We start from the raw sequence: 45,759 nt of genomic DNA on the forward strand, positions 1-45,759 counted from the left end.
AAGAACAATACAACAAAAAACATTTAAAAAAGAAAATTTAGAACAGACGTAGCCTAAAACAATCTTTTCGAACAGGTCGGTAAACGCTACCCGAACGGTCACGTCGGCTTGCATGAGCTGAGCTTTCGAGTCCGTCGTGGCGAGTTCTTGTTTGTCACCGGCCACTCCGGTGCCGGTAAGTCCACACTGTTGCGCCTGTTGCTGGCGATGGAGCGTCCGACCAGCGGCAAGCTGCTGCTCGCCGGGCAAGACCTGAGCACCATCAGCAACGCGCAGATTCCGTTCCTGCGCCGGCAGATCGGCGTGGTGTTCCAGAATCACCAGTTGCTGTTTGATCGCACGGTGTTCAACAACGTCGCGTTGCCGTTGCAGATTCTCGGCCTGTCCAAGGCTGAAATCGCCAAGCGTGTCGATTCGGCGCTGGAGCGTGTGGCGCTGTCGGACAAAACCGATCTGTACCCGGGCGACCTGTCCACCGGTCAGCAACAGCGCGTCGGCATTGCCCGCGCCATCGTCCACCGCCCGGCCTTGCTGCTGGCGGATGAACCGACCGGTAACCTCGACCCGCGTCTGGCGGCCGAGATCATGGGCGTGTTCGAAGATATCAACCGTTTGGGCACCAGCGTGCTGATCGCCAGTCACGACCTGGCACTGATCGCGCGCATGCGTCACCGCATGCTGACCCTGCAACGTGGCCGATTGATCGGCGACGGGGAGGCCGGTGTATGAGTGCGACACGCAGTCCGAAGGTTTCCGAGCGCGTGGCCCCGAAAGCCGCTGATCCGCAGCCGCCGAAGAAGAAAAAGCACGACGATGACGATGGTCCTGATTTCGCTACGCTGTTGCGTGCCTGGATCGAAAGCCATCGCGCCAGTCTGCTCGACAGCCTGCGCCGGCTCGGCAAACAGCCGATCGGCAGCTTCTTCACCTGCATGGTAATGGCGGTGGCGCTGAGCCTGCCGATGGGGTTGTCACTGTTGCTCAATAATGTCGAGCGTCTTGGCGGTTCGTGGCAGCGTGCGGCGCAGATTTCGCTGTACCTGCAACTCGATGCAAGCCCGGAGCAGGGCGAGTCATTGCGCGAGCAGATCAAAGGCATGCCCGGCGTAGCTGATGCTGAATATGTCGGCCGCGATCAGGCGTTGGAAGAGTTCCAGCAGCAGTCCGGATTGGGTGAAGCCCTGCGCGAGCTGCCGGAAAACCCGCTGCCGGGCGTGGTGCTGGTCACCCCGAACGAAGTCGACAAGTCGACGCTGGAAGCATTAAGACAAAAACTTTCCGAGCTGCCCAAGGTACAACAGGCGCAACTTGATCTAGTCTGGGTCGAGCGTCTGGCCGCCATCCTCAAGCTCGGCGATCGTTTTGTCTTCGGTCTGACAGTGCTGCTGGTTTCTGCATTACTTTTGGTGATAGGCAATACCATTCGTCTTCATATCGAAAACCGCCGCACCGAGATAGAAGTGATTAAACTCGTCGGCGGCACCGACAGCTATGTGCGGCGTCCCTTCCTTTATATGGGCGCGTTGTACGGTTTCGGTGCGGGGCTGTTGTCCTGGGGAGTGTTGGCGTTCGGCCTGAACTGGCTGAACGACGCGGTGGTTGGGCTGGCCGGCTTGTACGGCAGTGATTTCGCGCTGGCCGGAGTGCCAGTTGCCGACGGTCTGTCGCTCTTGCTTGGCGCGGTGCTGTTGGGTTATATCGGTGCATGGATTGCAGTCGCACGTCATCTCAGGGAGCTGGCGCCGAAGTAGAATCTTTTTTGCGCGTGATTGGCCTCGCGGTTTTTTTGGGAACTTGTACTTGAATTCCCGGTCAATTTTTCGCAGTGCCGAGAGGCACGAGTATGTAAGTGGGAGGTTTTTTCGCATGACCAATTCTTTGCAACCTGCGTACGCGTTGGTTCCGGGTGCGAACCTGGAAGCCTATGTGCACACCGTCAACAGCATTCCATTGCTGACGCCGGAGCAGGAGCGTGAACTGGCCGAGAGTCTCTACTATGAGCAGGATTTGGGGGCGGCTCGGCAGATGGTGCTCGCCCACCTGCGTTTTGTCGTACACATTGCCCGTAGCTATTCCGGCTACGGTCTGGCTCAGGCTGACCTGATCCAGGAAGGTAACGTCGGCCTGATGAAGGCGGTCAAACGCTTTAACCCGGAAATGGGTGTGCGTCTGGTGTCGTTCGCCGTGCACTGGATCAAGGCGGAAATTCACGAGTTCATCCTGCGCAACTGGCGCATTGTGAAAGTCGCGACCACCAAGGCCCAGCGCAAGCTGTTCTTCAACCTGCGCAGCCAGAAGAAACGTCTGGCGTGGCTGAACAACGAGGAAGTCCACCGTGTGGCGGAAAGCCTCGGCGTCGAGCCGCGGGAAGTGCGCGAGATGGAAAGTCGCCTGACCGGCCATGACAGGGCCTTCGACCCGGCTGCGGAAGCAGACGACGACAGTGCTTTCCAGTCGCCGGCCAACTATCTGGAAGACCACCGGTACGACCCGGCGCGTCAACTGGAAGATGCCGACTGGAGCGACAACTCCAACCACAACCTGCACGAAGCGCTGGAAGTGCTGGACGAGCGCAGCCGTGACATTCTCTACCAGCGCTGGCTGGCAGAAGAGAAAGCCACGCTGCACGACCTGGCGCAGAAGTACAACGTGTCGGCCGAGCGTATTCGTCAGCTCGAAAAGAGTGCGATGAACAAGCTCAAGTTGTCGATCGCCGCCTAAACCGGCGCCACGGCAATAAAAAACGCCCCGATCAGCGATGATCGGGGCGTTTTTTTATCCGCGTGTTTCGGGGCTGTATCAAACCCTGTGGGAGCTGGCTTGCCAGCGATGGCGTCCTGTCAGTCATTTAGATGTCTGCTGAACCACCGCAATCGCGGGCAAGCCCGCTCCCACAGGGATCATCAGTGTCTGGAAGGTTAATGCTCGACTATTGCGCCCAAGGTGCCCGGCGCGAATCATTGAGCCCCAGCAGATAACTGGTCCCACCCAATTGACTCATCTGCTGCCGAATCCATCCGGCACGGCGCGACACGTACGCCGTCGGATGACTCGCGCTCCAGACGCGAGGATTCGGCAATACTGCCGCCAGATAGCTCGCCTGCTGCCGTGACAGTGACTTCGCGCTCACACCAAAGTGATGGCGGGCCGCTGCTTCAGCGCCGAACACACCGTCATCCCACTCGACACTGTTCAGGTACACCTCAAGAATCCTCTGCTTGGGCCAGAAAACCTCGATCAGCGCGGTAAACCAAGCTTCCAGACCTTTGCGCAGATAGCTACGGCCGGCCCACAGAAACAGGTTCTTCGACACCTGCTGGCTCAATGTGCTGGCGCCTCGGATCGAGCCGCCCAGTTCGTTGTGCGCCAGTGCAGCCTGGATGGCGCCGAAATCAAAACCCCAATGCTCGGGAAACTTCTGATCCTCGCCAGCCATGACGGCCACTTTGAGGTCATCGGAGATCTCGTCCCACGGTTTCCAGGTGCGTTGCAGGTCGATTGGCTCACCGTCGACCCAGGATTCGACTTTACGCTCGACCATCAATGCCGTGCCCGGTGGCGGCACGAAGCGAAACAGCAACACCAGCAATACGCTGCCACCCGCGAACCAGAGCAGGGCCTTCGTGAGACGACGAAAAATAGTACGCAGCATAGAGATGGCTTGGCCGAACCGGTGGAGCGGGCCATTATACAGACCCTGCCGATCGAGTCTGACTGGAGTTCCACATGCTGCGTGGCTTTCTGATGCTGGCCGCTTTTTTTGGTTTCACCGGCGTTGCCTTGGGTGCTTTCGCCGCCCACGGTTTGAAAAACCGCCTCACGCCCGAGTATCTGGCGATTTTCCATACCGGCGTCACCTATCAACTGGTGCACACCCTGGCGTTGTTCGGCGTAGCGCTGCTGGCCACGCAAATTCAGGGGCGACTGGTTACTTGGGCCGGTGTTTCGTTCACCGTCGGCATCGTCCTGTTCTCCGGCAGTCTTTACGCGCTGACCACCACCGGCATTAGCAAGCTTGGCATCATCACCCCGTTCGGTGGTCTGGCATTTCTGGCCGGTTGGGTATGCCTGGGGCTCGCCGCCTGGCGCTTGCAACCCACCGCTTGACGCTCGGTGCTGACCTTTAGGTCATGATCGGGCTAGAATGCCAGCCCCTAAAAATGATGGCGGCGTTAAGCATGCGCATTCAGTTGAACGGCGAATCCCTTGAACTGCCCGACGGTGAAACCGTTGCGGCCCTGCTGACCCGTCTGGAACTGACCGGACGCCGGGTAGCGGTCGAACTCAATCTGGATATCGTCCCGCGCAGCCAGCATGCCGACACCACGCTCAACGACGGCGACAACGTCGAAGTCGTGCACGCCATCGGCGGCGGCTAGTCGCCCGGCCCACAAGGGCAGAGAATTCTGCAAGACCCTCACCCGTAAAGAGGATTCCCCATGAGCATCGTTCGTAGCGACAAGCCTTTCGTCTTGGCCGGTCGTACTTACCAGTCGCGTTTGCTGGTTGGTACCGGCAAATACCGTGACATGGAAGAAACCCGTCAGGCCATCGAAGCCTCGGGTGCCGAGATCGTCACCTTCGCCGTGCGCCGTACCAACCTGGGCCAGATCGAGGGCGAGCCGAACCTGCTCGACGTGTTGTCGCCGGATCGCTATACCTTTCTGCCGAACACCGCCGGCTGCTACGACGCTATCGAAGCCGTGCGCACTTGCCGTCTGGCCCGTGAGCTGCTCGACGGCCACAACCTGGTGAAGCTGGAAGTGCTGGCCGACCAGAAAACCCTGTTCCCTAACGTGATCGAAACCCTCAAGGCCGCCGAAACGCTGGTCAAGGAAGGCTTCGACGTGATGGTTTACACCAGCGATGACCCGATCATTGCCCGGCAACTGGCGGAGATCGGCTGCATTGCAGTCATGCCGCTGGCCGGTCTGATCGGTTCCGGTCTGGGGATCTGCAACCCGTACAACCTGCAGATCATCCTCGAAGAAGCAAAAATTCCGGTGCTGGTCGATGCCGGTGTCGGTACTGCTTCCGACGCCACCATCGCCATGGAACTGGGCTGCGATGCCGTGCTGATGAACTCGGCCATCGCCCACGCCGGGCAACCGGTGATGATGGCGCAAGCCATGCAACACGCGATCGTCGCGGGCCGTCTGGCCTACCTCGCCGGCCGCATGCCGAAAAAACTCTATGCCAGCGCCTCTTCGCCGCTGGATGGTCTGATCAAGTAAGAGCCATTGATGACTGAATCGAACGACACGCCTATCCAGACGGAAGAGGGCGACGAGCGCCAACACCGCCGCATCAAGAGCTTCGTGATGCGCGCCGGGCGCATGACCGAAGGCCAGCAACGCGGTCTGGATCAAGGCGCGCCCAAGTTCGTGCTGCCACTGGCCGACGCGCCGGTGGATTACGATCAAGTGTTTGGCCGCTCGGCACCGCGCTCGCTGGAGATCGGTTTCGGCATGGGTCACTCGCTGCTGGAAATGGCCGCAGCGGCACCGGATCAGGATTTCATCGGCGTTGAAGTACACCGTCCGGGTGTTGGCGCGCTGCTCAATGGCGTGCTGACTCAGGGCCTGACCAACCTGCGCGTCTACGATTGCGACGCGATCGAAGTGCTCAACCGCTGCATCGCCGACAACAGCCTTGATCGCCTGATGCTGTTCTTCCCGGATCCATGGCACAAGAGCCGTCACCACAAGCGTCGCATCGTTCAGGCGTCGTTCGCTGAACTGGTGCGCAGCAAGTTGAAGGTTGGCGGCATTCTGCACATGGCCACCGACTGGGAACCGTACGCCGAATACATGCTGGAAGTGATGAACGTCGCCCCGGGCTACCGCAACCTCGCCGAAGACGGCAAGTGCGTACCGCGCCCGGCCGAACGCCCGATCACCAAGTTCGAACGCCGCGGCGAACGTCTTGGCCATGGCGTGTGGGACCTGAAGTTCGAAAAACTCGCTTAAGCATCACGCAATACCCAATGTAGGAGTGAGCCTGCTCGCGATAGCGGTGGATCAGTCAGTACTTATGCCGACTGACACACCGCTATCGCGAGCAGGCTCACTCCTACAGTTGTTTTTGGGGTGCCTTAAAGATTGCTGGCGATCCGCCGAAAGCTCTACGTCCCCCCACTTGTAAAGGAAGACGAGTCTTGAAAGCCCTTTTCACCTGCATGCTGGCGTTGGGTCTGCTGTTTTCAGCGGCTTGCGAGCGCGTGGTAACGCCCGATGAATACTTCGCCAGCGCGCAAAGAGTGGCCGAAAAAATCCAGCGTGACGCCGATGAGCGGATCAGGCGGGAAGGCGCCGGCGAGCCGGAACTCGCGTATACGCCGGAGCAGTTGCGCAATGCCGAAGGCGATTTTGCAGCGCTTGCAGACAATCTGAAAAAGGCCTCGGATGGCGGGCATATGCTCGCAACGTACTTGCTAGCCAACCTTCAGGACAATCCAATGTTCTCTGAGCGAACGCGGATGGAGGCCTGTGGCCTTTACCAGAAAGCCATGGATCAGGGGTTGCTGGCGGCTGCGGTGGGTTACTACCATTTATGCGACAAGGCATACGAAAGGTTTGATCTGCAAAACGCGGATCATTTGAAGTTCTTGCAGTCGCTGCAACAGTTATTGAGCAAGCCCGACGCTTATGCCGACGTCTATCCTTTGCAGGCCAAGCATTCGCTGTGCTTCGTCGACGAGAGGGCGCCCGCCGGACAGCAAGGCAAATTGGCGGCAATGCGGGCCCGCGCTGTCGCGCTGTTATTGTCAGAAGATCAATATCGGGCTGAGGCCAACTACATTCTTGCGCTGACGCATGTAAACGAGCATGACCGGCACGATGGTCAGAATATTGCGTATCTGGACAATGCAGAAGCGTTGGGCTGTAAGGACTACTACGGGCTCAGTGCGATGATTCGAAGTGAGGTCAAAGCCAGCGCTGAATAGATGACGAAGGTGTCGAGGACTACAGCGTAGAGATGAAGCGCACCGGCACTTGCTCTGTCAGCCAGACGCCGTTTTCCGCCTGATAGAACTTGAAGCCTTGTTCCTGCATCTGCCGCGCGGCGACTTTCAGAATGACCACGGTGCCGTAGCGTTGACCTACGGCTGAGGCGGTGGTGGTTTCTGCCGAGAGATGCACGTGATGCCGCGATCCGGGGATCAAGCCTTGCTGGTTGATCGAGTCGATGAAGCGCATCGCCGTGCCGTGATACAGCGTTTCTGGTGGCTGCTTTGCCTCAAGTTGCAGCTCCACGCTCTTGGTCGAGTGACCCTGCACGGCGCGGATCTGCTGGCCGTCCTCGGAAATCGAAAAGCGCTTCTTGTCGTTGCTCGCTACGACAGTTTCGATCAGTGCGCGCTCGAGAGTGCGACCGTCGCGTGCCGCGCCGCTGATCAGCGCTTCGATATTCGCCCAGCCTTCAGAATCCAGCGTCAGGCCAATGGCTTGAGGCTCGTGGCGCAGCACGTAGCTGAGAAATTTGCTTGTTTCATCCAGCAGTTTTTTACTCATGAACGTCCCTGTTTTGCATTTAGCGGCGGTCAGCGACGACGCCAATCAACACCAGCACCACCAACAACACCGGCGCCAGGCTGTAGTTGTTGAACTGGCTCAGCCCCTTGATCACCCACGGCGTGGCGTAGATCAGTGCGGCGCCGCTGCCGATGACGCACAGCAGGGCCATCAGCGGTACGCGCAGGGCGCCGGCGATGCTGCCCAGGCGTTGCTCGACCCAGCCTTTGAAGTCGGCGCCGAACAGCACCAGCAGGCAACCAACCAGCGCGAGGGCGATTTCCGAGAGGTTGCTGCGGCTCCAGCGGGAGACGGTGGCGAGCAGGTCGAGTATCAAATCCATGCGTTTTCCCTTGGGACAGAAGTTGAGGGTTGGGCTCAGTTCAGAAATTGTTGCAGCAAGTCGTTGAGGAACAGTTGTCCGCGCTCGGTGGCCGCCAGACGTGACGGTTCGACCTGCAACAGACCGCTTTGTTCGGCCTCGCGCCGGCCTTCGGCAAGCGTGTCCAGCGACAGGCCGGTGCGCTCCGGATACAGACGCGATTCGACACCTGCGGTCAGGCGTAAAGCGTTCATCAGAAACTCGAACGGCATTTCGTCGTTGGTCAGGGCCTTCTCGCCGGCCTGGAAGCTTTTCGCCGGATTGAGGTAGTCCTTCGGCAGGCGCGTTTTCCAGGTGCGCACGATGCGCCCGTCCGGATGACTGAGCTTGCCATGCGCACCCGCACCGATACCGATGAAGTCGCCGAAACTCCAGTAGTTGAGGTTATGCCGCGCCGGGCGTCCGGCTTGGGCATAAGCCGACACTTCGTATTGCGCGTAACCGTGCTCGGCCAGCAGCGCTTGCCCGGCTTCCTGAATGTCCCACAGCGTGTCGTCTTCCGGTAGCACGGGCGGTTGGTTCCAGAACACCGTGTTCGGTTCCAGCGTCAGCTGATACCAGGAAATGTGCGTCGGCTTCAGTTCGATGGCCTGGCGCAAATCGCTCAATGCGTCGTCCAGCGACTGATCCGGCAAGCCGTGCATCAAGTCGAGGTTGAAGTTATCGAACCCGGCCTGTCGCGCCATGCCGGCCGCACGCACCGCTTCGTCGCCGTTGTGGATGCGACCGAGCGCCTTGAGTTTTTCCTGCTGGAAACTCTGGATGCCGATCGACAGGCGATTGATCCCCAGCTTGCGGTACGCGACGAACTTCTCTTGTTCGAAGGTGCCGGGATTGGCTTCCAGAGTGATTTCGATGTCGGAGGCGAACGGAATGCGCTGCTCGACGCCTTCCAGCAAACGCCCTAGGGCCTCGGCGCTGAACAGGCTCGGCGTGCCGCCACCGAAGAAGATCGAGCTGATTTCACGGCCGTAAACCGCGTGCAGGTCCTGATCGAGATCAGCCAGCAACGCGTCGACGTATTCCTGCTCCGGCAAAACCGGGCTGGCGGTGTGCGAGTTGAAGTCGCAATACGGGCATTTGCGCACACACCACGGGATGTGGATGTACAGCGCCAGGGGCGGCAGCGTCGGCAGCGGCGCCCGAGGTGAAGAAGCGGCGCCGCCGACAATCAGCGACGACGCAGAAGAGTCACGGGTCATTTCAAGCCCAGACGCTGGCGCAGCAGATCCATTGCACGGGCGCGGTGGCTGATCTGGTTCTTGTCGGCCGGGCTCAGTTCGGCGCTGGACACGTTACGTTCCGGCACCCAGAACAGCGGGTCATAGCCAAAACCGTGTTCGCCACTGGCGGCGGTCAGGATGCGCCCGTGCCACAGGCCTTCGCAAAGAATCGGCAGCGGATCATCAGCGTGGCGCACCAGCGCCAGCACACAAACGAACTGCGCGCCGCGCTCGGCTTCTGGCACATCCTTCAGCGCATCGAGCAGCTTGGCGTTGTTCGCCGCATCGCCTTTGCCGTCGGCATAACGCGCCGAGTAGATGCCCGGCGCACCGCCGAGGAAATCCACTGCCAGGCCGGAGTCGTCGGCCAGCGCCGGCAGCCCGGAAATGCGTGCGGCATTGCGTGCCTTGAGGATCGCGTTCTCGACAAACGAAAGACCGGTTTCTTCCGGCTCGACCTTGCTCCACTCGCCAATCGAGCGCAGTTGCACCGAGTCGCCGAGCATGGCCTGGAGTTCTTTGAGTTTGCCGGCGTTATGGCTGGCCAGTACGAGCTGCTTGATGTTCATCATTCGCCGGGAAAGAGTTCTTGGTTGAAATTGATGGTGTTGATCTTGTCGCCGTTCTGCACCTTGATTTCAAAGGTGCGGGTTTCCTGCTGCTCCACCGGGTACTGGGCGATGTAGTAAATCGCGCCCTGCTCGGTGACCTGGCGGAAATTCAGCGGCACGCTCTGGCTGGTCAGGTCTTTGACCGTGCCGGTGACGCTGGCGACCAGTGGTTTGCCATCCTTGATCACCGAGACGTTGATCACGCCTTGATTCTTGCTGCGGACAAGCTCTGCTGCCTTGGCGATGTCCGGGGTCAGAAACGTGGAATTGAAGGTGTTGTAGTGCACCGTCACGTCGCCGAAGGTTTCCTTGCGCTCGCCCTTGATGACGTCGGTCGCCATGGCACTGACGCTGAGGCAGGCTGTGAGTAACAACAACGCTAAACGACCCATGATCGTCTCCTCGAAAAGTCGTGGCTCAGACCGCGATCCGATGATCTGCAAGCACCGGGCTGCTGACGCGGTAGATACCGATCTCACCTAACAGATTAGGCCATAGCTTACTGGCCCACCCGTGGCGGTGCTGTTGATCCACGGCAAGCCGATCAATGACCTTCGCATCACGTTCGCGACAAAGTTCTTCAAAGTCTTCGAAGGTGCAGAAGTGGATGTTCGGCGTGTTGTACCAGGTGTACGGCAGGAACTCGGACACCGGCATGCGGCCCTTGCTCGCCAGATACCAGCGGCAGCGCCAGTGGCCGAAGTTCGGGAAGGTGATGATGCACTGGCGGCCGACCCGCAGCATTTCGTCGAGGATCTTGTCCGGGTAGTGCACGGCTTGCAGGGCCTGGGTCATCACGACGATGTCGAAACTGTTGCTGGCGAAGTTGCCCAGCCCCTTGTCCAGGTCCTGCTCGATAACGTTGATGCCCTTGGCCACGCACTCGGCAATGTTATCCGGGTCGTTTTCCAGGCCATAACCGGTGACCTGCTTGTTGTCGCGCAGCCAGGTCAGCAGTTCGCCGTCACCGCAACCGAGGTCGAGGACGCGGCTGCCGGCGGGGATCCATTCCTGGATGATTTCCAGATCAGCTCTCATGGCTTGTTCACACCGTAATTCGGTTCATGTAATTGCCGAACGCCTGCAAGTAGCGCGGGATCGGAATCAGGAAGGCGTCGTGGCCCTGCGGCGCGTCGATTTCCAGATAGCTGACGTCTTTGCGCGCCGCCATCAGGGCATCGACCAGTTCACGCGAACGTGCCGGGGAGAAGCGCCAGTCGGTGGTGAACGACATCACGCAGAACTTCGCCGTGGCGTTCTCGAAGGTTTTCGCCAGGTTATCGTCGAAGTTCGCCGCCGGATCGAAGTAATCCAGTGCCTTGGTCATCAACAGATAGGTGTTGGCATCGAAGCGCCCGGAGAACTCCTCGCCCTGATAACGCAGGTAGCTCTCGACCTGGAATTCGACACTGTGAAAGTCGTAGTTGAGCTTTTCGCTCTTCAGACCACGGCCGAATTTCTCGCCCATGGAGTCGTCGGACAGGTAGGTGATGTGCCCGACCATCCGCGCCAGCATCAGCCCGCGCTTGGGGATCACGCCTTGTTCCTGGAACGAACCGCCGTGGAACTCGGGGTCGGTGAGGATCGCCTGGCGGGCGACTTCGTTGAAGGCGATGTTCTGTGCCGACAGTTTGGGTGCCGAGGCGATGGCCAGGCAGTGGCGCACGCGATCCGGATACGTGATGGTCCATTGCAGCGCCTGCATGCCGCCGAGGCTGCCGCCAATCACCGCAGCCCACTGGCCGATGCCGAGCAGGTCAGCGAGACGCGCCTGACTGTGCACCCAGTCTTCAACGGTGAGCACCGGGAAGTCGGCGCCGAACGGTTTGCCGGTGTCCGGGTTGATGCTGCTTGGGCCAGTGGAGCCGTTGCAGCCGCCGAGGTTGTTCAGGCTGACCACGAAGAATTTGTTGGTGTCGATCGGTTTGCCGGGGCCGATGCAGCTGTCCCACCAACCCGGTTTGCGGTCGTCGGGGCTGTGATAGCCGGCGGCGTGGTGATGGCCGGACAAGGCGTGGCAGATCAGCACGGCGTTGCTCGCCTGTGCGTTCAGCGTGCCGTAGGTTTCGTAGATCAGGTCATAGGCGGGCAGCGAACGGCCACAGGCCAAGGCCAGCGGTTCGCTGAAGTGCGCCGTTTGCGGCGTCACCAGACCAACAGAATCGGGGGGAAAGGCAGCTGGCATCGACCCTGCTCTCGTTGAAATGAGGCGTAAGTCTAAAGACCGGGGGGGTTAGCGGCAAGCAACGATCGGGCCTCATTCATTCATTGAACGTGCCCCCTGTGGCGAGGGGATTTATCCCCGATCGGCTGCGCAGCAGTCGCAAAACCTGCTGACGCGGACTGGCTGGAAGAAAGCAAGGGGCGGCTTCGCCACCCATCGGGGATAAATCCCCTCGCCACAAGTGCTGCACTACTCGATCACGGGCGCACCAGATCAGGCAAATCCGGCAACTTCTTCGGCGAACAGATCTTCACCCGCTTCTGCCGATTCAACTCGCCACTGAGCAAACTGACCTGGCTCTTGGACACCCCAAACGCCTTGGCCAGAAAGCCCATCAGATAGGCATTGGCCTTGCCCTCGACCGGCGGCGCGGTCAGGCGGATCTTCAAGCGATCACCGTGCAGCCCGCAGAAATCATCGCTGCGGGCTGCCGGTTGCAGGTGACACTCGAGGATCAAGTCGTCACCGTCCCAGCGAAACCAGCTCACATCAGCAGGCGCAGGATTTCCGGCATCATCGTCATCGCCGCCAGATTGTTGATCACCAGCATGTCGATCAGCTTCAGTGCCAAAAACGCGAAGATCGGCGACAGGTCCAGACCGCCCATGCTTGGCAGAAAGCGGCGGAACGGCGCCAGGGCCGGTTCGCAGATCTGGTTGACCAGTTCAGCACCCGGATTGTGGCTGCCCGGCGCGACCCACGAGAGGATCACGCTGATGATCAGGGCGAAGAAGAAAATCTTCAGGAACAGCGCGGTTACGCCGATGATCGACCAGATAAACAGTTGCAGCGGGTTGCCGGTGGTGCCGTAAGTCAGCAGCAGGGTCAGGGCCATCAGTGCCAGCTGCACCAGAATCGCCAGCACCAACGACGACATGTCGAGGCCGAACAGGCTCGGAATGATCCGGCGCAGCGGCTTGAGCAGCGGCTGGGTCGCTTTGACGATGAACTGGCACAGCGGGTTATAGAAGTTTGCCCGTACCAGTTGCAGCACGAAGCGCAGCAGCACGATCAGCAGATACAGACTGCCGAGGGTTTGCAGCACGTAAACCGCTGCGGTGTTCAATCCAATCATGTAAGGCTCCTTATTTGCCCAGTTGTTCGGCCATTTCGGCCGAGCGGTGCGCGGCGGCGCCGAGTGCGGTTTCGACCAGGGCTTCGAAGCCATTGGCCTGGAATGATTTGATGGCAGCTTCGGTGGTGCCGTTTGGCGAGGTCACGCGGCGGCGCAGTTCAGCAGCGTCAACGTCGCTGGAGACAGCCATGTGCGCGGCGCCCAGAGCCGTTTGCTGGGTCAGTTGCTCAGCGATTTCTTTTGGCAGACCGAGTTTGACGCCGGCGGCGGTCATGGCTTCGATCAGCAGGAAGAAATAGGCCGGGCCGGAACCGGACACCGCAGTGACCGCGTCCAGTTGCTGCTCTTCGTTGAGCCACAGCGCGATGCCGACGGCGGACAGCAGCTCTTCCGCTTGCTGACGCTGCTCGGCGGTCACTTCGCGCGTGGCGTACAGGCCGCTGACGCCCTGACGCAGCAGCGCCGGAGTGTTCGGCATGCAGCGCACGATCGGTTGTTCGCCGAGCCATGCGGTCATGCTGGCGCAGGTGATGCCGGCAGCAATCGAGACCACCAGTTGATTGGCTTTCAGGCTCGGGCGAATCGCTTCGCACACGGCTTTCATCGCCTGTGGCTTGACCGCCAGCACGATGACGTCGACGCCGTCGATGGCCTGAGCGTTGTCGGCGAAGGTTTCAATGCCGTGTTCGGCGCTGACCTTGGCGCGGGTTTCCTCGCCCGGGTCGCTGGCGCGAATCTGCGCGGCTTCCAGACCTTTGGCGCGCAGGCCGCCAATCAGGCTGGCCGCCATGTTGCCCGCACCGATAAACGCAATACGTGTGTTGCTCATGTTTTGGTCCTTATCTGGAAACGTTCAAGACTGGGAATAATCTCTGGCGCCAAACAGGGCCGTACCGATACGAACCCAGGTGGCGCCTTGGGCAATGGCCGACTCGAGGTCGTGACTCATGCCCATGGACAGCGTGTCGAGCGGCAGATCGAGGCTGGCCTGCAACTTCTGCACGGCAGCAAATGCGGCGTCCTGTTCGGCGCGATCTTCGGTCGGCTCGGGAATCGCCATCAGCCCGCGCAACTTCAGGCGCGGCAGCGCGTTTATGGACGCGGCCAGTGCCGGCAGATCAGCCGGGGTGCAGCCGGACTTGCTGGCCTCGCCACTGACGTTGACCTGAATGCAGATGTTCAGCGCTGGCAGGTCGGCCGGGCGTTGTTCGGACAGCCGTTGAGCAATTTTCAGGCGATCCACGGAGTGCACCCAGTCGAAATGCTCGGCAATGGCTCGAGTCTTGTTCGATTGAATGGGGCCGATGAAGTGCCAGATCAAGGGCAGGTCGGCCAGTTCGAGCTGTTTGCCCAAGGCTTCCTGCAGGTAGTTCTCGCCAAAATCGCGCAGGCCGGCTGCATGCGCCTCGCGCAGGGCTTCAGCGGGTTTGGTTTTGCTCACGGCCAGCAACTGCACGCTGTTTTCGGGGCGCCCGGCGGCAGCGGTAGCGGCCTGGATGCGCGAACTAACCAGTTGAATGTTGTCTGCTATCGTGGACATCAAGAGGCGCCGGCGGTCTGAAGGTTCGCGGCATTCTACTGGAATTGAGGAGCGCTATGGATATCACTGAACTGCTGGCCTTCAGCGCCAAACAGGGAGCTTCCGACCTGCACCTGTCGGCCGGTCTGCCGCCGATGATCCGAGTCGATGGCGATGTGCGGCGGATCAATCTGCCGGCGCTGGATCACAAGCAAGTGCACGAATTGATCTACGACATCATGAACGACACCCAGCGCGTCGACTTCGAGAAACACCTGGAAACGGATTTTTCCTTCGAGGTCCCCGGTGTTGCACGTTTCCGGGTCAACGCCTTCAACCAGAACCGTGGCGCCGGCGCGGTGTTCCGCACCATTCCATCGAAGGTGCTGAGCATGGAAGACCTCGGCGTGGGCGACGTCTTTCGCAAGATCACCGATGCCCCGCGCGGGCTGGTGCTGGTCACCGGGCCGACCGGCTCCGGCAAGTCGACCACGCTGGCGGCGATGATCGACTACCTCAACACCCATCGCCATCACCACATCCTCACCATCGAAGACCCGATCGAATTCGTTCACGAATCGCGCAAATGCCTGATCAACCAGCGCGAAGTCCACCGCGATACCCGCAGCTTCGCCACCGCGTTGCGTTCAGCACTGCGCGAAGATCCGGATGTGATCCTGGTGGGCGAGATGCGTGATCTGGAAACCATCCGCCTGGCCCTGACCGCTGCCGAGACCGGGCATCTGGTGTTCGGCACGCTGCACACCACCTCGGCGGCGAAAACTATCGACCGGGTGGTCGACGTATTCCCCGGTGATGAGAAGTCGATGGTGCGCTCGATGCTGTCGGAGTCGTTGCTGGCAGTTGTGTCCCAGACGCTGATCAAGAAGATCGGCGGCGGACGGGTGGCGGCGCACGAGATCATGCTGGGAACGTCGGCGATCCGTAACCTGATCCGCGAAGACAAGGTGGCGCAGATGTATTCGGCGATTCAGACGGGTGGGGCGTTGGGGATGCAGACACTCGACATGTGCCTGAAGGACCTGGTGACCAAGGGCTTGATCAGCCGCGAGCATGCGCGGGAGAAGGCGCGTACGCCGGATAATTTCTGAGAGGATGATCGTTCCCGCGCTCTGCGTGGGAATGCCTCGATGGACGCTCCGCGTCCGCTTTGGGACGCAGAGCGTCCCGGGCTGCGTTCCCACGCAGAGCGTGGGAACGATCTGCGGTGTTAGCGTTGAACTACGCGCAGCTGCTTGCTGGCCGGTTCTTTCGGCAGCACACGCTTGGCCACCACGTAATGCTTTTCCCAATACGGCTTGTTCAGTGTATCGATGCTCACCGACTTGCCACGGCGCGGTGCGTGGATAAAGCGGTCGTTGCCTAGGTAGATGGCAACGTGATTGACCCGACGGCTCTTGATGTTGAAGAAAATCAGGTCGCCCGGCTTCAGATCCTTGCGTTCGACTTTCTCGCCATGCCCACTGGCCATGGCATTGGAAGTACGTGGCAGGTCGAATGTGGCGTCGTTGAACGCGTATTTCACCAGGCCACTGCAGTCGAAGCCTTTACTTGGGCTGCTGCCGCCCCAACGGTATGGCGTACCGAGGACGTTCACTGCGCGGCTAAGGACATTACTGCTTTCCTTGTTGGCCATCGGCGGTACCAGCTTGCCGTGGCTCTTGCTGCTCAGCGTGGTGACTTTGCTTTGCTTGCTTTTGCTCGATGGAGCAGAAGCATGAGATTTAGGGGTGAAACCGTTAACGTTGGGAAGACGTTGCTCACGATTGGTGGCGTGGGCGGCCAGTGGCATTAATAGGCAAATGGTTAGCCATGTCTTGAAAAATGGTCGCATTAGGCGTGGCTCTTCAGTGATAGCGCGCAACTTTATAACAGCTTTTTTGTCCCTTCCGAGGCCGTTGGTCGATTGACTCTGGAGGCAACGGAACCAAATAAGCGGCAAATTGACGCGATTGTCGGACAGAAGTCCTGTGCTACAAGGCTTTGGAGGTAGCAACGGTAACATTTGCCATACGTCGGCTACCTGTAAAAAAGTCACAAAGAATTCAAGAATATTTATCTATCGAGTGCAACGAGGTCTTCATGAACAGCTATCAGCTACCCCGTGTGAAGGAAAAAGACACCCACAGCAAACTCATCGGTTATCTGCTGTGGATCTTCGGATTCACCGGTGCTCACCGCTTTTATTACGGCAAGCCGGTGACCGGGACGATCTGGTTCTTCACCTTCGGTTTGCTCGGAATTGGCTGGCTGATCGACGTGTTCCTGATCCCGGCGATGGATCGCGAGGCGGATCTGCGTTTTGCCGAAGGGCCGATCGAGTACAACGTGGCGTGGATTCTGCTGACGTTTCTTGGCGCGCTGGGCGTGCACCGGATGTATCAGGGCAAGTGGATCAGCGGGCTGATCTATCTGCTGACGGGCGGGTTGTTCTTTATTGGCGTGCTGTATGACTTCTGGACGCTGAACGATCAGGTCTCGGTGCGTAACGCCGAAGGCAGAGGCGCTTTCCAATAAGCCATCGCTGGCAAGCCAGCTCCCACAAGGTCTTGCGCAATTTTCGGGTTAGCGCAAAACCTGCGGGAGCTGGCTTGCCAGCGATTGGGGCAACCCGGTATTAAAGCTGGTGGCTGATCCGCCCATCCACCAGGGTATAGCGAACCACACCCGGCAGACTGTGCCCCAGGAACGGGCAGTTCTCGCCCTTCGACAGCCAGCTTTCACCGGCAACGGTCGAAGCCTTCGGATCGAATAGCACGATATCCGCCGCACCGCCCACCGCCAGTTTGCCCGCCGGCAGACGCAGCGCGTCAGCCGGACCTGCGCTCAACCGAGCCAGCAAAGTCGGCAGATCGAGCAAACCATCCTCAACCAACGTCATGGCTAACGGCAGCAGCAGTTCAACACTGCTGATGCCCGGCTCGGTCGCGCCAAACGGTGCCAGTTTGGCATCACGCTCGTGCGGCTGGTGATGGCTGGAAATTGCCGAGATCACACCGGACTTCACCGCTTCACGCAGGCCATCGCGATCGGCGCGGGTGCGCAGCGGCGGTTGTACGTGATAGAGGCTGCTGAAGTCGATCAGCGCTTCGTCGGTCAGGATCAACTGATACAGCGCCACATCCGCCGTCACTTTCAAACCACGAGCCTGAGCCTGAGCGATCAGGGCCACGCCGCGAGCGCTGGTCAACTGGCTGAAGTGCGCACGCACGCCAGTTTGCTCGACCAGCAACAGATCCCGAGCCAAAGCTACGGTTTCCGCCGTTTCCGGAATCCCCGGCAGACCGAGGAAACTGGCGACGGCGCCTTCGTGGGCCAGGCCACCTTCGGCAAGATCGTGATCCTGCGAGTTGAAAATCACCGTCAGATCAAACGTCGCTGCGTATTCCAGCGCCCGGCACAGGGTGCGGGTATTGCGGAAACTCTCCAGGCCGTTGCCGAATGCCACGCAACCGGCGTCACGCAGCGCCACCAGTTCCGCCAGTTGCTCACCGTCCAGACCTTTGCTCAGCGCGCCAATCGGGAACACCTTGGTGTTGCCGGCCTCACGTGCGCGGTCGAGGATCAGTTCGGCCACGGCGGAGGTGTCGAGCACCGGTTTGGTTTTCGGCGGGCAGCACAGGCTGGTCACGCCGCCGGCGGCGGCTGCGCGGGTTTCGCTGGCAATCGAACCTTTACGGCTGTAGCCCGGCTCGCGCAGGGCGACGTTCAGGTCAACGAGGCCCGGAGCGGCCACAAGGCCTTGAGCATCAATGGTTTCAAGTGCGCTGAAACCGGCCGGAGCGGCGCCGAGGGCGACGATCTTGCAGGCTTCAACGTGGATATCGGTGATTTGATCCAGGCCGCTGCTTGGATCGATGACGCGGGCGCCGAGAATGCTGAGCTTCACTGGGCGTTCTCCTGCTCGAATTGACGCTGGGCTGTTTGCCCGCTCATGGCCATCGACAACACGGCCATACGAATCGCGATGCCGTAGGTCACCTGATTGAGGATCACCGAGTGCGGGCCGTCAGCCACCGCCGACTCGATCTCCACGCCACGGTTGATCGGCCCCGGGTGCATGACGATGCAATCGGGTTTGGCCCCGGCCAGACGCGCGGTGGTCAGGCCGAACAAGCGGTAGAACTCGCCTTCGCTCGGCAGCAGGCCGCCGGTCATGCGCTCACGCTGCAGGCGCAGCATGATCACCACGTCGACGTCTTTGAGGCCTTCGGTCATGTCGGTGTAGACCTTCACGCCGTATTGCTCGATGCCGATCGGCAGCAGGGTTTTCGGCGCGATCACGCGGATGTCCGGGCAGCCGAGGGTCTTCAGGGCGAGCATGTTCGAGCGCGCCACCCGTGAGTGCAGGATGTCGCCGACGATCGCCACCGAGAGGTTTTCGAAACTGCCCTTGTGCCGACGGATGGTGAGCATGTCGAGCATGCCCTGGGTCGGGTGGGCGTGACGGCCGTCGCCGCCATTGATGATCGCCACTTGCGGGCAAACGTGTTCGGCGATGAAGTGTGCGGCGCCGGAATCACCGTGGCGCACAACGAACATGTCGGCCGCCATGGCTTCGAGGTTGCGCAGGGTGTCGAGTAGCGTTTCACCCTTGCTCGCCGACGAGGTCGACACGTTCAGGGTGATCACGTCCGCCGACAGCCGCTGGGCCGCCAGTTCGAAGGTGGTGCGGGTGCGTGTGGAGTTTTCGAAGAACACGTTGCACACGGTCTTGCCGCGCAGCAACGGGACTTTCTTCACCGCCCGGGCACCGACGTCGAGGAACGAGTCGGCAGTGTCGAGGATTTCCGTCAGCATCTCGCGGCGCAGGCCGTCGAGCGAGAGGAAGTGGCGCAGCTGGCCCTGATCATTGAGCTGCAGCGGGCGCTTGGTATCTAGAGGCGTCATCGCGAGGGGGACTCTCAATAGGGCGGATTAAAGGGAGAAATCTTGCAGTTCGAGCGTCAGCGGCTCGGGGCCGGACAGCTTCACGCGCTCGTGGGCGGCCAGCGCCAAGGTCGCGCCGACCACGTTGGGGCGGATCGGCAGCTCGCCGGCGTCCAGGTCGAGCAGGCAGACCAGAGTCACGCTGGCCGGGCGGCCGTAGTCGAACAGTTCGTTCATGGCGGCGCGGATGGTGCGGCCGCTCATCAGTACGTCATCGATCAGCACCAGATGCTGGCCTTCGATCTCGAAGGGCAGGGCGGACGGGCGCACTTGCGGGTGCAGGCCGTTCTGGCTGAAATCGTCGCGGTAGAAGGAAACATCCAGCGTGCCCAATGGCGAGTCGCTGCCCAATTCCTTGAGCAGGGCTTGCGCGACCCAGATGCCGCCAGTGCGAATGCCGATGTAGCGCGGTTCGCTGATGCCACGCTGGGCAAGGTGCGCCTTGAGGCGGGTCGCCATCTGGCTGATCAGATCGGCGGGATTGGGCAGACTCATGGTTGCTCCTTCTTTGACCCGAGCCGCGTCCTGCCGGACATGGCTGGGTTTTTAGCCAAAAGAAAAGCGCCGAAGCGCTTGTCAGGATTCAAATAGTGCGGTGTTTTCATCGAGCCAGCCCTGCAACAGCAGAGCGGCAGCGATTGCATCCACCGGGTTGTCGCGGTAACTGCCTTTCTGGCCGCCGCGGGCCAGTCGCTCGCCTTTGGCTTCAAACGTGGTCAGGCGTTCGTCGTGGGTATAGAACGGCAGGTTGAAGCGGCCATTGAGGCGGCGGGCGAATTTCTCGGCGCGTACGCACATGTCGCTCGGTGTGCCGTCCATGTTCAGCGGCAGGCCGACGACAACGGCGTCAGGTTTCCATTCTTTTATAAGGGCTTCGACCTGGTTCCAGTCCGGCACGCCATTCTGTGCTTTCAGGGTGCACAGCTCGCGGGCCTGGCCGGTAATCACCTGACCGACGGCAACGCCGATCTGTTTGGTGCCGTAGTCGAAGCCGAGAATCAGGCGCAGGGCCATCAGGCGTGCCCCGCCTGGCTGGTCAGCAGGCTGAGGTTGATCCCCAGGTGTTTGGCCGCTGCTTCGAGGCGCAATTCGCTGCTGGTGTTGAACAGGATGTCGGCGTCGTAAGGGCAGGTCAGCCACGCATTGTCGGCCAGTTCCGCTTCCAGTTGCCCGGCTTCCCAGCCAGCGTAGCCGAGGGCGATCAGGCTTTTCGCCGGGCCGACACCGTCAGCGATGGCGAACAGCACGTCCTGTGAGGTGGACAGTGCCAGGTCACCTTCAAGCTCGGCGGTGGCCTGGAAGGTCTTGCCCGCCGGGTGCAGGACAAACCCGCGATCGGTCTGCACCGGGCCGCCAATGAAGATCGGTACATGCTGGCAGAGGGCCGGCGGATCGATGTCCGGGCGCAGTTGCTCAAGAATGTCCGCCAGATTCAGCTCCTGCGGTCGATTGACCACAATCCCCATGGCGCCATTGGCCGTGTGCTCGACGATGTAGGTCAAGGTGTGGGCAAAGTTCGGGTCGGCCATGTGCGGCATGGCGATCAGGAAGTGATGCTTGAGGTAGCTGGGGCTGACGTTTTTCATGAGCGATAGTGTGGCGTTCAAGGGGCGAACTGACAAGCTGGAGATATCTGGGAAGTGCTGCAAAAAAACGCGAGCGATGCTGACCCCTGTGGGAGCGGGCTTGCCCGCGATGGCGTCAGGTCAGTTGCCATCAATGTCGGATGTGCCGGCCCCATCGCGGGCAAGCCCGCTCCCACAGGGTTTTGCAATGCCTTTAATTGCTCGAGAGCTTGTCGCCCCGGGCGAATTTCCAGGTGCGGATGATTTCCAGTCGGTCGATATCCGACAAGTCCCCGGTAAACGGGGCAAACGGTGCCGCCAGGCGGACAATGCGCTGCGCCGCCTGATCCAGCAGCGGCTGACCCGACGACTCTAGCACCAACACTTCATACAGCGAACCATCGCGGTTGATCGAGACCATCAGGCGCAGGTTGCCGTAGATCTGCTTGCGCCGGGCTTCTTCGGGGTAATTGAGGTTGCCGATACGCTCGACTTTCTTGCGCCAGTCATCCTTGTACCAGGCGCCTTTGTCGCGCATGGTCGAGGCCGCACTCAAGCGGTGAATGCGCGGGCGCTTGGCGTACAGCTGTTGTTCCTTGGCCAGTTCCGCTTCGAGGCTGGCGATGTCGCTGGACAGTTGCGAACTGTCGAACTCAGGCGCGTCGACCGTCGGTTTGACTTCGGTCTTGGTTTCTTCTTTCTTCGTCGGCGCCTTTTTCGGCTTTGGCGCCACGGTGGTCACCGCTGCCTTGGGCGCGGCCTCCTGCACTTCCGGTTTGGCGGCCGGTGGCGGAGTGACCTTTTTCACCTGATTGTCCTGGAACGGCGCGACCTCGGTGGTCTTCGGAATCGCCTTCTTGTCCAGCGTGCCGCTGCCTTCCTGGTTTTCCTGAGCGAGGAAATCAGCTTTTTTCGGCTTGGTTTCGCTCTTGAAGGTGGCGAGGGTGATTTCCAGGGTTTTGCTGATTTGCTTGGGCTCGACCATCGTGAAGCCGACGCCAAGCAGCAGCGCCAAATGAATCAGCGCCGCAAGAAACAGGGTAAATCCGAGGCGATCGGCCGGGCGCACGCCACGGTGGGCGAGTTCTGCGGGCAGATCGGACGGGAGGGTCATGACAGAAAAACCAACATCGCGTTTTTACGGGCTCGGCATGATAACGCAATGTTGGTTTTTAGCTGCAAGCTTCAAGCGGCAAGCGACAAGCTGCTCACCACTGACTTCAAGCTTGCGGCTTGCGGCTCGCAGCTTGCAGCTTGCTTTCAATGGCATCCATCAACATGCCGCCAATGTCAGTGCCAAACGCATTGTCGATTTCACGGATGCAGGTCGGGCTGGTGACGTTGATTTCGGTGAGGCTTTCGCCGATCACGTCCAGGCCCACGAACAGCAGGCCTTTCTCACGCAGGGTCGGGCCGACTTGTGCGGCGATCCAGCGATCCTTGTCGGTCAGCGGACGGGCTTCACCACGACCACCGGCAGCAAGGTTGCCACGGGTTTCGCCCTGTGCCGGAATCCGCGCCAGGCAGTAATCCACCGGCTCGCCGTCGATCATCAGGATGCGTTTGTCACCGTCCTTGATCGCCGGCAGATAGGCCTGGCCCATGATCTGCTGGCCACCGAGGGCGGTCAGGGTTTCCAGAATCACCGACAGGTTCGGATCACCGGCGCGGTGACGGAAAATCGACGTGCCACCCATGCCGTCCAGCGGCTTGAGGATCACGTCGCCATGCTTGGCGGCGAATTCACGCAGCACATCGGCGCGACGGCTGACGATGGTCGGCGGGGTGCACTGCGGGAACAGCGTGGCGAACAGCTTTTCATTGCAGTCACGCAGGCTCTGCGGCTTGTTGACCACCAGCACGCCGGCGGTTTCGGCCTGTTCGAGCAGGTAGGTGGAGTAGACGAACTCCATGTCGAACGGCGGATCCTTGCGCATCAGGATCACGTCCAGATCGCTCAGCAGATTGTCCTGCTCGGCGTCCAGTTCGAACCATTTTTCCGGGTTGGCGAAGACTTTCAGCGGCTTCATCCGCGCCCGCGCGTGGCCTTCGGCCTGATACAGGTCGCGCTGTTCCATATAGAACAGTTCCCAGCCACGCTTCTGCGCGGCCAGCAGCATGGCCAGCGAGCTATCCTTTTTATAGGAGATGCTGGCGATAGGGTCCATGACAATCCCGATGCGAACGCTCATTGGGTTTTCCTCGAAAATTGGCTACCGGATCGGTATGAAAAAAGTGCCGCCAGAGTGGCGCCGGGCGGGTTTTCGGTCAAGGGAAAACCCGTCGATAGATTGCATCTGGAGACTGTGCTAAAAAGGCTGGCATAGCGTGCTGGCCCTTGAGCATCAAGGGTTTCCAGCCATTACTCATCGCAAAACGGACAATTTGATTCGCAAAGGCGACGGTAGAGCCCCCTTATGGAACAGCAGTCCAGCGCCTTGAAGGTCATGGTGATCGATGACTCGAAAACGATTCGTCGCACCGCCGAAACACTGTTGAAGAATGTGGGCTGTGAAGTCATCACGGCCATCGACGGTTTCGACGCGTTGGCGAAGATCGCCGACAACCATCCCGGGATCATTTTTGTCGACATCATGATGCCGCGTCTGGATGGTTATCAGACCTGCGCTTTAATCAAGAACAACAGCGCGTTCAAGGCGACACCGGTGATCATGCTGTCGTCCAGGGACGGGCTGTTCGACAAGGCCAAGGGGCGGATTGTCGGCTCCGATCAATTTTTGACCAAGCCTTTCAGCAAGGAAGAACTGCTCAACGCGATTCAAGCCCATGTTCCGGGCTTCGCCGCCGTTTTGCCGCAGTAAGACACGTACAGTGACGCTCGGCCAGTGGGCCGGGGGTCGACAAGAAAAATGGGGAAAACCATGGCACGTATCCTGATCGTCGATGATTCGCCGACTGAAATGTACAAACTGACCGGCATGCTCGAAAAGCACGGTCACGAAGTGCTCAAAGCTGAAAACGGCGCCGACGGTGTCGCACTGGCCCGTCAGGAAAGGCCCGATGCAGTCCTGATGGACATCGTCATGCCCGGCCTCAACGGTTTCCAGGCGACCCGTCAGTTGACCAAGGATGCCGACACCAGTCACATCCCGGTGATCATCATCACCACCAAGGATCAGGAAACCGACAAGGTCTGGGGCACCCGTCAGGGCGCCAAGGACTACCTGACCAAACCGGTCGACGAAGACACCCTGATCAAGACCCTGAACAACGTGCTTAAAGGCTGATCGCGCAACCATGAGCGAATCGCTGACCGCGTTCGAACTGCTCTGGCAGATTGACCAGCGCTGCCGCCTGTTGGCGGCCGACCTGCCGTCGCAGCCTGCGCGCCAGGATCGCTGGAGCGGTATCGGTTTTCGCCTTGGCGAGCACTGGTACGTTGCGCCGATGGGCGAAGTCAGCGAAGTGCTGCACGAACCGCGCTTCACCCAGTTGCCCGGGGTCAAGCCGTGGGTCAAAGGGGTGGCTAACCTGCGCGGGCGGCTGCTGCCGATCATGGATTTGTGCGGTTTCTTCGGGCATGAGCTGTCGCCCTTGCGCAAGCAGCGGCGGGTGCTGGTGGTTGAGCATGGCGACGTGTTTGCTGGATTGATGGTCGACGAGGTCATTGGTTTGCAGCACTTCGAGCAGGACAGTTTCGAACCTGTTTCGATCAGCAAACGCCAGGGCTCCAAGGCCGAGTTCGTCAAAGGCTATTTCCGACGCGAGCAGAACTGGCGGGTGTTCAGCCTGTTTGCCCTGGCTAAATCACCGGTGTTCATGAGTGTCGCAATTTAGTCGAAACAACAGAGAATCCATTGTGGGAATGGGCCATGTGGTAATGGGATTCTGTGGTGAGGGGATTTATCCCCGATGGGCCGCGCAGCGACCCCAGAACATGAGTTGTATCTGATACATCTCAAATGTAGGTTTTGGGTCGGCTTCGCCAACCATCGGGGATAAATCCCCTCGCCACAGAATCCCTTCACTTTCCAAGGCTAGTTCCTACAGGTTCTACCGGTGAGCTTCAAACAGGCGAGGACCGATGACAAAAGCAAAAACAGGCAAGCCAGCGGAAGGATCGCGCAGTCGCTCGCAGATCATCGTGCTGTTCATCGCACTGATCGTGTTCATCATGCTGCTGTTCGCCAACTTCGCTTACCTCAACACCCAGGCGAACTACGACAAACAGTACATCGGCCATGCCGGTGAGCTGCGCGTGCTGTCGCAACGCATCGCCAAGAACGCCACCGAAGCTGCCGCCGGCAAGGCTGCCGCGTTCAAGTTGCTCAGCGATGCGCGCAACGATTTCGCCCAGCGCTGGGGTTACCTGAAAAAGGGCGACCCGGCTACCGGCCTGCCGCCCGCGCCAGCCACCGTGCGCCCGGAAATGCGCGCCGTGCAGCTCGACTGGGAACGCCTGCTGAAAAACACCGACGCCATTCTCTCCAGCGAACAGACTGTGCTGTCGCTGCATCAGGTCGCCGCGACACTGGCCGAAACCGTGCCGCAGTTGCAGATCGAATACGAAAAAGTCGTCGAAATCCTCCTGCAACGTGGCGCTCCGGCCGCGCAAGTGGCGATGGCCCAGCGTCAGTCGCTGCTGGCCGAACGCATCCTTGGCGCGGTCAACACCGTGCTCGCCGGCGACGAAAACTCGCAGCAGGCCGCCGATGCCTTTGGCCGTGATGCCACGCGTTTCGGCCAGGTGCTCAACGGCATGCTGCAAGGCAACCCGACGCTGAAAATCACCCAGGTCGAAGACCGCGATGCCCGCGCCCGTTTGAGCGAGATTTCCGAGCTGTTCCAGTTCGTCTCCGGCTCCGTCGATGAAATTCTCGAAACCTCACCGGAGCTGTTCAAGGTCCGTGAGTCGGCAAGCAACATCTTCAGCCTGTCGCAAACCCTGCTTGACGAAGCCTCGCACCTGGCCACTCGTTTCGAGAACCTTGCCGGCGGGCGCAATACCGACACCATCGGCGGTTACGTCCTCGGGTTGCTGGCGCTGGCGTCGATCATCCTCATTGGTCTGGTGATGGTCCGGGAAACCAATCGCCAGTTGCGCGAAACCGCTGAGAAGAACGAGCGCAATCAGAACGCGATCATGCGCCTGCTCGACGAGATCGAAGACCTCGCCGACGGCGACCTCACCGTGACCGCCTCGGTGACTGAAGACTTCACCGGCACCATCGCCGACTCGATCAACTATTCCGTCGATCAACTGCGTGATCTGGTCGCGACGATCAACCTCACCGCCGGCCAGGTCGCCGCAGCGGTACAGGAAACCCAGGCCACCGCCATGCATCTGGCGCAAGCCTCGGAGCATCAGGCGCAGCAGATTTCTGAAGCGTCGACGGCGATCAGCGACATGGCGCAGTCCATCGATCAGGTCTCGGCCAACGCTGCCGAGTCTTCGGCGGTGGCGGAGCGGTCGGTAGAAATCGCCAACAAGGGCAACGAGGTGGTGCACAACACCATCCACGGCATGGACAACATTCGCGAACAGATTCAGGACACCGCCAAACGCATCAAGCGCCTCGGCGAGTCGTCACAGGAAATCGGCGACATCGTCAGCTTGATCGACGACATCGCCGACCAGACCAACATCCTCGCCCTCAACGCGGCGATTCAGGCCTCGATGGCCGGTGATGCCGGGCGCGGTTTTGCCGTGGTTGCCGACGAAGTGCAGCGACTGGCCGAGCGCTCGTCTGCCGCCACCCGGCAGATCGAAACGCTGGTGCGGGCGATCCAGACCGACACCAATGAAGCGGTCATTTCCATGGAACAGACCACCACCGAAGTGGTGCGCGGCGCACGACTGGCGCAGGATGCCGGAGTGGCTCTGGAAGAAATCGAAGGCGTGTCGAAGACACTCGCGGCGCTGATTCAGAGCATCTCCAACGCGGCGCAGCAGCAGACGACATCGGCCGGGCAGATCTCGCTGACGATGAACGTGATCCAGCAGATCACCACGCAAACGTCGTCGGGCTCCACTGCCACCGCCGAGAGCATCGGCAACCTGACGAAAATGGCCAGCCAGTTGCGCCGTTCGGTCTCCGGTTTCACCTTGCCGGCAGCGCCGACGACGGATAAAGCGTAAGCGGAGTGGTTATGGGTAATCGGCACGACTATGTGGCCCTCGAGTGGGTCAAAGGCGAAATTGCCGAAACGCTGAAACTGGCGCATCAGGCGATAGAAGCCGTGCTCGATGATCCGCAGGCCTTCCCCGGGCTGGACGAGTGTCTGGATTACATCCATCAGGTTCACGGCAGCCTGCAGATCGTCGAGTTCTACGGCGCAGCGCTGCTCGCCGAAGAAATGGAGCATCTGGTCGAAGCCTTGCAGCACGAACGTGTCAGTCATCGCGATGAAGCGTTGCACCTGTTGCTGCAAGCGCTGGGACAATTGCCGATCTACCTCGATCGCGTGCAGAGCGCTCGCCGAGATTTGCCGCTGGTGGTTCTGCCGCTGATCAATGATCTGCGCAGCGCTCGCGGCGAAAGCCTGCTCTCGGAAACCAGCCTGTTCAGCCCGCAATTGCCCGAGTTACCGCCGCTGAGTGCAGACGCGTTGGCACTGCTGGAACCGGCCGAACTGCCGAACGTGCTGCGCAAATTGCGCCAGATGCTGCAAATGGCGCTGGTCGGTCTGTTGCGTGAGCAGGATGACCAGACGCATCTGGAATACTTGGCTAAAGTCTTCAGCCGCCTCGAAGCATTGAGCGGCGAGGCGCCGCTGAGCCCGTTGTGGCAGGTCGCCTCGGCGCTGGTCGAAGGCATGCGCGACGGCGCCATCGCCAACAGCCCGGCGCTGCGCAGCCTGTTCAAGGACGCCGACAAGGAACTCAAACGCCTGCTCGACCAAGGCATGCGCGGCCTCAATCAGCCGCCACCGCCGGAGCTTTTGAAAAGCCTGTTGTTCTATATTGCCAAGGCCGAACATCCCACCGGGCAGATGCTGACCATGAAAGATCGCTACTCCCTGGACGACGCGTTGCCCGACAGCGCGATGGTCGACGAAGAACGCGCGCGCCTGGCCGGCCCCGACCGCGATGCGATGCGCTCTGTACTGGCGGCATTGTGCGAAGAACTGGTACGGGTCAAGGAACGCCTCGATCTGTTCGTGCGCAGCGACCGTCAACATGCGTCGGATCTGGAAAGTCTGTTGGCGCCGCTGCGGCAGATCGCCGACACCCTCGCGGTGCTCGGTTTCGGCCAGCCGCGCAAGGTCATCATCGATCAACTGGCGGTGGTGCTCAGCCTCGCCCAGGGCCATCGCGAACCCAACGATGCCACGTTGATGGACGTCGCCGGCGCGCTGCTTTATGTCGAGGCGACGCTCGCCGGAATGGTTGGCACGGTCGAGCCGGAAAGTCCGGAAGACTCACGCCTGCCCACCACCGACCTGACGCAGATCCATCAGATCGTCATCAAGGAAGCGCGCATCTGCCTGCAACAGGCCAAGGACATGATCGTCGACTACATCGACGCTGATTGGGACCGCCAGCACCTGCAACCGTTGCCGGAGCTGTTGACTCAGGTGCGCGGTGCATTGGCGATGATTCCGCTGAATCGTGCGGCGAGCCTGGTCGAGGCCTGCAACGGTTTTATCCGCGAACATCTGCTGCTTGATCCGCACGAGCCGGGCTGGGAACAACTCGATCACCTGGCCGATGTCATCAGCAGCCTTGAGTATTACCTTGAACGCTTGAGCGACGACCCGCAGGCCCCGAGCGAACAATTGCTCGACGTCGCGCAAAAGAGCCTCGCCCGTCTCGGTTATTTTCCGGATGAAGAGCCCGACGTGCCGGTTCTCGAGGAAGTTCTCAGCCCCAGCGAAGCGCTGGTGATGCAGGACATGCAGGCGCTGGACGATCCCGAGATTGTGCAGTCGCTGGCCGACGTGTTGGCCAGCCCGGTCTCGGCGGTCAATCCGCCGGCGCTGATCACCCCCGGCAGCCTGATGCCGCCGCCGGCCGATGAAGAACCGGTCGACGATGAACTGCGCGAAGTGTTCCTCGAAGAGACCGACGAGGTCCTCGAAGTCCTCCACGAATACCTGCCGCGCTGGTCGGCCAATCCGCAGGACCGTGCCGCTCTGACCGAACTGCGCCGCGCCTTTCACACCTTGAAAGGCAGCGGGCGCATGGTCCGTGCGCTGATCCTTGGCGAACTGGCCTGGGCTGTGGAAAACCTGCTCAACCGCGTGCTCGAACAAAGCGTCGAGCCCGGCGCAGTGGTGCCGCAACTGCTCACCGATACGGTGCTGTTGCTGCCGGAACTGATCAGCGAATTCGCCACCAACAGCCAGCGCCAGCGCAGCGATGTCGATCAACTCGCCGCCCGCGCCCACGCCTTGGCCAAGGGTGACCAACCGCTGGCCGCCGAAGACGTCAACGATGTCGCGGCGCTCGATCCGTTGTTGCTGGAGATCTTCCGCAACGAAGCCGAGACGCACTTGGCCAGTCTCAACCGCTTCCTCGATCAAGCCGCCGAGCATGTGCCGCTGCCGGCCAGCGACGAATTGCAGCGCGCCTTGCACACCCTCAAGGGCAGTGCGTCGATGGCTGGCGTACTGCCGATTGCCGAACTGGCAGCACCGCTCGATCAATTGGCCCGTGAGTTCAAGGCGCACCAACTGCCGCTCGATCTCGATGAAGTGGAATTGCTACTTGAGGCCGAAGGGTTGTTTCGCGTCGGTTTGCGTCAGCTCAAACACGATCCGCTGGCGCCGATTGTCGGCGCGCAATCGCTGATCAAACGTACCGAAACACTGCTCGCCGAGCGTCTTGAATCGATCCTCAATGCGCCGAACACCGGATTGCGCATCAAGCGTGATCCGCAGTTGCTCAACAACTTCCTCGCCCAGGGCATGGACATCCTGCTCGATGCCGAAAACCTTTTGCAGCGCTGGCAGCAGCATCCCGGCGAACGCCAGGAACTCAGTGCGCTGCTGGATGAACTGACCACCCTCGGCGAAGGTGCGCACCTGGCGGATCTGCTGCCGGTCGATGTGCTCTGCGAAGCGTTGCTCGATCTTTATGGCGCCGTGGAAGAAAGCAGCCTCGCGGTCAGCGACCGGTTTTTCCATGAGGCGCAAAACGCCCATGAAGCGCTGATCAACATGCTCGACGAACTGGCCGCCGGCCAGGAAGTCACGCCGCAGCCTGCGCGGATTCGTGCGTTGCATGAGCTACTCGACGAAAGCCTCGATCCGTCATCCATGGGCCTGATCCGCAGCGATGGCAGCCGCACCTTGAGCATCCGCGAACTGGGCGCGGCGACCGCCGAGCTTGCGCAGAAAACCGTAACGTCTGAACCTGACGACGAGATCGTCGAGATCTTCCTTGAAGAGGCCGTGGATATTCTCGACAGCGCCGGGCAAGCCTTGCAGCGCTGGCTGAATGACCCGGACAACGTCGCGCCGCTGTCGTCGTTGCAGCGCGATTTGCACACCCTCAAGGGTGGTGCGCGGATGGCCGAAGTCGAGACCATCGGCGATCTGGCCCAAGACCTGGAAAGCCTTTACGAAGGTTTGCTTGATCGGCGTTACAGTCACAGCGAAGCCCTTGGCCGTTTGCTGCACAAGAGCCATGACCGCTTGGCGTTGTTGCTTGAACAGCTGCAAAACCATCAGCCGCTGAACCCGGCGCTGGATCTGATCGAATCGATCCGACAGCTGCGTCAGGGCTCATCCGCCACGGCCGAAACGGCGCAACCGGCCATCGATCACGAAGGCGCCGGGCATGACCCGGAGTTGCTGGAAATCTTCCTCGAAGAAGGTTTCGACATCATCGAGAACTCCGGCGCCGCGCTGCTGCGCTGGCAGGCCGAGCCGGGCAATCGCCAGGAAGTGGAAACCCTGCTGCGCGATCTGCACACCCTCAAGGGTGGCGCGCGGATGGTCGAGATCGGCCCGATCGGCGACCTCGCTCACGAACTCGAATACCTTTACGAAAGCCTTTCTGCCGGCACGCTGCCTGCGTCGACCGAGCTGTTTGCGCTGGTGCAGCGCGGCCATGACCGACTGGCGCAAATGCTCGATGCCGTGCGCGCCGGGCAACCGTGTCCGCCAGCGGATCGGCTGATCAATGCGATCCAGAGTTTCAGCCATCCGCTGACGCCTGAAGCGCCGCCACTGTTGCCTCTGCCGGTTAAAACCGAGACCGCGCCACCCGCTGCCGAGGTGGCGGCGGACATGGTCAAGGTCTCTGCCGAGCTGCTCGACGAACTGGTCAATCTGGCCGGGGAGACCTCGATTTTCCGTGGTCGTATCGAACAGCAAGTCAATGACGCACAAGTCGCGCTCAACGAGATGGAAACCACCATCGAGCGCATGCGCGATCAGTTGCGCCGCCTCGACACCGAAACCCAGGGGCGTATCCTCAGCCGTCAGCAAGTCGATGCCGAGCGCCTCGGCTACGAGGAATTCGATCCGCTGGAAATGGATCGGCATTCGCAGCTGCAGCAACTGTCGCGGGCGTTGTTCGAGTCCGCTTCCGACTTGCTTGATCTGAAGGAAACCCTCGACCGCCGCAACCACGATGCCGAGAACCTGTTGCAGCAACAGGGCCGCATCAACACCGAATTGCAGGAAGGCCTGATGCGTACGCGCATGGTGCCGTTCGAACGCATGTTGCCGCGCCTCAAGCGCATCGTCCGCCAGGTTGCCGAAGAACTGAACAAAGACGTCGCGTTTGTCGTCGGCAATGCCGAAGGCGAGATGGATCGCAATGTGCTGGAACGCATGGCCGCACCGCTGGAGCACATGCTGCGCAACGCCGTCGACCATGGTCTGGAGTCTGCCGAAGTGCGCCTGGCGGCGGGCAAACCGGCGCAGGGTACTATCACGCTGGACCTGTCCCGCGAGGGTGGCGACATCGTTTTCGACATCCGCGACGATGGAGCCGGCGTGCCTTTGGAGGCCGTACGGCGCAAGGCGATCAAGCGCGGATTGCTCGCGCCGGACGCCGAGATCAGCGACCGCGACGTGTTGCAGTTCATCCTTCAGCCGGGTTTCTCCACCGCCGAGAAAATCACCCAGATTTCCGGGCGTGGCGTCGGCATGGACGTGGTGCACGAAGAAGTCCGCCAGTTGGGCGGCAGCATGAGCATTGATTCGGTGCCGGGGCAGGGCGTGCATTTCCGTATTCGCCTGCCGTTCACCGTGTCGGTCAACCGCGCATTGATGGTGCAGTGCGGTGAGGATCAATATGCGATTCCGCTGAACACCATCGACGGTATCGTCCGCGTCTTGCCGAATGATCTGGACGGCCATTTCCGTCTCGATCCGCCGAGTTATCAATACGGTGGCCAACGCTATGAGTTGTGCTATCTGGGCGAACTGCTGAAAACTTCATCGCGGCCGAAACTGCTGGGTCAGAGCCTGCCGTTGCCGGTGTTGCTGGTGCAGTACAACGACCGACGCATAGCGGTGCAGGTCGACACCATGGCCGGTACTCGCGAGATTGTGGTGAAGAGCCTCGGCCCGCAGTTCGCAGCGGTGCAGGGCGTGTCCGGCGCGACGATTCTCGGCGATGGCCGGGTGGTGCTGATTCTCGATTTGCTCGCGCCGATCCGCGCAATGCAGGCGCGCGTTGCGCAGTATCCGACGCTGCCGGACATCGACAGCGAGCCGCAGAAGCCGTTGCTGGTCATGGTGGTCGACGACTCGGTTACCGTGCGCAAGGTCACCAGTCGTTTGCTCGAACGCCACGGCATGAACGTGTTGACCGCCAAGGACGGGGTCGACGCCATGCTCCTGCTCGAAGAACACATGCCCGACCTGATGCTGCTCGACATCGAAATGCCGCGCATGGACGGCTTCGAAGTCGCCACCCAAGTGCGCAACGACGAACGCCTGCAACACCTGCCCATCATCATGATCACCTCGCGCACCGGCCAGAAACACCGCGACCGCGCCATGGCCATCGGCGTCAACGACTACCTCGGCAAGCCGTACCAGGAATCGGTGCTGCTCGAAAGCATTGCCCACTGGAGCAAGAAACATGCATGAGCGCCGGCACAATCAGCGCAGCAGTCAACTCACCGGTTTGCTGCTGCCGTTGGCGGATCGCAATCTGATCCTGCCCAACGTGGCGGTGGCCGAGCTGATCGACTATCAAGCCAGCGCCTTCGACTTGGACACGCCTCCGTGGTATCTGGGGCGGGTGATGTGGCGCGAGCGGCAGATTCCGCTGCTGAGTTTCGAGTCGGCGTGCGGGCAGAAAATTGTCATTGGCGAGCGGGCGCGGATCGTGATTCTCAATGCGCTCGGTGGATTGCCGGAGTTGAAGTTCATTGCGCTGCTGGTGCAGGGGATTCCGCGCTCTTACAAGCTCGATAGCCAGTTGAGTTACGTCGATGTGCCGTTGTGTGCGCTGGAGCAGGCGGCGGTGCAGGTCGGAGAGCAGGTAGCGAAGGTGCCGGATTTGTTGGGGCTGGAGAAGTTGTTGGTGGAGGCTGGCCTGGTCCATTGATCCAGAGCTTTCAGTGATCTGACAGGCCCCATCGCTGGCAAGCCAGCTCCCACGGTGTCCGAGTCGTATTCAAATCTGTGAACCCCGCAGAATCCTGTGGGAGCTGGCCTGCAGGTTCTTACAGGGTCCGAGTTGTGTTCGAATTTTGTGAGCCACACAAAACCCTGTGGGAGCTGGCTTGCCAGCGATGGGGCCAGTGGCATAAGCAACTTCCTACCGGCCAACCCCCTGACTCATCGGCGGACTTATCCAGAACTTACGCCGCTTTGGCTGGCCTCTTCGCGAGCAGGCTCGCTCCCACATTAGATCTTCAGTGCCCCCCGGTTTTCGCGGACGATAGAAATCCCCTGTGGGAGCGAGCCTGCTCGCGAAGGCGGCGGTGAACGTTACGCTCAGCGTAATGATTCACCACTGCGCTTGATTGATGCCCTCACCCCACACGCCTAACTTTGCTCCACGACAGCGAACCCCGTGGAGTGAGCATGACAACAACAATTTCCCCCGACTCGCGCTGGACGCGGCGGCGTGACGAGAAGCAGCGGCGTCTCGACAAGGTGCGCGGGCTGGCCGACGGTGTGGTGTTGCCCACCGACAAGATCGTCACCGCGCTCGAAGCGCTGATCCATCCCGGCGACCGTGTGGTGCTCGAAGGCAATAACCAGAAGCAGGCGGATTTCCTTTCCCGCTCGCTGGCCAAGACCGACCCGGAAAAGCTCCACGACCTGCACATGATCATGCCCAGCGTCGGCCGCTCCGAGCACCTCGACCTGTTCGAACGCGGCATCGCCCGCAAGCTCGATTTCTCCTTCGCCGGCACCCAGAGCCTGCGCATCAGCCAGTTGCTTGAAGACGGCCTGCTGGAAATCGGCGCGATTCACACCTACATCGAACTCTACGCCCGACTGGTGGTGGACCTGATCCCCAACGTCGTGCTCTCGGCCGGTTTCATGGCCGACCGCGCCGGCAACATCTACACCGGCCCCAGCACCGAAGACACCCCGGCACTGATCGAACCGGCCGCGTTCAGCGACGGTATCGTCATCGTCCAGGTCAACCAGTTGGTCGACGACGTCAGTGAACTCCCACGCGTGGACATTCCAGCGTCATGGGTCGATTTCGTCGTAGTTGCCGACAAGCCGTTCTATATCGAACCGCTGTTCACCCGCGACCCACGCCACATCAAGCCTGTCCACGTGTTGATGGCGATGATGGCGATTCGCGGGATCTACGAAAAACACAACGTGCAATCGCTCAACCACGGCATCGGTTTCAACACCGCCGCCATCGAGTTGATCCTGCCCACCTACGGCGAATCCCTCGGCCTTAAAGGCAAGATCTGCCGCAACTGGACGCTCAACCCGCACCCGACGCTGATCCCGGCGATTGAAAGCGGCTGGGTCGAAAGCGTGCATTGCTTCGGCACCGAGTTGGGCATGGAAAACTACATCGCCGCGCGTCCCGACGTGTTCTTCACCGGCCGCGACGGCTCGCTGCGTTCCAACCGGATGTTCTGCCAACTGGCCGGGCAGTACGCGGTGGACCTGTTTATCGGCGCGACGCTGCAGGTCGATGGCGATGGCCATTCCTCTACCGTCACCCGTGGCCGCCTCGCCGGTTTCGGTGGTGCGCCAAACATGGGCCATGACCCGCGTGGTCGTCGTCACGGCACTCCAGCGTGGCTGGACATGCGCCATGACGACTCGCAGCAACCGATGCTCGAACGTGGCAAGAAACTTGTGGTGCAAATGGTCGAGACGTTTCAGGAGGGCGGCAAACCGACCTTCGTCGAAACCCTCGACGCGGTCGAAGTGGCGAAGAAAAGCGGCATGCCGCTGGCGCCGATCATGATCTACGGCGACGACGTCACCCACCTGCTTACCGAAGAAGGCATCGCCTACCTGTACAAGGCGCGCTCGCTGGAAGAGCGTCAGGCGATGATCGCCGCCGTTGCGGGCGTCACCGCCATCGGCCTGCGCCACAACCCGAAAGACACCGAACGCATGCGCCGCGAAGGCCTGATCGCCTTGCCCGAAGACCTCGGCATCCGCCGCACCGACGCCACCCGCGAACTGCTCGCGGCGAAAAGCGTGGCCGATCTGGTCGAGTGGTCTGGTGGCTTGTACAACCCGCCCGCCAAATTCAGGAGCTGGTAATGCACGCATTTAACCTGCAAGCGAAACCGCTATCCCTGGCTGATCGATTGGCCGATCTGGCGGTGGACGCGCTGATCGACGAAGCGGATCTGTCGCCGAAACCGGCGCTGGTCGACCGTCGTGGCAATGGCGCGCACACCGATTTGCACCTGGGCCTGATGCACGCTTCAGCGCTGGCCTTGTGGCCGGCGTTCAAGGAAATGGCTGAAGCGGCAGTTGCAATCGGCGAGGTCGGTTCAACGTTGCGCGAAGCGATTGGCCGCATTGGCCGTGAAGGCGAACAAGCCATGCTCGCCACCACCAACGGTGTGAACACGCATCGCGGAGCAATTTGGGCCTTGGGCCTGTTGGTGACGGCCGCTGCACTGGAACCGCAATCCTCCAGCGCCAACGCCGTGACCCTGCGCGCTGCACGTCTGGCCTTGCTGGATGACCGCTACGCACCGAAGCCATTGAGCCACGGCGCCCAAGTCGCCCTGTGTTACGGCGCCCGTGGTGCCCGTGAAGAAGCGCAACTCGGCTTCCCTTCGGTGCTGCAACGCGGCCTGCCGCAACTCAAGCGCAGCCGCGCCAACGGCCACGGCGAACAGAACGCCCGACTCGACGCCTTGCTCGCGATCATGACTGACCTGGCTGACACCTGCGTGCTCTACCGCGCTGGCGAACAAGGCCTGCACGCCATGCAACACGGCGCGCAAGCGGTGCTCGACGCCGGTGGCAGCGCCAGCCTCAGCGGTCGTCGCCGTTTGCACGAACTCGATCAACAACTCATCGCATTGAATGCCTCGCCCGGTGGCGCCGCCGACTTGCTCGCCGCCACGCTACTGCTCGACCGCATCGAGCGCGACGGCATCCTTCAGGGAGCGTTTTGATGGAAACCCTATCGTTTGAATTCCCCGCCGGGCAGCCGCCACGCGGGCGGGCGCTGGTCGGTTGTGTCGGCTCGGGTGATCTGGAAGTGCTGATCGAACCGGGCCTGGCCGGCAAGCTGACGATCAATGTGCAGACCTCGGTCAACGGTGCGCAGTTGCGCTGGCAGCATCTGTTTGCGCGGATGTTCGACGGCACCACGCCGCCGGCCATGGCCATCGATATTCACGATTTCGGCGCGACCCCCGGTGTCGTGCGACTGCGACTGGAACAAGGTTTCGAGGAGATCGGCCATGACTGACAGCGCAGCGCTTTTGCACAAACACAGCTTCGTCGAACTCGGCGCACGGCAACGGGCGAAAGCCTTGCTCGATGCCGGGACTTTTCGCGAATTGCTTGATCCGTTTCAACGCGTCATGTCGCCATGGCTCGAACGCCAGGGCGTGGTGCCGCAAGCCGATGACGGCGTGGTGATCGCCAAGGGCAGCCTCGACGGTTTGCCGGTGGTGATCGCGGCGATTGAAGGCGCATTTCAGGGCGGCAGCCTTGGCGAAGTCGGCGGGGCGAAGATTGCCGGTGCGCTGGAACTGGCGGCTGAAGACAACCGCAAAGGCATTCCGACCCGCGCGGTGTTGCTGCTGGAAACCGGTGGTGTGCGTTTGCAGGAAGCCAATCTCGGGTTGGCGGCGATTGCCGATATTCATGCGGCGATTGTCGATTTGCAGCAGTACCAACCGGTGGTCGGTGTGGTCGCCGGTAGCGTCGGTTGTTTCGGAGGTATGTCGATTGCAGCGGCGCTGTGCAGCTATTTGCTGGTGACCCAGGAAGCACGCCTCGGCCTCAACGGCCCGCAGGTGATTGAGCAGGAAGCGGGGATCGAAGAATACGACTCCCGCGACCGGCCGTTCATTTGGAGCCTGACTGGCGGCGAGCAGCGTTTCGCCAGCGGTCTGGTAGACCGTTACGTGGCCGATGACGTGGCGAAAATTCGTCAGCAAGTCGGCGAATTGCTTCAGCAAGGTTTGCCGGCGCAACCGCGCAGCCAACGTGCCGAATGGTTCCTGCAACGCCTGAGCAGTCTGAACACTGACCAGCAAATCGAACCGTCGGTGGTTCGCGATCTGTATCAAGGAGAGCGCTCATGAGCGGTTATTCACTGCGCGGTTTGAACTGGTTCAACGCCTTGAGCGCGGGCGCTGTCGCGGTCGAAGGGCTGCCGGCCTCGTTGAAGGTCGCTGACGGTGAGCTGGGGCGTTTTATCGCTGTGGTGGCTGACCCGGACAATCGTTTTCCGCGTGCTCGCAATGGCGAAGTCGGTTTGCTTGAAGGCTGGGGTCTGGCCAAGGCTGTGGATGATGCGGTCACTGCTGATCGTGATAAGGCGCAGAAGCGCCCGATCATCGCCATCGTCGATGTGCCGAGCCAGGCTTATGGTCGGCGTGAAGAAGCGCTCGGCATTCATCAGGCCTTGGCCGGCGCTGCGGACAGCTATGCCCGCGCGCGTCTGGCCGGGCATCCGGTGATTGCGTTGTTGGTGGGCAAGGCGATGTCCGGGGCGTTTCTGGCTCACGGTTATCAGGCCAACCGCCTGATCGCGCTGCGTGATCCGGGGGTGATGGTGCATGCGATGGGCAAGGCTTCGGCGGCGCGGGTGACCTTGCGCAGTGTTGAAGAACTGGAAGCGCTGACCGCCAGTGTGCCGCCGATGGCTTATGACATCGACAGCTACGCCAGCCTCGGATTGCTCTGGGAAACCTTGTCGGTTGAGCAGATTGAACAGCCGACGGCGGAGGATCTATCAAGGGTTAACGAATGCCTGAAGCAAGCCATTGGCGATATCTCCGGCACTGATCTGAGCAATCGTCTCGGCGCCAAGAATCGTGCGGCCTCGAGCAAGGTTCGCGAGTTGCTGAGGGCGCAGTGGTGAGCACCCCTCTGGCTCACGACCTGCTTTGGGGCATGACCCCGGCGCAGTTGCCGGCGGGTGCGCCGCAGTGGGCAGTCGAGTCATTGGCCGCCGGGCAACCGGTGGTGGTGCGGCGGGCGCTGAGCGAGGAAGGTTTAATCGCGGTCGGCGTGCGCGGCGTATTGCGCGAGCAACGGCTGGCGGCATTCATGGCTATCGATTCGATTACCTGTCGGGTCAGTCCCGAAGCGCTGTGTCATGTCGATTGCGAGCGCGATCTGCCAGTGATGCAGGCGCTCCAACAACTGCGGCCGATGCTCGATGACTGCGGTTGGGTCTGGGGTGTCAGCGGCAGCGTCGGCTTTGAATTGGCCAGTGGTTTTACCGCGATGCACGCGGCCAGTGATCTCGATTTGATCCTGCGTACCCCGCAACTGCTCACCCGTAATCAGGCACGAAAACTGGTCGCGTTGTTCGATCAGGCCTTGTGCCGGGTCGACATGCAATTGCAGACGCCGTTCGGTGCTGTGGCCCTGCGCGAGTGGGCCAGCGGTTCGGCACGGGTGCTGCTGAAAAACGTCGATCAGGCCTGTCTGGTCGCCGATCCATGGAATCCGCAGGAGCAGGCAGCGTGAGCAGTCTGCTGGTGTTTCCCGGCCAGGGCGCGCAGCAAGCAGGCATGCTCCAGCGTTTGCCTGGAGAAACGTTGACCGAGGCCAGTGATGTACTCGGTGAAGATGTGCGGTTGCTTGACTCGGCCGAGGCGCTGCGCACAACGAGGGCGGTGCAGCTTTGTCTGCTGATCGCCGGGGTCGCGGCTTCACGGCAGTTGTTGCAGGACGGACTCACGGCGGATTACGTCGCCGGTTTGTCCATCGGTGCTTACCCGGCAGCGGTGGTTGCCGGGGCGTTGCGCTTCAGCGATGCGTTGCATCTGGTCAGCCTGCGTGGCGAGCTGATGCAGCAGGCTTATCCACAGGGCTACGGCATGACCGCGATCATCGGCCTGCAGTTATCCACCGTCGAAACGCTGCTGGCGCAGGTGCACAGCAAAGATTCGCCGGTGTACCTGGCCAACATCAACGCCGATAACCAGGTCGTCATTGCCGGCAGCGACGAGGCGATGCAAGCGGTCGCCGAACTGGCGCGCGGCCGTGGTGCCGGTCTGGCAAAGCGTCTGGCGGTGAGTGTGCCGTCGCACTGCCCGCTGCTGGAAAAACCGGCGCAAACCCTTGCCGAAGCCTTCGCCAAGGTAGAACTGAAAGCCCCAAAAATTGCTTACCTGAGCGGCAGTCGTGCGCGTCCGGTCATCAAGCCCGAAGCGCTACGCGACGACCTCGCTTTCAACATGTGCCGCGTGGTGGACTGGCGCGGCACCGTGCAAAGCGCTTACGAGCGCGGTGTACGGTTACAGATCGAACTGCCGCCCGGTGCGGTACTGACCGGGCTGGCGCGCCGGGTGTTCGAATCGGGCACTGTCACTGCCTTCGACAGTGCGCGGCTCGACACCTTGCAGGCGCTGTTGCGTGAGGAGGGAAGCCGCCAACTCTAAACCGCCGCGACTCAGGCTTCGAACAACAAAAACAACATTCGACGATGCACTTTGAGGACTACAACAATGATTATTTACGGTGTGGCGCTGTTGGCGATCTGTACGCTGGCAGGGGTGATCATGGGTGACATGCTCGGTGTGCTGCTGGGGGTCAAATCCAATGTCGGCGGGGTCGGCATCGCGATGATCCTGTTGATCTGCGCGCGGTTGTGGATGCAGAAACGCGGCGGCATGACCAAGGATTGCGAGATGGGCGTCGGCTTCTGGGGCGCGATGTATATTCCGGTGGTGGTGGCGATGGCTGCGCAACAAAACGTCGTCACCGCCCTGCACGGCGGACCGGTGGCGGTGCTGGCGGCGATTGGTTCGGTGGTGGTGTGTGGTTGCACGATTGCCTTGATCAGCCGCACCCATAAGGGCGAGCCATTGCCCGACGAACCGGTGGAAGTCACTCCGGTCGGCACCCCGGTAGGAGGTCGCTGACATGTGGGCACTCATTGAAAACGGTCTGGAACACAACGGTCTGGTCACTGCTTTCGCCTTCGTCGGCGTGATCATGTGGGTGTCGGTGATTCTCTCGAAACGTCTGACGTTCGGGCGCATTCACGGCTCGGCGATTGCCATTGTCATTGGTCTGGTATTGGCCTGGGTCGGCGGCACCATGACTGGCGGGCAGAAAGGCCTGGCGGATCTGACGCTGTTCTCCGGTATCGGCCTGATGGGCGGGGCGATGTTGCGTGATTTCGCGATCGTCGCCACCGCGTTCGAAGTGCAGGCGACCGAGGCGAAGAAGGCCGGGTTGATTGGTGTGATTGCGCTGCTGCTGGGCACGATCCTGCCGTTCATTGTCGGCGCGAGCATGGCCTGGGCGTTCGGTTATCGCGATGCGGTGAGCATGACCACCATTGGCGCGGGCGCGGTGACTTATATCGTCGGGCCGGTGACGGGGGCGGCGATTGGCGCGAGTTCGGATGTGATGGCGCTGTCGATTGCCACCGGGTTGATCAAGGCGATTCTGGTGATGGTCGGCACGCCGGTCGCGGCGCGCTGGATGGGCCTGGATAATCCGCGTTCGGCGATGGTGTTTGGTGGGTTGGCCGGCACGGTGAGTGGGGTGACTGCCGGGCTGGCGGCGACGGATCGGCGGTTGGTGCCTTATGGGGCGTTGACGGCGACGTTCCATACCGGGCTTGGGTGTTTGCTTGGGCCTTCGTTGTTGTTCTTCATTGTTCGCGGGATTGTGGGCTGAAGATCAAAAGCCCCTCACCCTAGCCCTCTCCCGGGGGGAGAGGGGACTGACCGCGGTGGATGTTGGAGGTACGCCGACCTGAAAGTCCTGAGTCGAACTCAGGTCTTGAAACCCATGAAGATCTGCTCCCTTTCCCCCTCGCCCCCTGGGGGAGAGGGCTGGGGTGAGGGGGTAAGCTCTTGATCTGCTGTTAATCCGCCAACTGCCGATTCGCATACATCCGACACTCCGCCAACAACGCCAGCAAGTTCGGATCCCGCTCTTTGGCCTTCAAGAACACCACGCCAATGTGCTGCTGCAACCGGTACTTCTCCTGCAACGGAATCAACTTCACCCGATTCTCATACACCGCCGCAATCCGCCCTGGCAGCAACGCATAACCTACTCCAGAGCTGACCATGCTCAGCAGGGTGAAGATGTCGTTCACCTGCATCGCCACCTTCGGCTCGAACCCTGCCTGCTTGAACACCCGGTTACCGTCCTGATGGGTGGCGAAGCCTTGGGTCAGGGTAATGAAGGTTTCATCGCGCACCTCCGCCAGATCCACTTCGCTGCGCTGGGCGAACCTTGAGTCCGCTGGCGTGGCGAGGAAGATGTCGTCGGAGAACAGCGCAATCTGCTCGCAGTCCGGGTCGTTGATGCTGTCGTCCAGCGACACCAGAATCGCGTCGACTTCCATGTTTTTCAGCTTGTAGAGCAAGTCGATATTCGAACCGAGGATCAGATCGATGTTGAGTTCGCTGCGGCGGATCTTCAGGCCCATGATCAGTTGCGGTACGGTCTTCACCGTCAGCGAATACAACGAGCCAAGCTTGAAACGTTCAGCGGAGAACCCGGCGGCTTCGCGGGTCAGGCGTACGCTTTCGACCACGTCCTGAATCAGCTTCTGTGCGCGTTCTTCCAGCACATAAGCGCTTTCCAGTGGTGTCAGGTTGCGGCCTTCGTGCTTGAACAGCGGGCAGCGCAGGGCGCTCTCCAGCGAGTGAATCGCGCGATGCACGCTGACATTGCTGGTCTGCAACTCGGCAGCGGCGCGGGCCAGATTGCCGGTGCGCATGAAGGCGAGGAACACCTCGAGTTTTTTCAGGGTCAATTCTTCGTCGATCAGCATGGCGCGGACTCTTTTTGGTATCGGCCGATTGTGCCCAATTAACCGGGCACGCGCAGGTTCGCGTTGAACAGAAACATTGCGCTTTTACGCTCAAGGCCCGAGCCTTGCGCGCTGCGGTAATGAATATTGAGGTGAGCGATACATGTATCACGGAGAACGATTGAACGCCTGGACCCATCTGGTCGGGGCGGTGGCGGCTTTTATCGGCGGGGTGTGGATGCTGGTGATCGCCAGCCTGGATGGCAGTCCATGGAAGATTGTCAGTGTGGCGATTTACGCTTTCACCCTGCTGGTGCTTTACAGCGCATCGACCGTGTACCACAGCGTGCGCGGGCGCAAAAAAGCGATCATGAAGAAGGTCGATCACTTTTCGATCTACCTTTTGATTGCCGGCAGTTATACGCCGTTCTGTCTGGTGACCTTGCGCGGGGTGTGGGGCTGGACGTTGTTCGGGATTGTCTGGGGGCTGGCGCTGATCGGGATCTTGCAGGAGATCAAACCGCGTTCCGAGGCGCGGATTCTGTCGATCGTGATCTACGCGGTGATGGGCTGGATCGTGCTAGTGGCGGTCAAGCCATTGATTGCGGCGCTGGGCACCATCGGGTTTGCCTGGCTGGCAACCGGTGGGGTTTTGTACACCGTGGGGATTATCTTTTTTGCCCTGGACCACCGGTTGCGGCATGCGCACGGGATCTGGCATCTGTTCGTCATCGCCGGGAGCCTGCTGCACTTTGTGGCGATTATGTTTTACGTCCTGTAGACCGAGGCGCTGCCAATCGCTGGCAAGCCAGCTCCCACAGGGTTCAGTGTTGTTCACAAAATTTTTGATCAACGAAGAACCTGTGGGAGTTGGCTTGCCAGCGATGGCGTCCTAGAAATCACCCCAAAGTTGTTGGGCCACCGCCAGTGCAACCACCGGCGCGGTCTCGGTGCGCAACACTCGCGGGCCGAGGCGGGCGGCATGGAAGCCGTTGCCCTTGGCCTGCTCAACCTCAGCATCCGTCAGCCCACCCTCAGGCCCGATCAGGAACGCCAGTGTTGCCGGTTTGGCATGACTCACCATCGGCTCGGCCACCGGGTGCAGCACCAGCTTCAGATCAGCTTCGGTCTGTTTGATCCAGTCCGCCAACAGCACCGGCGGATGAATCACCGGCACCCGCGAACGCCCGCATTGCTCACAAGCGCTGATCGCCACCTGACGCCAGTGCAGCAGGCGTTTGTCGGCGCGTTCGTCCTTCAGGCGGACTTCGCAGCGGTCGCTGAAGATCGGGGTGATTTCGCTCACGCCCAACTCGGTGGCTTTCTGGATCGCCCAGTCCATCCGCTCGCCCCGGGACAGGCCCTGGCCGAGGTGGATCTGCAGCGGCGATTCGACCTGGCCGGGCAATTGTTCGTCTATCTGCACGACGACGCGTTTCTTGCCGACTTCCACCAGCGATCCGCGAAACTCATGACCGGAGCCGTCGAACAGCTGCACCGCATCGCCCTCGGCCATGCGCAGCACGCGGCTGATGTAATGCGCCTGGGCTTCCGGCAATTCGTGTTCGCCAGTGCTCAGGGGGGCGTCGATAAAGAAGCGGGACAGTCTCATGGTGGTTCTCTTTAAGTAGATCGTTCCTACGCTCTGCGTGGGAATGCCTCATTGGACGCTCTGCGTCCGCTTTTGGGACGCGGAGCGTCCCGGGCTGCATTCCCACGCAGAGCGTGGGAACGAGTACGGTCGTGCTTAGCCGGGGTCACGGAAACCGGGATGGAAATCCTTCGGCACCGCCACGCTGACGCTGTCACGGGTGGCGATGTCGATACCTTCGCTGGCGACTTCGGCGAGGAAGTCGATCTGTTCCGGGGTGATCACGTACGGCGGCAGGAAATACACCACGCTGCCCAGCGGCCGCAGCAACGCGCCACGCTCCAGCGCATGCTGGAACACCTTCAAGCCACGGCGCTCCTGCCAAGGGTAGGCCTCTTTCGTGGCTTTATCCTTGACCATCTCGATGGCCAGGACCATGCCGGTCTGGCGCACTTCAGAGACGTTCGGGTGATCGACCAGATGTGCCGTCGCCGATGCCATGCGCTGGGCCAGTGCCTTGTTGTTCTCGATCACATTGTCCTGCTCGAAGATATCCAGCGTCGCCAACGCCGCCGCGCACGCCAGCGGATTGCCGGTGTAGCTGTGCGAATGGAGGAAGGCGCGCAGTGTCGGATAGTCGTCGTAGAACGCGCTGTAAACCTCGTCGGTGGTCAGGCACGCCGCCAGCGGCAGGTAACCACCGGTCAGGGCCTTGGACAGGCAGAGGAAGTCCGGACGGATGCCGGCCTGCTCGCAGGCAAACATCGTCCCGGTACGGCCGAAGCCGACGGCGATTTCGTCGAGGATCAAATGCACGCCGTAGCGGTCGCAGGCCTCGCGCAGCAGTTTCAGATACACCGGGTGATACATGCGCATGCCGCCGGCGCCTTGAATCAGCGGTTCGACGATCACTGCCGCAACACTGTCATGATGCTCGGCCAGGGTTTGCTCCATGGCCGCGAACATATTGCGCGAGTGCTCTTCCCAGCTCATGCCTTCAGGGCGCCCGTAGCAATCCGGGCTCGGCACTTTGATGGTGTCCATCAGCAGCGCCTTATAGGTCTCGGTGAACAGCGGCACGTCGCCAACGGCCATCGCCGCCATGGTTTCGCCGTGGTAGCTGTTGGTCAGAGTGACAAAGCGCTTCTTGGCAGGCTGGCCGCGATTGAGCCAGTAGTGAAAGCTCATTTTCAGCGCGACTTCGATGCAGGACGACCCGTTATCGGCGTAGAACACCCGGTTCAGGCCCTCGGGCGTCATCTTCACCAGACGCTCGGACAGCTCGATCACCGGTTGATGGCTGAAACCGGCCAGAATCACGTGTTCCAGTTGATCGACCTGATCCTTGATGCGCTGGTTGATGCGCGGGTTGGCGTGGCCGAACACATTGACCCACCACGAGCTGACCGCGTCGAGGTAGCGTTTGCCTTCGAAGTCTTCGAGCCAGACGCCTTCACCGCGCTTGATCGGGATCAGCGGCAGCTGTTCGTGGTCTTTCATCTGGGTGCAGGGATGCCACAGCACCGCGAGATCGCGTTGCATCCACTGGTTATTCAGGCCCATTTACAGTCTCCTCGAGGCGGCTCGCGTCTGGCGCGGGCAAACAATCGCGCAAGCCTATGCAATGCATCGCGTCGGGACAACCCATTGTGTCGATTGAGCTACTTTGGATGGGCCGATAGACGTCGCTGGCGGCGTTTTGATGGCTGACGTATTCTTCGCGGTTCTTTGGGTAGTCTTACCCGCAAAACTCCTATTTCCTAAGTGTAATTCAGGAGTTCGCTTAATCTATCTCGGTTGGCTGCGC

The 45,759-nt window shown here is 60.8% G+C and carries 48 protein-coding genes and 1 pseudogene; 26 read left to right on the plus strand and 23 right to left on the minus strand.

What is annotated here, in order from left to right:
* Window positions 1-66: 66 nt before the first annotated feature.
* The 3 genes and pseudogenes from ftsE to rpoH all read left to right on the plus strand — a co-directional run.
* Window positions 67-729 (plus strand): annotated as a pseudogene (ftsE, locus tag ACIONG_RS14700) (cell division ATP-binding protein FtsE); the annotation flags it as partial.
* Window positions 726-1,751 (plus strand): permease-like cell division protein FtsX, encoded by a 1,026-nt coding sequence (gene ftsX / locus ACIONG_RS14705; RefSeq protein WP_201236427.1) that lies wholly within the window; start codon window positions 726-728, stop codon window positions 1,749-1,751. The pseudogene ftsE and the gene ftsX, both read left to right, overlap by 4 nt.
* A 115-nt stretch (window positions 1,752-1,866) precedes the next feature.
* The gene (gene rpoH, locus ACIONG_RS14710) at window positions 1,867-2,721 is read left to right on the plus strand and encodes an RNA polymerase sigma factor RpoH (protein ID WP_401300462.1); all 855 of its coding nucleotides are present in this window, start codon (window positions 1,867-1,869) and stop codon (window positions 2,719-2,721) included.
* A 208-nt stretch (window positions 2,722-2,929) separates the two neighbouring features.
* On the opposite strand, the gene mtgA is transcribed toward rpoH, so the two are convergent.
* A complete protein-coding gene (gene mtgA, locus ACIONG_RS14715; protein WP_213026851.1) occupies window positions 2,930-3,652 on the minus strand; it encodes a monofunctional biosynthetic peptidoglycan transglycosylase in 723 nt (240 codons plus the stop codon).
* Between the two features lie 74 nt (window positions 3,653-3,726).
* Here mtgA and ACIONG_RS14720 point away from each other — a divergent pair, with 74 nt between their 5' ends.
* The 5 genes from ACIONG_RS14720 (at window position 3,727) to ACIONG_RS14740 (ending at window position 6,946) form a co-directional block, all read left to right on the plus strand.
* Window positions 3,727-4,107, plus strand: coding sequence for a DUF423 domain-containing protein (locus tag ACIONG_RS14720; RefSeq protein ID WP_103304318.1), 381 nt, complete (start codon window positions 3,727-3,729; stop codon window positions 4,105-4,107).
* Between the two features lie 71 nt (window positions 4,108-4,178).
* Window positions 4,179-4,379, plus strand: a complete 201-nt coding sequence (gene thiS / locus ACIONG_RS14725; protein WP_165557463.1) for a sulfur carrier protein ThiS — start codon at window positions 4,179-4,181, stop codon at window positions 4,377-4,379.
* Between the two features lie 60 nt (window positions 4,380-4,439).
* The gene (locus ACIONG_RS14730; RefSeq protein WP_042561554.1) at window positions 4,440-5,234 is read left to right on the plus strand and encodes a thiazole synthase; all 795 of its coding nucleotides are present in this window, start codon (window positions 4,440-4,442) and stop codon (window positions 5,232-5,234) included.
* Window positions 5,235-5,243: 9 nt separating this feature from the next.
* Entirely contained in the window at window positions 5,244-5,969 is a 726-nt protein-coding gene (trmB, locus tag ACIONG_RS14735; protein WP_103304316.1) for a tRNA (guanosine(46)-N7)-methyltransferase TrmB, read from the plus strand.
* 188 nt (window positions 5,970-6,157) lie between these two features.
* A complete protein-coding gene (locus ACIONG_RS14740) occupies window positions 6,158-6,946 on the plus strand; it encodes a hypothetical protein (RefSeq protein WP_401300467.1) in 789 nt (262 codons plus the stop codon).
* A 19-nt stretch (window positions 6,947-6,965) separates the two neighbouring features.
* On the opposite strand, the gene ACIONG_RS14745 is transcribed toward ACIONG_RS14740, so the two are convergent.
* From ACIONG_RS14745 to ACIONG_RS14795, 11 genes are all read right to left on the minus strand, one after another.
* Window positions 6,966-7,514 carry an RNA 2'-phosphotransferase gene (locus tag ACIONG_RS14745; protein ID WP_401300470.1) on the minus strand — a complete coding sequence of 183 codons (549 nt, stop codon included), beginning with the start codon at window positions 7,512-7,514 and terminating at the stop codon, window positions 6,966-6,968.
* A gap of 19 nt (window positions 7,515-7,533) precedes the next feature.
* Complete coding sequence (locus ACIONG_RS14750) at window positions 7,534-7,857, minus strand: DUF3392 domain-containing protein (protein ID WP_007913629.1); 324 nt, start codon at window positions 7,855-7,857, stop codon at window positions 7,534-7,536.
* Window positions 7,858-7,892: 35 nt separating this feature from the next.
* Window positions 7,893-9,098 carry a radical SAM family heme chaperone HemW gene (hemW, locus tag ACIONG_RS14755; RefSeq protein ID WP_249412077.1) on the minus strand — a complete coding sequence of 402 codons (1,206 nt, stop codon included), beginning with the start codon at window positions 9,096-9,098 and terminating at the stop codon, window positions 7,893-7,895.
* Entirely contained in the window at window positions 9,095-9,691 is a 597-nt protein-coding gene (gene rdgB, locus ACIONG_RS14760) for an RdgB/HAM1 family non-canonical purine NTP pyrophosphatase (RefSeq protein WP_401300474.1), read from the minus strand. Before rdgB ends, hemW begins: the two co-directional genes overlap by 4 nt.
* On the minus strand, window positions 9,688-10,122 hold the full coding sequence (locus ACIONG_RS14765) for a DUF4426 domain-containing protein (RefSeq protein WP_401300476.1): 435 nt from the start codon (window positions 10,120-10,122) through the stop codon (window positions 9,688-9,690). The genes rdgB and ACIONG_RS14765 overlap by 4 nt, the downstream gene beginning before the upstream one ends.
* A gap of 25 nt (window positions 10,123-10,147) precedes the next feature.
* The gene (gene metW / locus ACIONG_RS14770) at window positions 10,148-10,768 is read right to left on the minus strand and encodes a methionine biosynthesis protein MetW (protein ID WP_103304310.1); all 621 of its coding nucleotides are present in this window, start codon (window positions 10,766-10,768) and stop codon (window positions 10,148-10,150) included.
* A gap of 7 nt (window positions 10,769-10,775) precedes the next feature.
* Window positions 10,776-11,915 carry a homoserine O-acetyltransferase gene (locus ACIONG_RS14775; protein ID WP_103304309.1) on the minus strand — a complete coding sequence of 380 codons (1,140 nt, stop codon included), beginning with the start codon at window positions 11,913-11,915 and terminating at the stop codon, window positions 10,776-10,778.
* A gap of 236 nt (window positions 11,916-12,151) precedes the next feature.
* The gene (locus ACIONG_RS14780; protein WP_103304308.1) at window positions 12,152-12,442 is read right to left on the minus strand and encodes a DUF167 domain-containing protein; all 291 of its coding nucleotides are present in this window, start codon (window positions 12,440-12,442) and stop codon (window positions 12,152-12,154) included.
* Complete coding sequence (locus tag ACIONG_RS14785; RefSeq protein ID WP_166221515.1) at window positions 12,439-13,029, minus strand: YggT family protein; 591 nt, start codon at window positions 13,027-13,029, stop codon at window positions 12,439-12,441. Before ACIONG_RS14785 ends, ACIONG_RS14780 begins: the two co-directional genes overlap by 4 nt.
* A 10-nt stretch (window positions 13,030-13,039) precedes the next feature.
* Window positions 13,040-13,858 carry a pyrroline-5-carboxylate reductase gene (proC, locus tag ACIONG_RS14790; RefSeq protein ID WP_103304306.1) on the minus strand — a complete coding sequence of 273 codons (819 nt, stop codon included), beginning with the start codon at window positions 13,856-13,858 and terminating at the stop codon, window positions 13,040-13,042.
* Window positions 13,859-13,882: 24 nt separating this feature from the next.
* Window positions 13,883-14,569, minus strand: a complete 687-nt coding sequence (locus ACIONG_RS14795) for a YggS family pyridoxal phosphate-dependent enzyme (RefSeq protein ID WP_103304305.1) — start codon at window positions 14,567-14,569, stop codon at window positions 13,883-13,885.
* A 56-nt stretch (window positions 14,570-14,625) separates the two neighbouring features.
* Here ACIONG_RS14795 and ACIONG_RS14800 point away from each other — a divergent pair, with 56 nt between their 5' ends.
* Entirely contained in the window at window positions 14,626-15,660 is a 1,035-nt protein-coding gene (locus ACIONG_RS14800; protein WP_401300483.1) for a type IV pilus twitching motility protein PilT, read from the plus strand.
* 119 nt (window positions 15,661-15,779) lie between these two features.
* On the opposite strand, the gene ACIONG_RS14805 is transcribed toward ACIONG_RS14800, so the two are convergent.
* Entirely contained in the window at window positions 15,780-16,403 is a 624-nt protein-coding gene (locus tag ACIONG_RS14805; protein ID WP_201236439.1) for a C40 family peptidase, read from the minus strand.
* Between the two features lie 248 nt (window positions 16,404-16,651).
* On the opposite strand from ACIONG_RS14805, the gene ACIONG_RS14810 reads away from it, so the two are divergent.
* Window positions 16,652-17,086 carry a TM2 domain-containing protein gene (locus tag ACIONG_RS14810; protein WP_103304302.1) on the plus strand — a complete coding sequence of 145 codons (435 nt, stop codon included), beginning with the start codon at window positions 16,652-16,654 and terminating at the stop codon, window positions 17,084-17,086.
* A gap of 100 nt (window positions 17,087-17,186) precedes the next feature.
* Here ACIONG_RS14810 and ACIONG_RS14815 read toward each other — a convergent pair whose 3' ends face one another.
* The 7 genes from ACIONG_RS14815 to gshB form a co-directional block, all read right to left on the minus strand.
* On the minus strand, window positions 17,187-18,458 hold the full coding sequence (locus ACIONG_RS14815) for a dihydroorotase (RefSeq protein ID WP_401300488.1): 1,272 nt from the start codon (window positions 18,456-18,458) through the stop codon (window positions 17,187-17,189).
* On the minus strand, window positions 18,455-19,459 hold the full coding sequence (locus ACIONG_RS14820) for an aspartate carbamoyltransferase catalytic subunit (protein WP_401300491.1): 1,005 nt from the start codon (window positions 19,457-19,459) through the stop codon (window positions 18,455-18,457). Before ACIONG_RS14820 ends, ACIONG_RS14815 begins: the two co-directional genes overlap by 4 nt.
* Window positions 19,460-19,486: 27 nt before the next feature.
* Window positions 19,487-19,993, minus strand: a complete 507-nt coding sequence (pyrR, locus tag ACIONG_RS14825; protein ID WP_103304300.1) for a bifunctional pyr operon transcriptional regulator/uracil phosphoribosyltransferase PyrR — start codon at window positions 19,991-19,993, stop codon at window positions 19,487-19,489.
* A gap of 81 nt (window positions 19,994-20,074) precedes the next feature.
* The gene (gene ruvX / locus ACIONG_RS14830; RefSeq protein WP_064589634.1) at window positions 20,075-20,512 is read right to left on the minus strand and encodes a Holliday junction resolvase RuvX; all 438 of its coding nucleotides are present in this window, start codon (window positions 20,510-20,512) and stop codon (window positions 20,075-20,077) included.
* Window positions 20,512-21,084: a YqgE/AlgH family protein gene (locus ACIONG_RS14835; RefSeq protein WP_103304299.1), complete on the minus strand. Its 573-nt coding sequence runs from the start codon at window positions 21,082-21,084 to the stop codon at window positions 20,512-20,514. The genes ruvX and ACIONG_RS14835 overlap by 1 nt, the downstream gene beginning before the upstream one ends.
* Before the next feature lie 193 nt (window positions 21,085-21,277).
* Window positions 21,278-22,177: an energy transducer TonB gene (locus ACIONG_RS14840; protein ID WP_103304298.1), complete on the minus strand. Its 900-nt coding sequence runs from the start codon at window positions 22,175-22,177 to the stop codon at window positions 21,278-21,280.
* A 106-nt stretch (window positions 22,178-22,283) separates the two neighbouring features.
* Window positions 22,284-23,255 carry a glutathione synthase gene (gene gshB / locus ACIONG_RS14845; protein ID WP_401300496.1) on the minus strand — a complete coding sequence of 324 codons (972 nt, stop codon included), beginning with the start codon at window positions 23,253-23,255 and terminating at the stop codon, window positions 22,284-22,286.
* 225 nt (window positions 23,256-23,480) lie between these two features.
* Between gshB and pilG the strand changes: the two genes are divergently transcribed.
* The 15 genes from pilG (at window position 23,481) to madM (ending at window position 41,271) form a co-directional block, all read left to right on the plus strand.
* Window positions 23,481-23,885 (plus strand): twitching motility response regulator PilG, encoded by a 405-nt coding sequence (gene pilG / locus ACIONG_RS14850; protein ID WP_007913673.1) that lies wholly within the window; start codon window positions 23,481-23,483, stop codon window positions 23,883-23,885.
* A gap of 60 nt (window positions 23,886-23,945) precedes the next feature.
* Window positions 23,946-24,311, plus strand: a complete 366-nt coding sequence (gene pilH / locus ACIONG_RS14855; protein WP_401300499.1) for a twitching motility response regulator PilH — start codon at window positions 23,946-23,948, stop codon at window positions 24,309-24,311.
* Between the two features lie 10 nt (window positions 24,312-24,321).
* The gene (locus tag ACIONG_RS14860) at window positions 24,322-24,861 is read left to right on the plus strand and encodes a chemotaxis protein CheW (protein WP_103304296.1); all 540 of its coding nucleotides are present in this window, start codon (window positions 24,322-24,324) and stop codon (window positions 24,859-24,861) included.
* 247 nt (window positions 24,862-25,108) lie between these two features.
* Complete coding sequence (locus ACIONG_RS14865) at window positions 25,109-27,163, plus strand: methyl-accepting chemotaxis protein (RefSeq protein ID WP_401300502.1); 2,055 nt, start codon at window positions 25,109-25,111, stop codon at window positions 27,161-27,163.
* Window positions 27,164-27,174: 11 nt separating this feature from the next.
* Entirely contained in the window at window positions 27,175-33,078 is a 5,904-nt protein-coding gene (locus ACIONG_RS14870; protein ID WP_401300505.1) for an Hpt domain-containing protein, read from the plus strand.
* On the plus strand, window positions 33,071-33,541 hold the full coding sequence (locus tag ACIONG_RS14875; RefSeq protein ID WP_103304293.1) for a chemotaxis protein CheW: 471 nt from the start codon (window positions 33,071-33,073) through the stop codon (window positions 33,539-33,541). Before ACIONG_RS14870 ends, ACIONG_RS14875 begins: the two co-directional genes overlap by 8 nt.
* Window positions 33,542-34,023: 482 nt before the next feature.
* Complete coding sequence (gene mdcA / locus ACIONG_RS14880) at window positions 34,024-35,694, plus strand: malonate decarboxylase subunit alpha (RefSeq protein ID WP_401300509.1); 1,671 nt, start codon at window positions 34,024-34,026, stop codon at window positions 35,692-35,694.
* Complete coding sequence (locus ACIONG_RS14885) at window positions 35,694-36,566, plus strand: triphosphoribosyl-dephospho-CoA synthase (protein ID WP_401300512.1); 873 nt, start codon at window positions 35,694-35,696, stop codon at window positions 36,564-36,566. The genes mdcA and ACIONG_RS14885 overlap by 1 nt, the downstream gene beginning before the upstream one ends.
* The gene (locus ACIONG_RS14890) at window positions 36,566-36,865 is read left to right on the plus strand and encodes a malonate decarboxylase subunit delta (protein WP_007913697.1); all 300 of its coding nucleotides are present in this window, start codon (window positions 36,566-36,568) and stop codon (window positions 36,863-36,865) included. The genes ACIONG_RS14885 and ACIONG_RS14890 overlap by 1 nt, the downstream gene beginning before the upstream one ends.
* A complete protein-coding gene (locus ACIONG_RS14895) occupies window positions 36,858-37,709 on the plus strand; it encodes a biotin-independent malonate decarboxylase subunit beta (protein WP_401300515.1) in 852 nt (283 codons plus the stop codon). Before ACIONG_RS14890 ends, ACIONG_RS14895 begins: the two co-directional genes overlap by 8 nt.
* Window positions 37,706-38,491, plus strand: a complete 786-nt coding sequence (gene mdcE, locus ACIONG_RS14900) for a biotin-independent malonate decarboxylase subunit gamma (RefSeq protein WP_401300518.1) — start codon at window positions 37,706-37,708, stop codon at window positions 38,489-38,491. Before ACIONG_RS14895 ends, mdcE begins: the two co-directional genes overlap by 4 nt.
* Window positions 38,485-39,105: a malonate decarboxylase holo-ACP synthase gene (locus tag ACIONG_RS14905; RefSeq protein ID WP_401300521.1), complete on the plus strand. Its 621-nt coding sequence runs from the start codon at window positions 38,485-38,487 to the stop codon at window positions 39,103-39,105. The genes mdcE and ACIONG_RS14905 overlap by 7 nt, the downstream gene beginning before the upstream one ends.
* Window positions 39,102-40,022 carry a malonate decarboxylase subunit epsilon gene (gene mdcH / locus ACIONG_RS14910; RefSeq protein WP_401300524.1) on the plus strand — a complete coding sequence of 307 codons (921 nt, stop codon included), beginning with the start codon at window positions 39,102-39,104 and terminating at the stop codon, window positions 40,020-40,022. The genes ACIONG_RS14905 and mdcH overlap by 4 nt, the downstream gene beginning before the upstream one ends.
* 66 nt (window positions 40,023-40,088) lie before the next feature.
* On the plus strand, window positions 40,089-40,505 hold the full coding sequence (gene madL, locus ACIONG_RS14915) for a malonate transporter subunit MadL (protein WP_003229065.1): 417 nt from the start codon (window positions 40,089-40,091) through the stop codon (window positions 40,503-40,505).
* A 1-nt stretch (window position 40,506) separates the two neighbouring features.
* Window positions 40,507-41,271 (plus strand): malonate transporter subunit MadM, encoded by a 765-nt coding sequence (gene madM, locus ACIONG_RS14920; protein WP_401300527.1) that lies wholly within the window; start codon window positions 40,507-40,509, stop codon window positions 41,269-41,271.
* 190 nt (window positions 41,272-41,461) lie between these two features.
* On the opposite strand, the gene ACIONG_RS14925 is transcribed toward madM, so the two are convergent.
* Window positions 41,462-42,382, minus strand: coding sequence for a LysR substrate-binding domain-containing protein (locus ACIONG_RS14925; RefSeq protein ID WP_103304285.1), 921 nt, complete (start codon window positions 42,380-42,382; stop codon window positions 41,462-41,464).
* Between the two features lie 142 nt (window positions 42,383-42,524).
* On the opposite strand from ACIONG_RS14925, the gene ACIONG_RS14930 reads away from it, so the two are divergent.
* The gene (locus ACIONG_RS14930) at window positions 42,525-43,142 is read left to right on the plus strand and encodes a hemolysin III family protein (RefSeq protein ID WP_103304284.1); all 618 of its coding nucleotides are present in this window, start codon (window positions 42,525-42,527) and stop codon (window positions 43,140-43,142) included.
* A 111-nt stretch (window positions 43,143-43,253) separates the two neighbouring features.
* Here the strand turns inward: ACIONG_RS14930 and ACIONG_RS14935 are convergent, their stop codons facing one another.
* Window positions 43,254-43,973, minus strand: a complete 720-nt coding sequence (locus ACIONG_RS14935; RefSeq protein WP_401300531.1) for a 16S rRNA (uracil(1498)-N(3))-methyltransferase — start codon at window positions 43,971-43,973, stop codon at window positions 43,254-43,256.
* 135 nt (window positions 43,974-44,108) lie between these two features.
* Window positions 44,109-45,515 carry an adenosylmethionine--8-amino-7-oxononanoate transaminase gene (locus ACIONG_RS14940; RefSeq protein ID WP_103304282.1) on the minus strand — a complete coding sequence of 469 codons (1,407 nt, stop codon included), beginning with the start codon at window positions 45,513-45,515 and terminating at the stop codon, window positions 44,109-44,111.
* Window positions 45,516-45,759 lie beyond the last annotated feature (244 nt).

The sequence above is a fragment of the Pseudomonas sp. NPDC087817 genome (assembly GCF_044742875.1).
In the GTDB taxonomy this organism is placed as follows: Bacteria; Pseudomonadota; Gammaproteobacteria; order Pseudomonadales; family Pseudomonadaceae; genus Aquipseudomonas.

Coding starts and splice junctions, on each gene's coding strand:
- ftsX (WP_201236427.1), top strand. CDS start 726: ATGAGTGCGACACGCAGTCCGAAGGTTTCCGAGCGCGTGGCCCCGAAA.
- rpoH (WP_401300462.1), top strand. CDS start 1,867: ATGACCAATTCTTTGCAACCTGCGTACGCGTTGGTTCCGGGTGCGAAC.
- mtgA (WP_213026851.1), bottom strand. CDS start 3,652: ATGCTGCGTACTATTTTTCGTCGTCTCACGAAGGCCCTGCTCTGGTTC.
- ACIONG_RS14720 (WP_103304318.1), top strand. CDS start 3,727: ATGCTGCGTGGCTTTCTGATGCTGGCCGCTTTTTTTGGTTTCACCGGC.
- thiS (WP_165557463.1), top strand. CDS start 4,179: ATGCGCATTCAGTTGAACGGCGAATCCCTTGAACTGCCCGACGGTGAA.
- ACIONG_RS14730 (WP_042561554.1), top strand. CDS start 4,440: ATGAGCATCGTTCGTAGCGACAAGCCTTTCGTCTTGGCCGGTCGTACT.
- trmB (WP_103304316.1), top strand. CDS start 5,244: ATGACTGAATCGAACGACACGCCTATCCAGACGGAAGAGGGCGACGAG.
- ACIONG_RS14745 (WP_401300470.1), bottom strand. CDS start 7,514: ATGAGTAAAAAACTGCTGGATGAAACAAGCAAATTTCTCAGCTACGTG.
- ACIONG_RS14750 (WP_007913629.1), bottom strand. CDS start 7,857: ATGGATTTGATACTCGACCTGCTCGCCACCGTCTCCCGCTGGAGCCGC.
- hemW (WP_249412077.1), bottom strand. CDS start 9,098: ATGACCCGTGACTCTTCTGCGTCGTCGCTGATTGTCGGCGGCGCCGCT.
- rdgB (WP_401300474.1), bottom strand. CDS start 9,691: ATGATGAACATCAAGCAGCTCGTACTGGCCAGCCATAACGCCGGCAAA.
- ACIONG_RS14765 (WP_401300476.1), bottom strand. CDS start 10,122: ATGGGTCGTTTAGCGTTGTTGTTACTCACAGCCTGCCTCAGCGTCAGT.
- metW (WP_103304310.1), bottom strand. CDS start 10,768: ATGAGAGCTGATCTGGAAATCATCCAGGAATGGATCCCCGCCGGCAGC.
- ACIONG_RS14775 (WP_103304309.1), bottom strand. CDS start 11,915: ATGCCAGCTGCCTTTCCCCCCGATTCTGTTGGTCTGGTGACGCCGCAA.
- ACIONG_RS14785 (WP_166221515.1), bottom strand. CDS start 13,029: ATGATTGGATTGAACACCGCAGCGGTTTACGTGCTGCAAACCCTCGGC.
- proC (WP_103304306.1), bottom strand. CDS start 13,858: ATGAGCAACACACGTATTGCGTTTATCGGTGCGGGCAACATGGCGGCC.
- ACIONG_RS14795 (WP_103304305.1), bottom strand. CDS start 14,569: ATGTCCACGATAGCAGACAACATTCAACTGGTTAGTTCGCGCATCCAG.
- ACIONG_RS14800 (WP_401300483.1), top strand. CDS start 14,626: ATGGATATCACTGAACTGCTGGCCTTCAGCGCCAAACAGGGAGCTTCC.
- ACIONG_RS14805 (WP_201236439.1), bottom strand. CDS start 16,403: ATGCGACCATTTTTCAAGACATGGCTAACCATTTGCCTATTAATGCCA.
- ACIONG_RS14810 (WP_103304302.1), top strand. CDS start 16,652: ATGAACAGCTATCAGCTACCCCGTGTGAAGGAAAAAGACACCCACAGC.
- ACIONG_RS14820 (WP_401300491.1), bottom strand. CDS start 19,459: ATGACGCCTCTAGATACCAAGCGCCCGCTGCAGCTCAATGATCAGGGC.
- pyrR (WP_103304300.1), bottom strand. CDS start 19,993: ATGAGTCTGCCCAATCCCGCCGATCTGATCAGCCAGATGGCGACCCGC.
- ruvX (WP_064589634.1), bottom strand. CDS start 20,512: ATGGCCCTGCGCCTGATTCTCGGCTTCGACTACGGCACCAAACAGATC.
- ACIONG_RS14835 (WP_103304299.1), bottom strand. CDS start 21,084: ATGAAAAACGTCAGCCCCAGCTACCTCAAGCATCACTTCCTGATCGCC.
- ACIONG_RS14840 (WP_103304298.1), bottom strand. CDS start 22,177: ATGACCCTCCCGTCCGATCTGCCCGCAGAACTCGCCCACCGTGGCGTG.
- gshB (WP_401300496.1), bottom strand. CDS start 23,255: ATGAGCGTTCGCATCGGGATTGTCATGGACCCTATCGCCAGCATCTCC.
- pilG (WP_007913673.1), top strand. CDS start 23,481: ATGGAACAGCAGTCCAGCGCCTTGAAGGTCATGGTGATCGATGACTCG.
- pilH (WP_401300499.1), top strand. CDS start 23,946: ATGGCACGTATCCTGATCGTCGATGATTCGCCGACTGAAATGTACAAA.
- ACIONG_RS14860 (WP_103304296.1), top strand. CDS start 24,322: ATGAGCGAATCGCTGACCGCGTTCGAACTGCTCTGGCAGATTGACCAG.
- ACIONG_RS14865 (WP_401300502.1), top strand. CDS start 25,109: ATGACAAAAGCAAAAACAGGCAAGCCAGCGGAAGGATCGCGCAGTCGC.
- ACIONG_RS14870 (WP_401300505.1), top strand. CDS start 27,175: ATGGGTAATCGGCACGACTATGTGGCCCTCGAGTGGGTCAAAGGCGAA.
- ACIONG_RS14875 (WP_103304293.1), top strand. CDS start 33,071: ATGCATGAGCGCCGGCACAATCAGCGCAGCAGTCAACTCACCGGTTTG.
- mdcA (WP_401300509.1), top strand. CDS start 34,024: ATGACAACAACAATTTCCCCCGACTCGCGCTGGACGCGGCGGCGTGAC.
- ACIONG_RS14885 (WP_401300512.1), top strand. CDS start 35,694: ATGCACGCATTTAACCTGCAAGCGAAACCGCTATCCCTGGCTGATCGA.
- ACIONG_RS14890 (WP_007913697.1), top strand. CDS start 36,566: ATGGAAACCCTATCGTTTGAATTCCCCGCCGGGCAGCCGCCACGCGGG.
- ACIONG_RS14895 (WP_401300515.1), top strand. CDS start 36,858: ATGACTGACAGCGCAGCGCTTTTGCACAAACACAGCTTCGTCGAACTC.
- mdcE (WP_401300518.1), top strand. CDS start 37,706: ATGAGCGGTTATTCACTGCGCGGTTTGAACTGGTTCAACGCCTTGAGC.
- madL (WP_003229065.1), top strand. CDS start 40,089: ATGATTATTTACGGTGTGGCGCTGTTGGCGATCTGTACGCTGGCAGGG.
- madM (WP_401300527.1), top strand. CDS start 40,507: ATGTGGGCACTCATTGAAAACGGTCTGGAACACAACGGTCTGGTCACT.
- ACIONG_RS14925 (WP_103304285.1), bottom strand. CDS start 42,382: ATGCTGATCGACGAAGAATTGACCCTGAAAAAACTCGAGGTGTTCCTC.
- ACIONG_RS14930 (WP_103304284.1), top strand. CDS start 42,525: ATGTATCACGGAGAACGATTGAACGCCTGGACCCATCTGGTCGGGGCG.
- ACIONG_RS14935 (WP_401300531.1), bottom strand. CDS start 43,973: ATGAGACTGTCCCGCTTCTTTATCGACGCCCCCCTGAGCACTGGCGAA.
- ACIONG_RS14940 (WP_103304282.1), bottom strand. CDS start 45,515: ATGGGCCTGAATAACCAGTGGATGCAACGCGATCTCGCGGTGCTGTGG.